The sequence below is a fragment of the Streptomyces sp. NPDC002088 genome, assembly GCF_040296605.1.
In the GTDB taxonomy this organism is placed as follows: domain Bacteria; phylum Actinomycetota; class Actinomycetes; order Streptomycetales; family Streptomycetaceae; genus Streptomyces.
This window is the reverse complement of sequence record NZ_JBEOXO010000001.1, coordinates 114,806-171,135: the sequence shown is the minus strand read 5'-3', so window position 1 is coordinate 171,135 and position 56,330 is coordinate 114,806. Positions and strand designations below refer to the sequence as shown.

Sequence of the window (56,330 nt, the reverse complement as noted above, 5' to 3'; positions counted from 1 at the left end):
CCCGGCTACGCCGTCGAGGACTTCAACTACCCCGGTGCCGACGCGATCCTCGCCGACAAGGGCATCACCCTCAAGCGCGGCGACGGCCACATCATCCTCGCCGACTGCGTCACCGACACCGGCCAGCTGGAGGTGTGGGCCCGCAGCCAGGACAAGATCTGCTTCAACGTCACCGGCGACTCCGGCTATCTGACCCTGGAGATCCCCTCCGTCTACGGCATCAAGGGCAACGACTACACCACCGAGGCCACGATGACCGTCGACGACGAGACCACCACGTACGACATCACGCAGAACGCCTGGACCGCGGTGGGCGAGAGCGCCGACGCGGAGGGCCGCGAGTTCATGCTCGTCGAACTGCGCACCTCCAAGTAACGCTCATAACCGGTCAGTTCGCTCTCGCCGCCCTTCCGTCTCCGGATCACCAGGAAGCACCTTCATGCACACCATCAGCCCCAGCCCTCGTCCCAGACCCTCCCGCGCCCGCCTGCGCGCGGGCGCGCTCGCCGTGGCGCTCGTCGCGGCGCCGCTGACCGCGCTCGCCGTCCCGGCCGCCGCCGTCACCGGCAGCGCCGCCACCACCGGCAGCCTCGCCTACACCGCCCGCCTCGACATCGGCGACGGCACCCGCGCCTGCTCCGGCGCGCTCGTCGACCCCGAGTGGCTGCTCACCGCGGCCAGCTGCTTCGTCGACGACCCGGCCGCGGGCCTCGACGTCACCGAGGGCGCCCCGCCGCTGGCGACCACGGCCACCATCGGCCGGACCGACCTGACCACGTCCACCGGCGAGGTCCGCACGGTCACCAAGCTGGTCCCGCGCACCGACCGTGACATGGTCCTCGCCAAGCTGTCCCGCCCGGTCACCTCGGTCACCCCCGTCGCGCTCTCCTCCACGGCGGCGACCGCGGGCGAGTCCCTCACCGTCGCGGGCTACGGCCGTACGACGGACGAGTGGTCGCCGCTCACCCTGCACACCGGCACCTTCACCGTCGACTCGACGGCCACCACCACGACGAGCGTCACAGGCCAGGACGGCGCCGCCGTCTGTGCCGGCGACACCGGCGGCCCCGAGGTGCGCGGCTCCGGCACCAGTGCCGCGCTCGTCGCCATCAGCAGCCAGTCCTGGCAGGGCGGCTGCTTCGGCCAGGACTCCACCGAGACCCGTACGGGAGCTGTCTCCACCCGCGTCGACGACCTGGCGAGCTGGGTCACCGACACCGCGGCGAAGACTGACATCACCGACTTCAACGGCGACGGCGTCGAGGACATCGCGGTCTCCGACCCGGAGGCCACCGTCAACAGCAAGGCGAAGGCGGGCGTCGTCCGCGTCGTCTACGGCGGCGGCGCGGGCGTACTCGAACTCAACCAGGACCTCGACGAGGTCGCGGGCGGCACCGAGGCCGGCGACCAGTTCGGCACCGCGCTCGCCACCGTCGACTACAACGAGGACGGCTACACCGACCTCGTCGTCGGTACCCCGAACGAGGCCATCGGCACCGACACCGCCGCCGGTTTCGTCGACGTCATCTACGGCAGCGCCGACGGCCTCGGCCAGGGCACGCACTACCTCCACCTGGAGGAAGGCGGCGCCTCCACCACCGGCTCGCTGCTCGTGTCCAGCCCTGAGGCGGGCGACGAGTTCGGCGCCGCCCTCGCGGCGGGCACCACGGCCGCGGGCGAGCCGTACATCGTCATCGGCACCCCCGGCGAGGGCCTGGACGGCGAGGCCGAGGCGGGCGAGGCATTTTACCTGCGCGGCTCGACCAGCACGGCCATCTACCAGGGCAAGTCGACGGTCTCCGGCACGGCCGAGGCGGGCGACCACTTCGGCGCCTCGGTGGCCGCCGACAAGAACCACATCGCCATCGGCGACCCGGGCGAGGCCATCGGCACCGCGGCGGACGCCGGCGGCGTCCAGATCCTGTCGCACACCCTCAACGCGGACGGCATCCCGACGCCGATCGCGGGCGTGGCCCAGAGCGACGGCATCGTCTCCGGCGCCGCCGAGGCGGGCGACGAGTTCGGCGCCTCGCTCTCGGTGACCGACTACCGCACCTCCTCCTCGACCTCCGACTCGCTGATCGCGGTCGGCTCCCCGGGCGAGGACCTCGACAACGAGTCCGGTGTCTCCCAGGCCGACGGCGGCCGTGTGGTGATCCTCCGGGTGACCGCCGCGGGCGCGGTCAGCTACACGGAGGACATCCACCAGGACGACACCGACGTGCAGGGCGCGATCGAGGCGGGCGACCGGTTCGGCGCTCAGGTCACGGCGGTCAACACGGCGCCGCGCGCGGTGGGTTCGGCCGCCACGATGCATCTCGCGGTCGGCATCCCCGGCGAGGCCATCGGCACGGTGGCGGGCGCGGGCGCCGTCCAGACGTTCTCGCTGCTCGGCGAGCCCGGTGACAGCGACTTCTGGATCCAGGCGGGCAACGCCTCGGGCCTGCCCGGCACCCCCGGCACGGACCAGCAGGTCGGCGCGAGCATCCACGCCACCGGCACGTCCCTGTACATCGGCATGCCGTACGGCCCGTCGACGTACGGCGCGCTGCACGTCCTGCCCTGGTCGAACGCGACCGGCGGCACGGTGGCCACGGTCACGACGTACGCGCCGGGCTCGAACGGCCTCCCGGCGACGGGCGTCCGCTTCGGCTACGCGGCCCGCTGACCCTGGCCGATCGAGACAGAGCACGCCGAAGCCGAAGGGCCCCGCGGTCACGTACCGCGGGGCCCTTGCGTGCCTCTGACCGTGGTCTCCAAGACGCTGCGGCACTCCACCCTGTCGACCACCGCGAACCTCTACAGCCACCTCACCCGGCAGGCCGCCCGCAAAGCCGTCGACACCATCGACCACACCCTCACCCAGGCCGAGAAGCTCAAAGATCGTCCGCGTCGGGCGACATGGCTGCGACCAACACGCGACCACCTCCGGAGCCTCCACGAGGCCGTCCGCCGGCTCCGCTCCCCCGCCCCGCCCGCCTTCAGCACCACCGCGAACCAGCCCCGACCCTGGCCTGCGACCACACCGCGACCACCACACCCCCGGACGCACGAAAGGCCGCCCTCTCACTCATGAGAGAACGGCCTCCGACCTGCCGAAAGCAGAGTCGGGACGACAGGATTTGAACCTGCGACCCCTTGACCCCCAGTCAAGTGCGCTACCAAGCTGCGCCACGTCCCGGTGCGTCTCCCGCGGCGAACCGCGTGATCATGCGGACAGTACTTTACCCCACGCCGGGGGCTGCGCCGAAGGGGGCGCCGGGCACGGGACAATCGGGGCATGAGCAGCACATGGGGTACGGGCGGCGCACGGGACCGGGACAGCGAGGGGCGGGCCCGCAGCGCCCGGCCCCGGGACGGGCTCGGGCGGCCCCTGCCGTACGGCGCGGCCGGTGTGGAGCGGCAGCCGGAGGGCGTCCGGCGTACCCCGGAGCAGACCGTCACCGAGGCGCAGGCGCTGCTGGACGACGGGAAGCCGTTCCACGCGCACGAGGTCTTCGAGGACGCCTGGAAGTCCGGCCCCGACCGGGAACGCACCCTGTGGCGCGGGCTGGCCCAGCTCGCGGTGGGGCTCACGCACGCGGCCCGGGGGAACGTCACCGGCGGGGCGCGGCTGCTGCGGCGCGGGGCGGGGGCCGTCGAGGAATGGGCGTCGGGTGCCGGGGCGCGGCCGTACGGGATGGATCTCGCCGGGCTGACCGCCTGGGCCCGGGAGCTGGCGGACGAGGTGGAGAGCGGGGAGCGGACCGTGGACGCGCGGGCGCGGGCGCCTCGGCTGCGCGGGCGCGCGGTTTCGTGACATGGCTCGCCGCGGCGGGGCGGCGCAGGTGAGCGCGGACGCGGTGCACGCGTTGTCAGTGCCGTACGGCAGACTCGGGGCGTGCGAAGGATTCATGTCATCGGTATCGGCGCGGGCGACCCCGACCAGCTGACCCTGCAGGCGGTCAGAGCGCTGCGGAGCACGGACGTGTTCTTCATCCTCGACAAGGGCGAGGTGAAGAGCGACCTCACGCAGCTGCGCCGGGACATCCTCGACGCGCACATACCGGAGGGGACGTACCGCCTGGTTCAGGCGCGCGACCCGGAGCGGGACCGCGCCGCGGGCGGCGCCGCGTACTCGCCGGCCGTCGGGGACTGGCGCAGCGCCCGCGCCGGCATCTACGAGCGGCTGATCGCCGAGGAGCTGGGCGAGGACGACAGCGGCGCCTTCCTGGTGTGGGGCGATCCGTCGCTGTACGACAGCACGATCGGGATCCTCGAGGAGGTGCTCGGCCGGGGCGCGGTCGCCTTCGAGTACGACGTCGTGCCGGGCATCAGCAGTGTCTCGGCGCTCGTCGCCCGGCACCGCACGGGGCTGAACCGGGTGGCGCGTCCGGTGCAGATCACCACGGGACGACGGCTCGCGGAGGGGTTCCCCGAGGGCGTGGACGACGTGGTCGTGATGCTCGACGCGCACCAGGCCTTCCGGCAGTACGCCGACCAGGACATGGACATCTACTGGGGCGCCTACATAGGCACTCCGGACGAGATCCTCGCCTCGGGCCCGATCGCCGAGGCCGCCCCCCGCATCGAGCGGCTGCGCGCCGAGGCCCGCGAGCGCAAGGGCTGGATCATGGACACGTATCTGCTGCGCCGGAACCCGGACGCTCGAACCTGACAGGTGCTGCGCGCCGTCGACCGGCTGCCGGCCTCGGTGGTCAGGGCGGGTTGAGGCCCAGCCGGTCGAGGACCTCGGCGACATCGGGGACCGTGGTGACGCCCTCCGGCAGGGCGGGACGTCGTACGACCACGACCGGCAGCCCGAGTTCACGGGCGGCCGTGAGCTTGGCCGCCGTCGCCTCTCCCCCGCTGTCCTTGGTCACCACCACGTCGATGCGGTGCGCGCGCAGCAGCGCCGACTCGTCGGCCACGGTGAACGGGCCGCGCGCCAGCAGCACCTGCGTGTCCGGCGGCATCGGCGGGTCGGGCGGCTCCACGGACCGTACGACGAAGTGGAGTTCCGTCAGCCGCGCGAAGGCCGCGAGCCCCAGCCGCCCCGTGGTCAGCAGGACCCGCTGGCCGATCCGCGGCAGCAGCTCCGCGGCCGCGTCCAGGGAGGCGACCGGGTGCCACCGGTCGCCGGGGCCCGGCTGCCAGCCCGGCCGGCGCAGCACGACCAGCGGCAGCCCGGTCGCCGCCGTGGCGCGGGCCGCGTTGGCGGTGATGCCGGCGGCGAAGGGATGCGTGGCGTCGGCCACCGCGTCCACCTGGTGCTCGCGCAGCCACGCGGCCAGCCCGTCCGCCCCGCCGAACCCCCCGACGCGTACGTCCCCTTCGAGGGCCGCCGGCCGTGACACGCGTCCCGCGAGGGATGTGGTCACGCGCACCCCGGGACGCGCCGCCAGTCCTGCGGCGAGGCGGCGGGCCTCGGTGGTGCCGCCGAGGACAAGGATGTGCGGGGACATGACGACGAGCCTACGAGGTTCCGGGGGCCGCTTCTCGCCCGCCCTTGCCAGGGTCGGGGTCGGGGTCGGACCCGGTGCTGGTCCTCGTTTCCGGGAGTGGGCCGGGTGGGGTGGTGTCCGCGGGCCGGGCACGGCCGCGGTCGCTATCGTCCCCTCTATGGAGTCAGTGCGTGCCGTCCTCATCGACATCGACGGTGTCCTCACCGTCTCGTGGCAGCCGCTGCCGGGAGCGGTCGAGGCGTTGCGGAGGGTCCGGGACGCAGGTCTCGGTGTCGTCCTGGTGACCAACACGACGTCCCGGACGCGGGCGTCGATCGCGGACGCCTTGGGGGACGCCGGGTTCCCCGTGACGGCCGAGGACGTGCTCACCGCGCCCGCCGCCACCGCCGCCCACCTCGCCGAGCGGCTGCCCGGTGCCCGCTGCGCGCTGCTGAACAGCGGTGAGATCAGGGAGGACCTCGGCGGTGTCACCGTCCTCGACGACGGTGACACCGACACCGTGCCGGATGTGGTGATCGTCGGGGGTGCCGGCCCCGAGTTCGACTACGGCGCCCTGAACCGGGCCTTCGGGCACCTCCAGCAGGGGGCGCGGCTGGTCGCCATGCACCGCAATCTGTACTGGCGGACGGAGCAGGGGCTGCAACTGGACTCCGGGGCCTTCCTGCTGGGGCTGGAGGCGGCCGGGCGGACCGAGGCCGAGGTCACCGGGAAGCCGTCGCCCGCGTTCTTCGGGGCGGCGCTGGCCCGGCTCGGGGCCGGTCCCGGCGAGGCGCTGATGGTGGGCGACGACATCGAGTCGGACGTACTGGCGGCCCAGCGCGCCGGGCTGACCGGGGTTCTCGTCAAGACCGGCAAGTACCTGCCGGAGACTCACCGGGACGCGAGCGGCACTCCCGACCACGTGATCGACTCGTTCGCCGACCTTCCCGCCCTGCTGAGCCTGTAGGCCCACGGCCACGGCCACGGCCTCGGCCACGTTTACCGAAGCAGCAGTTGTACGCCGCCCACGACCGTCGCCGCGATCACCAGCCGCTCGAACAATCGCTGGTTGATCCTGTTCACGGCCCATTTGCCCAAAAATGCGCCGGGCACGACGAACACCGCGAGCGCGGCGTCAAGGAGCAGCGAGCGGCCGTCGATCAGCCCCAGGCCCACGCTGAAGGGCACCTTGGAGGTGTTCACGATCAGGAAGAAGAAGGCCGACGTACCGAGGAAGCCCAGCTTCCGGAACCCCGCCGACAGCAGGTACATCGACATCACGGGGCCGCCCGCGTTGGCGACCATGGTCGTGAAGCCGCCGAGGACGCCGTACGAGCGGGCCTTGACCCGGCCGGCCCGGCCGGTCACCGAGTCCGGTGCCTCCGCCGCGTCGGCCCTGCGACGCCGCCACACCGTCACCGCGGCCATCAGCAGCAGGATCGCGCCGATCGAGGTCCGTACGGCACCGTCGTCGGCCCACATCAGGAACAGCGTGCCGGCGACCACCCCCGCCGCCACCGCCGGGAACAGCCGCCACAGCGTGGGCCAGTGGGCGTGCCGCCGGTAGGTGAGGACGGCGAGTACGTCCCCGGCGATCAGCACCGGAAGCAGCACACCGGTGGAGGCGCGGGCGGGCAGGACCGCCGCGAAGATCGCGAGACTGACCGTGTTGGCCCCGCTGACGGCGGTCTTCGAGAAGCCGACGAGCAGCGCCGCGAAGGCCAGCGCGGCGAACTCCCAGCCGGTTATGTGCCAGAGCGTCATCGTGTTCATGCGGGAACCGATGCTATGCGCACGCATCCCGCCGCCGTAAGGACCGTCTCGCCAGACGGCCCCTGCCCCGCCCTCGTCGAGGTACGACGGGTGCGGGCCCAGTACCTCTCGACCAGCACCGCGCTCCCCTGTCCCACCCCCACGCACATGGCTGTAGACCGCCGACCGGCTCCCTGGGAAGATCCCCCGGGACCTTCACCGACGCAGCTGGAGGAGACATGGCCGACACCCGCGAGCACGTCCTCACGGGCACCCGGGGCACGATCGCCGTGCGCGAGTGGCCGCACGAGCGACCCCGCTACGCCGCCCTCGTGGTGCACGGCTACGGCGAGCACATCGGCCGATACGAGCAGCTGGCCGGCGTCCTCGCGGCGCACGGCGCGGCCGTCTTCGGGCCCGACCACCAGGGGCACGGGAGGTCGGCGGGCGAGCGCGTCGTGATCGAGGACTTCGAGGACGTGGTCAGTGATGTGCACGCCGTGGCCGAACTGGCGCGGGCGGCGTGTCCGGGCGTGCCCGTGGTCGTGGTGGGGCACTCCATGGGAGGCCTGATCGCAGCGCGCTTCGCGCAACGCTTCGGGGGCGAGGTCACAGCGCTTGTGCTGTCCGGGCCGGTGATCGGGGTGTGGGAGACGCCAGGGCGGTTGCTCGCCCACGACGAGATCCCGGACATCCCCATCAGCCCGGCCGCGCTCTCCCGCGACCCGGCGGTCGGCACGGCGTACGCGGCGGATCCGCTGGTCTGGCACGGGCCGATGAAGCGGCCGACGCTGGAGGCGTTCGTACGGACCCTGGAGACCGTCGCCAAGGGCGGCGACGTCGGCCGGCTCCCCCTGCTGTGGCTGCACGGCGACGACGACCGGCTGGTCCCGCTCGCCGGCAGCCGTATCGGCGTCGAGCGGCTCAGCGGCGGGAACCTGACCGAGCGGATCTACCCGGGCGCCCGGCACGAGGTGTTCCACGAGACGAACAAGGCCGAGGTCTTCGCGGACCTGATCCGCTTCCTGGACGGCGTACTCACCGGCTGAGACGGCGGCGCAGGCGTTTGCAGGGGTTCGCCCGGGGCACTCGCGCCCTCATGGAGTGGTTGCGCAGTGCTGCCTGCGTGGGCGAGGACCCCGAACTGTTCTTCCCCGTGGGCTCGACCGGACCGGCCCTGCGGGACATCGCCGCCGCCAAGCGCGTCTGCGCCCGCTGCCCGGTGCTCACCCCCTGCCTGGCGTTCGCGCTGAGCAGCGGACAGACCTCGGGCGTGTGGGGCGGGACGGCCGAGGAGGAGCGCGTCGCGCTGCTCCGCACCGCCAGAGACGACGCCACACGGATCTCGCTGTACGGCGGAGTCGGCATCAAGCCCTGAGCCGGCTCAAGGCGGCCGACACCAGCGTCCGTACGCCGGGCACGAGCACCGACAGGTCCGGCGCGAACAGCGGGCTGTGGTTGCCGGGCACGGCGGCGACCTTCTCGGCGAGTTCCTCTCCCGGCGCCGCCTCCCACACGTCGGCCGGTGTCGAGGTCACGTACCAGTAGTCGTACGGCACGCCTTCGGGCGCCAGCAGGGAGAAGTCCTCGCTGCCCATCGCCGGACCGAAGTCGAACACCGTGTACGCGCCGAACAGTTCGCGGTGCACGGCCGCGATCTCCGTGTCGAGGGCCGGGTCGTTGACGGTGTTCGGATACCCGGCCCGGACGGTGATCCCGGGCGGCACCGGACAGCCGGCCGCCGCGCACTCGCCCTCGACGATGCGGCGGACCGCGGTGAGGATCCGCTCGCGCACCACGCTGTTCTGGCTGCGCAGGTTCAGGGCGAGCCGGGCCTCGGCCGGGATGATGTTGCGCTTCGTACCGGCGTGGAACGTGCCGACCGTCAGCACCGCGGAGTCCTTCGCCGCGACCTCGCGGGAGACGACCGTCTGCAGCCGGGTCACGATGTACGCGGCCGTCACGAGCGGGTCGACCGTCGCCTCGGGGCGCGAGCCGTGGCCGCCGACGCCGTGCACGACGACGTCGATGTCGTCGGAGGCCGACATGGTCAGGCCCGGGGTGTGCGGGTAGAAACCGGCGAGGCCGGGCGCGACGTGCTGACCGAACACGACGTCCGGGCGTGGGAAACGCTCGTGCGCCCCGTCGGCGACCATCGCGGCCGCCCCGCCGCCGGACTCCTCCGCGGGCTGCCCCACCACGACCAGCGTGCCCGACCAGCACTCGCGGGCGGCCGCGAGCGCCTCTGCGGCACCCGCCAGCCAGGTGACGTGCAGGTCGTGGCCGCAGGCGTGCATCACGCCGTCGACGGTGGAGGCGTACTCCAGGCCGGTGGCCTCCTGCACCGGCAGCGCGTCCATGTCGCCGCGCAGCCACACCACCGGCCCGTCCCCGTTGGCGAGGACGCCGACGACGCCGGTGCCGGCGACACCCTCCGTGACCGCGTACCCGGCCGTACGCAGCCGCCCCGCCAGCCGGGCGGCGGTGCGGTGTTCTTTGAAGGACAGTTCGGGATGGCGGTGCAGGTCCCGGTAGAAGTCCTCGAGTTCAGCGGTCTTCAGCCCGGAGGTCAGCTCCAGGGCGAGGCGGGCGACGGCGGCCGGCGCGGTCATGCTGCTCCTTCTGTTCGAAGGTCCACGGCCTCACCTTGGCACAGCGGGGTGCCCTCGTCGCCACCGCGGTCGTGCAGAGTGACCAGCCGGCCGGCGAGGTCGTCCAGCTGCTCGAACCGGCCGCCCCGAACCGTGTCGAGATCGCGGCCCGGGCCTGGCAGCTCGGGTACGCGCAGCCCCGGACGCCTCAGCTGTCTGTGACGGGGAGGTCCAGCATGCGGGCGACGGTGCGCAGCACTCCGTTGTCGTTGTTGGAGGGGGCAAGGTGCCGGGCCCGGCGGACGACCTCCGGGTGGGCGTTGGCCATGGCGAACGACCACTCGGCGGTGTCCAGCATCTCCAGGTCGTTGAGGTAGTCGCCGAACACCATGGTCTGCGCGGGCGTGATGCCCAGGTCGTGCTGGAGCCGGCGGATGGCGGCGCCCTTGTTGGCAGTGCGGTTCATGACGTCGACCCAGTGCTCGCCGGACACGACGACCTGGTGGGTGGCGGTGAACGGCTCCAGGGCCGGTGCGGTGGTCCGCTCGGCGGATCCGAAGTCGAAGAGGGCCACCTTGATGATGTCGTCGTCGACGGCGGTGACGTCCTCGACGATCCGGTGCTCGAGGTAGTACCGGCGCACCTCGGCCAGGAATGCCTCGTCGGTCCGCTCGACGTAGGCGGACTTCTTCCCGCACAGGACCGCGCCCATGTCGACGCCGTCGGCCACGAGCTGCCGCGTCGCCCGTACGACCCCGTGGGCGACGGCGGGATCCAGCGGGTCGGAGCTCAGCTCGACGCCGTCACGGACGACGTACGTACCGTTCTCCGCGATGAACACCATTCCCTCGGCCACCTCGGCGAACTGCCGTGCAAGGGTGGCGTACTGGCGTCCGCTCGCCGGGCTGAACAGCACGCCCCGCTCGCGCAGCAGCGCCAGCACCTCCCACAGCCCGTCAGGGGCCCGCTTGTCGTCGTCCAGGAGCGTGCCGTCCATGTCCGTGACGACGAGCCTGATGTCGGCACCGGCGTCCGCGGCCGGGTGCTCGGAGGGGGTGACGAGGGGCGCGTGCGAGTAGGGCATGTCCTGCTTTCCTGGGCGGGGGGCTGTCCTGCCAGCCTACCGGGACGCTCTCCGGCGGCTCCCCCGCCCTTGATCCCGCCCTTGATCCCCCCCTTGATCGCGGGCCGCTCCGCCGGTTCCCGGGACACGCTGATCACCAGGCGGCACAATGGCGGCGGCGTCCGCAGGTGCGATCGAGGGGGAGCTACGTGAGCGAGGGCGGCGGCCTGCCGGGCGGAGCGGGGGCCCTGGACACACGGGTGGCGCACAACGCACGGGTCTGGAACTACTGGATCGGCGGCCGTGACAACTACGGCGTCGACCAGCGGGTCGGCGAGCACGTGGTCACGATGTTCCCGGTGATCCGCGAGGTGGCCCGCGCGGACCGCGACTTCCTGGGCCGGGCGGTGCGGTTCCTGGCCGCCGAGCGCGGGGTGCGCCAGTTCCTGGACATCGGCACCGGGCTGCCGACGCTGGACAACACGCACGAGATCGCCCAGCGGATCGCGCCCGAGTCGCGGATCGTGTACGTCGACAACGACCCCGTCGTGCTGATGCACGCCCGCACCCTCCTGACCAGCGCCCCGGAGGGCGTCACCGACTATCTCGACGCGGACGTGCGCGATCCGGACGTCATCCTCGAACGCGCCGCCGCGACACTGGACTTCACCCGGCCCGTCGCGGTGATGATGCTGGGCATCCTCAACTTCGTCCTCGACTCCGAGCGGGCGCGGGAGGTCGTACGCCGGATCATGGCCGCGGTCCCTTCGGGCAGTTACCTGGCGTTGACCCATCCCACGTTCGACGCCGACCTGGGCGGCACGGGCAACATCCCGGCCATGACGTACTGGAACGAGCACGCCACCCCGCCGATCACCGCCCGCGGCCGCGCCGAGATCGCCGCCCTCCTCGACGGTCTCGAGCTGCTCGAACCGGGCCTGGTGCCGTGTTCCCAGTGGCGCGCCGGGCCCGACTCCCCGGACGCGGTACCGCAGTTCGGCGCGGTGGCCGTGAAACCCTGACGCGAGGTGCCGAGCGTCTCTGATTGGCTCAGGGATCCCCGGTGTTGCTCAGGGATGTGAGCCCATCGTCTTCGTACTCTGGTGCTGAACGGCGGAAGCCGCCGGCCCTCGTGGCACGTCCCTGCGGACACCGGCCGGCGAGGTCTCGCGGCCCCACCGAGGAGAGGCCCGACGTCGCCTGGGCGCCGGGCGTGTGCGTGACAGCCTGCCACGGGATCGCTACGGATCGCTGATCCGCCTGGTGAGCCTGCCGAGCCGAGTCCGTCGAGGAGGACGTACATGAACACCCTTGCCGACCCCGTCCCGGGCGGGCGTCCCGGTGACGTCGAGCGGGCCACCGCGCTCAGCGCCGAGCTGACCGGCCGGGGCGTGCACGGAATCGTGCTGGCCTACGTCGACACCGCGGGCATCACCCGCGTGAAGACGGTCCCGACCGCGAAGCTGGCCTCCGCGACCGCCTGGGGCGTCGGCATGTCACCGGTGTTCGACACCTTCCTGGCCAACGACCACATCGTCACCACCGACGTCCTCGGCTCCCCGGACGGCGACCTGCGCCTCTACCCCGACCTCGACCGGCTGGTCGTCCTGTCCGGGCAGCCCGGCTGGGCGTGGGCCCCGGTGGACCGGATCACCCAGGACGGTCAGCGGCATCCGGCGTGCACCCGTTCGCTGCTGCGCCGGATCGTCGCGGATGCCGAGCGCGAGCAGCGGCTCACGTTCCGGGCGGCCGTCGAGGTCGAGTGGGCGGTCGGTCTCGGATCGGCTCCCGGCGGGGAGTTCGTGCCCGCGGTCTCGGGCCCGGCGTACGGCGCCATCCGGCAGGTGGAGCTCAGCGACTACACGGCCGACCTGCTGGGGGCGTTCGCGGCGCAGGGCGTGGAGGTCGACCAGCTCCATCCCGAGTACGCGGCCGGGCAGTTCGAGGTATCCGTGGGCGCGCTGGACCCGGTGGCGGCGGCCGACCGCAGCGTGCTGGTGCGGCAGACGATCCGGGCGGTGGCCCAGCAGCACGGGTTGCGGGTCTCCTTCGCGCCCGCGGTCTTCGCCGAGGGCGTCGGCAACGGCGGCCATGTCCACCTCTCCGCCTGGCGCGACGGGGCGAACCTGCATTCCGGCGGCGAGGGCAGGTACGACATGACGGCCGGAGCCGAGTCGTTCGCGGCCGGCCTCCTCGCCCACCTCCCGGCCCTCACGGCGGTGACCGCGCCGAGCCCGGCCAGCTACCTGCGGCTCAAACCGTCCCAGTGGGCAGGGGTGTTCACCGCTTGGGGCCTGGAGACCCGGGAGGCCGCGGTGCGCGTCATCAGGGGTACGGCGGGACGGCGCGCCCAGCAGGCCAACCTCGAGGTGAAGCCGGTGGACCTGGCCGCCAACCCCTACCTCGCCCTCGGCGCGCTGATCGCCGCCGGACTGGACGGCCTGACGGCGGGCACGGCGCTGCCCGAGGAAATCACGGGGGACCCGGCACGGTTCGGCACCGAGGAGGCGGCGGCCCGGGGCGTGCGCCGCCTGCCGGTCTCGCTGGCGGAGGCGGTCGCCGCGTTCCGTGAGGACGAGGTGCTGCGCGGCGCGCTGGGACCGGTCCTGGCCGACGCGGTGATCGCCGTACGCCAGGGGGAGATCTCGGCCGTCGACGGACTGGACGACGCGCAGCTGGCGGCGGCCTACCGCTGGAAGTACTGACATGAGCGCGTCCACAGGCCCGGTCCACGAGGCACTCACCGCCCTGCCGCTGACGGACCACCACTGCCATGGCGTGGTCACCGCCGACCCGACCTCGGCCGTCTTCGAGTCACTGCTCACCGAGGGCGCGGCGTGGCCCGGCGTCTCCCCCTTCGACTCCCCCGTCGGCGTGGCCGTACGCCGCCACTGCGCACCCCTGCTGGACCTGCCGCGGCACGCCCCCGCCGAGGAGTACCTGCGACGCCGGTCCGAACTGGGCGCGCACGAGGTGAACCGCCGTTTCCTGACCGCCGCGCGCACGGGCGTGTTCTGTGTCGACACGGGTTTCGCCCCGCACCCCCTCACCACGCCGGCCCGGCTCGCCGCGTCCGCGGGGGCCGGCTCGGTGGCGTACGAGGTCGTACGGCTGGAGAGCGTCGCCGAGGCCGTGGCGGCGCAGGGGGTGGAGCCGGACGCGTACGCGGAGGTGTTCCGGGCGGCCGCGGAGGAGGCCGTGCGACGGCCGGGCGTGGTGGCGGTGAAGTCGGTGGCCGCGTACCGCACGGGTTTCGACCTGGACCCGGCGCGGCCCGCGGCCACGGAGGTCAGGGACGCGGCCCGTCGCTGGTCGGCGCGGGGCGGCCGGCTGGCCGACCCCGTCCTCGTCCGGCACCTGCTGTGGACCGCCGTCGACCTCGGCCTCCCCCTCCAGCTGCACACCGGGTTCGGCGACAACGACATCCGGATGCACAAGGTGGACCCCACCCACCTGACCGACTGGCTCCACCTGACCTCCGGCACCATCCCGGTGCTGCTCCTGCACTGCTGGCCCTACCAGCGCCAGGCCGGTTATCTGGCCGCGGTGTTCGAGCAGGTGTACCTGGACGTGGGCCTCACCCTCCATCACGTCGGCCCGGCCCGGGCGCGGGCGGTCCTGGAGGAGGCGCTGGAGATCACGCCGCCGCGCAAACTGCTGTACAGCTCCGACGCCTATGGTGTGGCCGAGTTCTACTGGCTCGGCGCGCTGGCGTTCCGCCGGGGCCTGGGCGAGCTGCTCCAGGACCGGGTGGACGCCGACGAACTGAGCCTGCCCGACGCGCTGCGGTTCGCGCGGTGGGCGGGAGCGGACAACGCCCGCCGGGTCTACCGGCTTTCCGACAGCCACTGAAAGTATGATCAAGCAATGTCTGACATGACCGAAACCACGCCCGGTTGGCTGAGTTCCGACGACCTCGAACAGGCGCGTGCCCGCATGCCGATCCTGTACGTCGAGGCCGTGCCCGTCCGCGTCGACGACAGCGGAGAAGTCACCAGCATCGGACTGCTGCTGCGCATCGGGCCGGACGGGAACGTCAGCCGCACCCTGGTCTCCGGCCGGGTCCTGCACCACGAACGCGTCCGCGACGCCCTCCTGCGCCACCTGGAGAAGGACCTCGGCCCGGTGGCCCTGCCCCGGGTCCCGACGTCGCTGCAGCCCTTCACCGTCGCCGAATACTTTCCGACGCAGGGCATCACGCCGTACCACGACCCCCGCCAGCACGCGGTGTCCCTCGCCTACATCGTCCCGGTGAGCGGCGACTGCCGCCCCCGCCAGGACGCCCTCGACCTGGTCTGGTTCAGCCCCCAGGAGGCGGTGTCACCGGCGGTGCAGAGCGAGATGCCGGGCGGCCACGGCTTCCTGCTGAGGCAGGCGCTGGCGCACGTGGGCCTGTCGGCGTCCTGACCGGCGCCGTCCCGGCCCGGGCGTCGGACCACGCGTACGCTCGCCGAGACCTGGCAGGGCCTGCAGGCATCAACCTGCCAGTACATCAAGAAGGGTGAGCACCAGTAGCGGTACGGCACCTCGTGACGTGCTTGTCGTCGTAGCCCCGGTAGAAGTCGGAGGTTGCCGTACCAGACCAGGTCGCGGTCGTTGACGTGCTCCTTTCATAAGGGGCGCTGATGTCACATCGGGCTGTGCGGCGAAGCTGGGGCGAAGCCACCGGGACGAGATCAGCGCCTCGGCCGCTCGGGGCGTCCCGGAGCGGCCGGCCCCGCTGTTCAGGCGAGCTCCGTGCCGCCCGTCTCGCGCGCGACACCCGGCCGCCGCGCACCCACGACGCGCAGCGCGATGTCGCCGTACTGATAGGCGAGTCGGTCGACGGAGAACTCGCCGCCCTCATGGAACCAGCTGGCCACACCCATGCCCATGTCGAGGATCGAGTACGAGGCGATTCTGGCCGACTGCACATCGAAGGCGCCCTCGGCCGCGCCCCGCTCGATGAGTTCACGGAAGCGGCGCTCGTAGTCGCTGCGCCGGCTGAGCACCCGGTCCTGGTCGGGCTGTTCCAGGCTGCCGATTTCGCGGTTGCCCACGAAGGCCTCGAGACGGTGGCGCGCGTGGTAGCGAATGTGCGCCTCCACCGAGCGGCGCAGCTGCTCCTGCACCTCGTCGGTGCCGGCGACGGCCGCGGCGTTGTCCGCGATGAGCTGCTCCATCGTGCCGATCATGATCTCGGCCAGCAACTCCTGCTTGGAAGCCACGTGTTTGTACAGGCTCGGGCCGCGGATGCCGACGGCGGCTCCGATGTCGGCCATGGTGGTGGACCGGTAGCCCTGCGCGGCGAAGAGCCGCAGCGCGGCCTGCCGGATGGCCGACCGGCGGTCGGCCGTGGGTACGCCCTCCGGTCGGCCCGGCCGGTGCGCCCGCTCGTACGGCCCGCCCTGGTCTGCGCTCACACCAACCCCTGAAGCTACCGATGATTAGCTGATTCCATCTCCACGGATTCGACACTATAGCCCGAACCCTTGACACGGCGCCCCTCTCAGTCTTGTGATGGCTAATGCTCATTAGCCAAACTCGGGAGTGAACGTGTCCATCGGGTTCGAGATCGACGAGAGGGTTGCCGCCGTCGCGCGGCGCACCACGGAGTTCGTACGAGATGTGGTGATACCCGAGGAGCAGGCGTGCGACGGGAACGTCCATGCCGGGCCGGAGCCGCTGCGGCGACGGCTGCAGGAAGCGGCCCGGGCCGCGGGAGTGTTCGCCCCGCATGTCGGCACCGAATGGGGTGGGCTCGGGCTGGACCTGTGCGGGCAGGCGGTGGTGTTCGAAGCCGCCGGGTACTCGCTGCTGGGTCCGCTGGCGCTCAACTGCGCGGCGCCCGACGAGGGCAACATGCACCTGCTCGAGGTGGTGGCGACCGAGGCGCAGAAGAAGCGGTATCTGGGCCCGCTGGCCGCCGGTGAGGCGCGCTCCTGCTTCGCGATGACCGAGCCGGCGCCGGGCGCCGGATCCGACCCGCGTGCGCTCGCCACGACCGCGACGCGGATCGAGGGCGGCTGGCGCATCGACGGCCGCAAGTGGTTCATCAGCGGAGCCGACGGGGCGGCTTTCGCCATCTGCATGGCCCGCACCAGCGGCGGCCCCGGCGACGCGGGGGGCGCGACGATGTTCCTCGTCGACGCCGACAACCCGGGCATGAAGATCGTCCGGAATATCGACACCCTGGACCAGGGCCTGTTCGGCGGGCACAGCGAGATCGTCTTCGAGGGCTGCGAGGTCGCCGACAGCGCCGTGCTGGGCGAGGTGGACCAGGGCTTCAGGTATGCGCAGGTGCGCCTCGGACCCGCGCGTATGACCCACTGCATGCGCTGGCTCGGGGTGGCCCGTCGGGCGCAGGACATCGCCCTGGAGCGCGCGGCGGACCGCTCGGCCTTCGGCAAGCCGCTGGCCGAACTGGGCATGGTGCAGCAGATGTTGGCCGACTCCGAGATAGACATCGAGACCAGCCGGGCCGTGCTGTGGCGGGCCTGCTGGGAGCTTGACCAGGGCCGCTCGGCCGCCCAGCACACCTCGATCGCCAAGACGTACGTCTCCGAGGCGGTGAACCGAGTCGTCGACCGGGCCGTGCAGGTGTGCGGCGCGCTCGGCATCTCGGGAGACGCCCCGCTGTCGCGCCTGTACCGCGAGGTGCGTCCCTTCCGTATCTACGACGGCCCTTCCGAGACCCATCGCTGGGCGATCGCCAAGCGTGCGGTGCGGGCGGCGCGGGAGCGCGGGGCCGCACAGTGACCACATCCGAGACGACCGTGGTCGGCGTCGACGTACCGGCGCTGCAGCGCTACTTCGAGCGCCACGTGCCCGAGTGCGCGGGCTCTTTGAGGGTCGAGCCGATGCACGGCGGGCGCTCCAATCTCACCTACGAGGTGACCGACGGGACGCACCGCTGGGTACTGCGCCGGCCGCCGTTGGGAGTGCTGACGCCCACCGCGCACGACATGGACCGTGAGTACCGCGTCGTCGCGGCGCTCGGCGGCACCGGCGTGCCCGTCGCCCGGGCCGTGCTGTCCTGCACGGACGCCGAGGTGATCGGAGCGCCCTTCTGCGTCGTCGACTTCGTGGAGGGCGAGGTGCTGCGCGACGGCGACGAGGCCGCCGCGCTGTCGCCGGCCGACGCGCGGCGCGCCGCCGAAGCGCTCGTGGACGCCCTGGTGGCGCTGCACTCGGTCGAGGCCGCCGACGTCGGGCTCGGCGAGTTCGGCCGCCCCGACGGCTATCTGGAACGCCAGGTGCGACGGTGGCGCGGGCAGTGGGACAAGGTCGCCACGCGGGCGCTGCCCGAGCTCGGTGAGCTGCACGACAGGCTCGCCCGCGCCCTGCCCGCGAGCGGCGCCCCGGCGATCGTGCACGGCGACTACCGCCTCGACAACACCCTTCTGGCGCCCGGCGACTTCGGGCGGATCGCGGCGATCGTCGACTGGGAGATGGCCACGCTCGGCGATCCTCTCGCCGACCTGGGAATGCTGCTCATGTACTGGGATCCGACCTGTGAACCGGTTCTCGGCGCGCGTCACGTCCCGACGGCCAACCCCGGGTTCCCCTCGGGCCGCGAACTGGCCGAGCGGTACGCCGCGAAGTCCGGCCGGGACATCGAAGCCCTGGCCTACTACCAGGCGCTCGGCTGCTTCAAGCTCGCCGTCATCGCCGAGGGCATCCACGCCCGCTACCTCGCCGGAAAGACGGTCGGCACCGGCTTCGAGAGCGTCGGCTCCGCGGTACCGGCGTTGCTGCGCTCGGGCATGGAGCTGCTGGCATGACCGCCGACACACTGAACGAAGGAGAGCTTGTGCGAGACCGACTGTCCGGACAGATCGCCCTGATCACCGGCGCGACCGGCGGCATAGGAGACGCCGTCACGCGCCGGCTGGCCGCCGAGGGCGCCACAGTGGTGGTGACCGATGTGGACGCCGGGCGCTGCGAGGAGCTGGCGAAAGAGCTGACGGCCGACGGGGCGCAGGCGCTGGGTCTCGCGCTCGACGTCAGCGACGAGGAGGCGTGGCGCGGCGCGGTGGAGCGGGTGGTCGCCGAACTGGGTGGCCTGTCGGTGCTCGTCAACAACGCGGGCATCGCCGAGATGAGGACCGTGGAGACGGAGACCCAGGAGTCCTGGGACAAGGTCATCGCGGTCACCCAGACCGGTGTCTGGCTCGGTATGAAGCACGGCGGGCCCGCGATCGAGCGCTCCGGTGGCGGCTCGATCGTCAACATCGCCTCGATCTTCGGTACGGTCGGCGGCTTCGGCAGCCAGTTCTCCTACCACGCCGCGAAAGGCGCGGTCCGGCTGATGACGAAGAACGCCGCACTGCACTGGGCGACACGCGGCGTCCGCGTCAACTCGATCCACCCCGGCTTCATCGAGACGCCCCTGTCTCGCGAACTGTGGCGCGGCACACCCCGGCACACGGCGATGGTCGAGGGCACCCCCATGGCCCGGCTGGGCAGGCCCGACGAGGTGGCGGGGGCGGTGGCATTCCTCGCTTCGCAGGACGCGAGCTTCGTCACCGGATCCGAGTTGTACGTGGACGGGGGCTGGACGGCGCGCTGACGGGAAGGGGGGCGCGGCGATGGCCGCGCCCCCCTCTTTTTTGCCTGTCTGCGCAGTGTCACCGCACGCGTTTTCTTGCCTGTATGCGCGGTGTCACCGCACGCGCGTGTACTGGTTCACCCCGCCCGCGAACGCCACCGTGGCCCGTCCCCGCAGCACCAGCACGTCCAGGTGTGCGGCCGTCTCGTTGACCGCGAGCATCTGGTTGAAGGCGCTGAGCTCGCCGAACGGCACCTCACGGCGCGTCCAGCCCAGCTTGCGCGCGACCGCGTGGGCGTCGAGTGTGCCCTCACCCAGCGCCGTCAGGCTCTGGGCCAGCCGGTTGTCGTGGTGCGTGAGCAGCTCGGCGACGCGGGTGTGCGCGCTGTCGGCGACCGGCCCGTGCGCGGGCAGCAGGCGGGTGTCGGCGTACCGGGTCATGAGCCGTAGCGAGTCCAGGTAGTCGGCGAGTGGCCGTCCGCCGGGTTCGGCCAGTTCGAAGCCGATGGACGGGGTGATGTGCGGCAGAACATGGTCCCCGGAGAACAGCAGTCCGCGCTGTTCGTCCAGGTAGACCACGTGCCCCTTGGTGTGTCCGGGCGTCGGTACGACGCGCAGCTCGCGGTCGCCGAAGCGGAGGGTCTCTGCTCCCAGCCAGCGATCGGGAGCCTCCCAGACACTGGGATCGTAGCCGCCGTGGTCCATCGCCTGGATACGGTCGGCCAGTTCGCCCGCGCCTGCCCTGCGCAGCGTCTCCAGTGACCCGGCGGGTTCGTCGCTGCGCAGCCGGTCGAGCATCTCCAGGCCCGGCCGTTCACCCGCGCCGAGGTACACACGCGAGCCCAGCAGCCGGCGCAGCTCCACGGCGTTCGTGTAGTGGTCGCGGTGGATGTGGGTGACCAGGATGTGGCTGATGTCGCCGAGGTCGCGGCCGATGACGGCCATGGCTTCCTCGAGCGCCTTGCGCGCCTCGGGAATCGCCCAGCCGCCGTCGATCATGACGACGCCGTCGTCGTCCGCCAGGTCCTCCAGCAGATAGACGTTGACGGCGTGCAGGCCGTCGTTGGGCAGCGGCAGGGGAACGCGGTGCACCCCGGGCTGCACGGTCTGGACTCCGGCTGCGGCCCATGGGCCCTGGTCGAACCGCGCTGTCATGACTCTCCCTTGCTGGCTGATGCGCCACTGTGGTTCGGGCCGCGAGGGGAACGCGTGCGTGCCCCTCGCGGGTGCCCTGCGTCTGTGCCCTGGGATCAGGCCGGGTCGGGAGTGCGAGCGCGCAGCTGGTGGACCAGATCGCGGGCCCCGGACCGGTCGAGCTTGCCGACCTTGGTCTGGGGCAACTCCTCGATGTCGTACACGAATTCGGGCCACTTGCCCTTGGACAGCCCGACGCTCTCCAGGTGGCCGGTGACCTCCGCCAGGTCGATACCACCGCCGTCCTCGGTGACGACCAGCAGCGCGACACGTTCGCCGAGCAACTCGTCCGGGACGGCCGCGACGCAGGCCCTGGCCACGCGCGGGTAGCTGGCGACCGCCCGCTCTATCTCGGTGATGTCGATGTTGCGGCCGCCGCGGATGATGACGTCCTTCTCGCGGCCCATGATGCTGATGGTGCCGTCCTCGTGGGTCATCAGCAGGTCGCCGGTGGGGAAGTAGCCGTCCGCCGTCAGCGCCGGCGGCTCGACCCTGCCGTCGCGGGCGTAGCCGAGGAAGAGGGAGGGACCACGTACCTGCGCCGCGCCGGGCACGCCCGGTCCGGCTTCGGATCCGTCGGGGGCGAGTGCGCGGAGGTCCGTGCCGGGGAACGGGCGGCCGTCCCTGCCGAGCCGTGTCTCCTCCGGGTCGTCGGGGCTGGGCGAGGTGTGGCCGAGGCACTCCGACATACCGAAGACGCGCAGGATCTTGGTTCCCAGGGACTGTTCGGCGCGCGCCAGGGCGCCGCGGTCCATCGGGCCGCCGCCCACGGTGATCGCGCGAACTCCCGCGAGGATGCCGGAGCCGGCTGCCTCCGCGCCCATCTGCAGTGCCATCGTCGGTACGCACATGGTCCAGCGGACCTCGGTATCGGCCATCCGCCGCAGCGCGACGGCCCGGTCCCACTTCCCCGTCAGAACAAGTGGACCGCCCAGCAGCAGCGAGAGGTAGACGCCGAAGCAGTACGCGGCCGTCGAGGACAGCGGGACGATCGCGGCCACCGCGTCGCCACGGGTCAGTCCATTGATCTCGATGGTTCGCGCACCGGCGTAGCGCAGGGCCTCCTCGGACTGCACGACGCCCTTGGGCCGCCCGGTCGATCCCGAGGTCAGTCCGATGAGCACGCCACCCGACCAGCGCGCCCCATCACGCCGCCCGGGCGCGGACCGACAGGTCCAGCCGTCGAGCACCGTGTCATCCGCCCGGCCCTGCAGCAGTTCGGGCACCGCCCACTCGTCCATCGCCGAGGGCTCGGCGACGACGGCGTCCGGCCGGATGTCCTCGAAGGCCGCGGCGAACTCGGCGCGTGTGGTGTGCCGGTTGACCACCGCGAGGGTCCCGCCGCTCAGGCCCACGGCGAGGCTGCCGGCGACGGTACGCCATGAGTTGTCGGCCTGGAGCATGACGGTTCCGCCTGCCCCGTCGGCCGCTTCGGGGAACATCACCTCGGCCATCCGGGCCGCCTCGGCGAGCAACTCGCGCGCGGTATGGCTGCCCGCGTCGTCGATGACGGCGACGAAGTCCTCCTGCTCTGCCCTTTGTTGGAACTCCCGCACTACCTGTCGCATCCCGCTTCCTCGCTCCGCTGTGCCGAACTCCGTACTGAACCCTGTACTGAACCCTGTTGTGAACGGCTGACCGATCGCCGTGCTGAGGCTGAATCCCGTGTTGATGACCGTGCCGATGACACTGCCGACGACACTGCCGATGACCCGGGGAACGGTCGATTCGGCCGCGTCAGCCCGTGAACATCTCCGCCTCGTGGCCCATCACCGCGATGCGGCGGCCCTTCATGTCCCCGACCTGTGCGACCGCTTCGGCCCACTCCGGGCTCGCCAGGGCCTTCTTCAGATCCTCCGGGGAATCGAAGCCGAGCACGGAGATCCCGTCCCAGCCCTCGGAGCGCTTTTCCAGGGCCTGATCGATCGCGGTGTGCCGCCAGGCACGAAGCCCTGGCAGACGGTAGGTCAGCTCCGCGTGGTCGCCGCGCCACCAGTCGATGAACTGCTCGTGCGTCCACTCCGGGGGCCGGGCTGCCAGCAGAACGAGGTTGTACATGACTGTTCTCCGTACGTGGTGAGGTGAAACGGAACGTGTTCAGTCGAAGCGGATCTCGGACGACCGGCCGATCAGCAGACGCTGCAGCCGGCCGTTTTCGTTCACCCGCCCGGCGGCGACGAAACTCGCCTCGGGAACGCCTCCGCGCCGCACCTCTCCGAGGAAGAGTTCGTCCTGGCCGAGGGTGGTCGCGGAGAGCAGGTGGTGGGTGCGGGTGCCCCTCTCGCGCTGTTCGAGGTAGCCGACGAGCGCGGCGCGGTCCCCGGCGAAGTCGGTCGCTTTGCCGTCACCGGTGGAGAACAGGATGGAGAGGGAGAAGTCGTCGCTGATCAGGTCGAGGATCCTGTTCGGCTCGTCACTGTCGAGGATCTCGAACCATGCGGTGAGGAAGGGGGCGGGGGCCGCAACGGGCGCGGCGTCGGTGGATGTGTCAGTCATATCGGCTCCCGGGGGATGGTGTGGTGGGCGTGTGCGCGGCCCGGCTACTCCGGCGGATCGATGAGGTCGTACGTCGTGGTGAAGTACGACTGGTAGCGCGCCATCTGCCCGTCGGGCGTGACAACGGCGGCCGACAGGAAGGACCCGACGGCCTTCCCGGACTCCCTCACCACTCCGTACACGGTCTCCAGATCGCCGTCGCGGCTGTACCGGAAGATGTCGTGCACCCTCTCGACGGCGTTGCGGCCCGCGATGTAGTCGGCGAACTCGTCCTTGGACCATCCCGTCGCCTCGCGACCCGGCAGGGCGATGTGGAAACGGAAGTCCGGTACGAGGAGTTCGAGCGCGTGCTCCGGGTGATCGCTGTCCATACGTGCCATGTAGTCGCGCAACACGCTGGCCATGGGTGGTCCTTTCACTGGTCGGACGGGCTGCCGGCGGGCCGGACGGATGTCCGGCGCGGCGGCTGACCGGGCGGATGCCGGTCGCGGGCAATGGGTGATGTCAGTCGCGGGTGGGCGGGGTGAAGAAGTCACCCACCGACTCCCAACGGCCGTTCCTGGCCACGATCTTCTGTACGTCGCGGGTGCCCAGGTGACGGTCGGCGGAGTAGGTGAGCACGGGCCCCACGCCCGTGTCGACGTGGCGCGCGTTCTGGTAGGCCCGGGTCAGCGACGCGGCGGTGACCGGCCCGTCGATGGTCCCTGCGACCTCCGCGAACGCCTTGGCCGCTTCCCAGCCCCACAAGGTGATGAAGTCGGCAGGCTGTCCGGGCTCGTACTTCGCCATCGCCCTGCGGAACTCCTTGATGGCCGGGTCGTCGTCGTTCGGCGACTTGACCAGCTGCACCGACTTGAGGCCTTCGGCCGCGTTGCCGGCCAGCGTCAGCGTGGACTGTGCCGCCACGGGTGCATAGCCGTACGTGGGGGCGTCCAGTCCTTGCAGCTTGGCTTCCTTCAGGTAGGCCGCGGCTTCCGAGGCTTGCAGGATCAGGACGACGGCGTCGGGCCGCTGGGCCTTCACCTTGCTGATCACCGGGCTGTAGTCGGTGGTCGCGAGCTTGACCTTCAGGCGTTTCACCTGGATGGACGGGTCGGCGTTGCGGGCAGCGGGGCCGACCTGCTTGGCGACGTTCACGAAAGCCGCCGGGTCGCTGTGCACGACCAGCACCTTCTTCGCTCCGTCGTGCGCCACCCAGTCCCCCAGCGCGGCCGCCTGGTCCTCGTACAGGGTCTGCAGCCCGAACAGTCCGTCGCGGGCCGGCTGGTACCAGGACGCGTCTCCGCCGAGCGTGTTGAGGATCGGCACCTTCGACTGCTCGAGCACGAAGGGGAACGTGGCCTGGGACTGGGACGTGCCGTTCGCGGCGACGATGGCCACGACCCCGTCCTGGTCGACGAGCCGACGGGCGATCTGGACCGTCTGCTGCGGGTCGGCGGCGCTGTCCTTGACGATCCACTTGATCGTGCGGCCGTTGATCCCGCCCTGTGCGTTGACGGACTTGAAGTACGCGTCGGCACCCGCCCTCTCGGGAACCCCGAAAGTGGCCTGTGCTCCAGTGAGCGGTAGCCACGCACCGATTTTGATGACCTTGTCGTCCCCTGCCGCCGAGGGGCCTCCGGTGCCGCAGGCACTCGCCGCCAAGGCGAGCATGGCGGCGAGTGCGGCGAAGAGCGCGCGTGTCGTGCGTCGTCGCATGACCCCTCCTCAGATCAACCTGAGTTAAGTTCAATTCAGTTGGGATTTTAATCCTGGGGAAACACAGCTGGCAATGGCTGGTTACGTTCTCGATCACTGCGAAGGCGCGCGGGACAACAGAGCGGCCCCCTGACGGACAACCGTCCGTCAGGGGGCCGCGGGCTACAGCTCCGCTCAGCGCATCAGGAGGCGACCATCCGCACGCAGGCGCCCTCGATCAGCTCACTGATGTCCGACAGCGGCGTCGGTCCGGACGGCCGGTACCACCGCCACACGCTGACGATCAGGCCGAGCACGCTCGCGCCCAGCAGCTGCGCGTCCCGTAGCGGGAAGGCACCCTGGGACATGCCCTTCACCAGCAGGTTCGTCCAGTCCCTCTCGACGACCTGGACCAGCTGGCGGGCCGCGACCCGCTCGGCCTCCTCGCGCTTGGACCGGCGCGCACCGGAGAGCAGGTCCATGTGGTTCTGCAGAATGCGCATCTGCAGGACCTCGTGCGCGGAGACGTCGTACGCCGCGCGCACCGCGGCCCGCAGCGCCTCGACCGGTTCCTCCGTGTCCTTGGTCGCCTCGACGAACCGGTCGTGGGAGCGCTGCAGTTCGAGCCGCATGATGGTGAGCAGGCAGTGGGTCTTCGACTCGAAGTAGTGGTAAAGGGCGGTCTGCCCGATACCGACCCGCTCCGCCACGGTGGACCACTTGGTGGCCTCGAAACCGGCCTCGCCGAAGCAGTCCACGGCGGCCGTGAGAATGGCCGCACGCTTGGACCGCGGTCCCGCCTCCGGTTCAACGATCCTCGTCATGATCTCTCTCCTGGCCGTCACTGAGCGTGTCCGTACCCGAGAGTAAACCCGAGTTGAACTCAGTTGCCAATCGGGGGCGGCAGAGATGCGTCAGAGACTTTCGACAACGGTCGCGTTGGCCATGCCGCCGCCCTCACACATCGTCTGCAGACCGTAGCGCCCACCGGTCCTGCGCAACTGGTGAACGAGCGTGGTCATGAGGCGGGCGCCCGTGGCACCGAGCGGATGTCCGAGCGCGATGGCGCCGCCGAAGGCGTTGACCCGCTCCTGAGCGGCGCCGATCTCCTTCTGCCAGGCGAGGACGACCGAGGCGAAGGCCTCGTTGATCTCGACCAGGTCGATCTGGTCGATCGAAAGACCGGCCTTGTCCAGGACCTTCTCGGTGGCGGGGATCGGACCGGTCAGCATGTGGATCGGGTCGGAGCCGACCACGGCCATGGTGTGCACGCGCGCGAGCGGGGTCAGGCCGTGGCGGCGCACCGCCTCCTCGGAGGCGATCAGCAGGGCGGCGGCGCCGTCGGAGATCTGGCTGGAGACGGCGGCGGTCAGCCGGCCGTCCTCGGTGAGGGTCTTCAGGCCCGCCATCTTCTCCAGCGTGGTATCGGCGCGCGGGCCCTCGTCGGCGGTGAGCCCGAAGGCCGGGGCGATCTCGTCGTCGAAGGCTCCGTCGGCCTGAGCGGCGAGGGCCCGCTGGTGGCTGGTGAGCGCGAACCGCTCCATGTCCTCGCGGGAGATGCCCCACTTCTCGGCGATCAGCTCGGCCCCTCGGAACTGCGAGACCTCCTGCTCCCCGAAGTGCTCGCGCCAGCCGTCCCCCGCGTACGGACTGCCCATACCGGCCTGTTCACCGACGAACATCGGGCTGGCGATGGGCACCAGGCTCATCACCTCGACACCACCGGCGACCACCAGGTCGGCCGCACCGGAGCCGACTGCCTGGGCGGCGAAGTGCACGGCCTGCTGGGAGGAGCCGCACTGGCGGTCGATGGTGGTGCCGGGTACGTGCTGGGGCAGTCCCGCCGACAGCCATGCGGTGCGTGCGAGGTTTCCGGTCTGTGCGCCGATCTGGCTGACACACCCGAAGTACACGTCGTCCACGGCGCCCGGGTCGACGCCCGTGCGCTCCAGCAGGGCGCGCAGCACATGTGCGCCGAGATCAGCGGGGTGCACGCTGCTGAGCGTGCCCTTGCGGCGGCCGACGGGGGTGCGGACGGCTCCGACGATGAATGCTTCCGACACGGTGGGCTCCATGGGTTTTCGGGTACGGGATCAGGTCCTGGGCGGGAAGCGCGTGAACTCGGGCGCCCGCTTTGCGAGGAAGGCGGCGACGCCCTCACGCCCCTCGTCGGAGGCCGCCGCGGCGGCCAGCGCACGGGCCTCTCGGTCCAGGTGCGGGCCGAGGTCCGAGGTCAGACCGGAGGCGACGAGCCGGCGGGTGGCGCCGAAGGCGGCGGTGGAGCCACGACGCAGAGCCTCGGCCGTCTGCGCGGCCTCGGCGGCCAGTCGGTCGGGTGCGACGACCCGGCTCACCAGTCCGATCGACGCGGCTTCCGTTGCCGGTATCCGGCGGTTCGTCAGCAGCAGGTCCAGGGCCCGCTTGGGTCCGATGAGGCGGGGCAGCGACCAGCTCACTCCGGCGTCCGGCGAGTAGCCGATGCCGGTGTAGGCGGCGGTGAACGAGGCGTTGTCGGCGGCGAGGGTCACATCGGCTGCCGCGGCCAGGCCGATACCCGCCCCCGCCACGGCTCCCTGCACAGCGGCCACCATGGGCGCGTCGAGCGCGGCGAACGTGCGCAGCGCGTCGTGCAGCGCGTCGGTGACCGCGATGAGGTGCTTCTCCAGCGCCTCCCCGGAAAGCTTCGAGAACTCCCTGAGGTCGCCGCCGACACAGAAGGACTTCCCCTCGCCGGTGAGCAGCACGGCCCGTACGGCTTCACGCTCGCAGACCCGTGCCGCGTCGAGCAGTCCGCGCGCCATTTCCAGGTCGATGGCGTTGCCCGCCTCGCCCCGGCGCAGGGTGACGCGGGCGAGGCCGTCGTCCTGGATCTCGATGCCCACCCTCATCGCGCCGTCCATCCGCCGTCGACGGTCAGGACCTGCCCGGTGCAGTACGAGGAGGCGTCCGAGGCGAGGAACAGCAGCGCACCGTCGAGCTCGTGGCCGTCGCCGCCGCGCCGCAGCAGGGTGTTGCGCTCGACCCAGCGGCTGGAGCGCTCGTCGCCGAAGAGGTCCGCGGTCATCTCGGTGCGGAACCAGCCTGGGGCGAGTGCGTTGACGCGTGTTCCGCCACGGCCCCACTGTCCGGCCAACTCGCGGGTCAGGCCGATCAGTCCGGCCTTGGACGCCGAGTAGCTCGCGCCGCCGAGGGGGGCGGCGGAGACCAGGCCGAGGATGGAGGAGACGTTGATGATGCTCTTGCCCGTGGCGGGGGCCTCGGCGGGGGCGGGCGCCTCGGCGGTGAGCCGGGCGAGGTGGAAGGGCGCGGTGAGGTTGACGCCGAGGACGTCGGCGAAGGCGTCCGAGGACTCGTCCTCGGCGCGGGTCTCGCCGGAGGTGGCCGCGTTGTTGACCAGGATGTCGATGCGGCCGGTGGTGGTCAGCGCCGTCTCGGCCAGCCTCGTACGGTCGGCCTCCAGCGAGACGTCGCAGGCGACCGGGTGGATGCGCGCGTCGGAGTCGGCGAGTTCCTTCAGCCGGTCGATGCGGCGCGCCGCGGCGAACACGGTGGCGCCGGCCTGGGCGAGGACAGCGGCGAAGCGTGCGCCGAGCCCCGCGGAGGCGCCGGTGACGATCGCCGTCCGGCCCTCCAGCGAGAACAGTTCGGAGGCGGGTCGTGGCGCGCTCACTCGTCCACCCCGATCGGCAGGGCGGTCGCGCCGCCGTCGAGCACCAGCGTCTGGCCGGTCATCCAGGAGGAGGCGTCGGAGGCGAGGAACAGCGCGGCGTTCGCCACGTCCTCCACCGTGCCGAGGCGCCGCATCGGCAGCTTGGCGGTGAGGATGGGCTCGCGGACCTCCCACACCGCACGCGCCAGTTCGGTCTTGATCAGCCCCGGGGCGATGGCGTTCACCCGTGCCCGCGGGCCGAGTTCGTAGGCGAGCTGCCGGGTCATATGGAGCATGGCGGCCTTGGTGGCGTTGTAGTAGCCGATGTGCGGGTCGACGATCAGCCCGCCGACGGAGGCGATGTTGATCACCGCTCCCCCGTGCTCGGCCATCCACGCCCGCCAGGCGCAGCGGGTCCAGGCGATCATGCCGTACTGGTTGACGCGGACGGTCTTCTCCGCACGCGGCAGGTCCAGGTCGAGCAGATCGCCGTTGTAGGGGTTGGTCGCCGCGTTGTTGACCAGGATGTCGACCCGGCCGAAACGGGTCATGGTCTCGTCGATGCAGGCCTCGGCCTGGTCGGGTTCGCCGGCGTTGGCCACGACGGTGTGAAGGTCGCCGTCGCCCTTGACGCGGAGCAGCTCCTCGCGTGCCTCGGCGAGTCCGGCCGCCTTGCGGGCTGCGATCACCACGTGCGCGCCTGCCGCTCGGTACGCGGTGGCGATGCCGAGGCCGATGCCGCGGGATCCGCCGGTGATGACGGCGACCTTGCCGTCGAGGGTGTTGGCGCTCACGCTGCCCCTGCCTTCGTGTCGGTCGTCCGGTGCTTGGTCGTAGGGTCGTTCTTCTTGTACTTGGCGAGCTCCTGGCGGGCCACCGTGCGCAGATGCACCTCGTCGGGGCCGTCGGCGATGCGCAGCGCCCGCGTGATGGCGTACAGCCGGGCCAGTACGGTGTCGTCGCTGACCCCCGCCGCGCCGTGCGCCTGCACCGCGCGGTCGACGACCTTGTGAGCGACCTCCAGCGCCGCCACCTTGATCGCGGCGACCTCCATACGGGCGGCGGCGTTGCCGACGGTGTCCATCAGCCAGGCCGACTTCAGGACGAGGAGGCGCAGCTGCTCGATCTCGATGCGGCTGCGGGCGATCCACTCGCGGACGACGCCTCGGTCGGCGAGCGGCCCGCCGAAGGCGATGCGCTCGGTGGCGCGCTCGCACATCAGCTGCAGGGCGCGCTCGGCGAAGCCGACGGCGCGCATCGCGTAGTGCATGCGTCCGGGGCCGAGCCGCCCCTGGGCGAGCGCGAAGCCCTCCCCCTCGCCGCCGAGGATGTTCTCCACCGGTACGCGCACGTTCTCGAAGAGCACCTCACCGTGCCCGCACCGGTCGGTGTAGCCGAACATGGGCAGGTCGCGCACGACGGTGACGCCCGGGGTGTCCCGGGGGATGAGCAGCATGCTCTGCTGCCGGTAAGTGGGCGCGTCCGGGTCGGTCTTGCCCATCAGGATGATCAGCTTGCAGTCGGGGTCGAGGATCCCGGAGGTGTACCACTTGCGGCCGTTGACGACGTAGTGGTCGCCGTCGCGGGTGATGCGGGTCCGGATGTTGCGGGCGTCGGAGCTGGCGACCTCGGGTTCGGTCATGGCGAAGCAGGAGCGGATCTCCGCCTCCAGCAAAGGCCTCAGCCAGCGCTCCTGCTGCTCGGGCGTGCCGTACAGCGCGAGCAGCTCCATGTTGCCGGTGTCGGGCGCCGAGCAGTTGAACACCTCGGGGCCGATGATCGAGCGGCCCGCCAGCTCCATGAGCGGTGCGTACTCGAGGTTGGTGAGTCCCGCGCCCCAGTCGCCGTGCGCCATGAAGAGGTTCCACAGGCCCTCGGCGCGCGCCTTCTCCTTCAGCTCGGTCATCACCGGCGGCAGCGCGTGCGGGTTGTCCGCCTCGGCCAGCTGCCGGTCGTAGACGGCCTCCGCGGGAAAGACGTGCTGCTCCATGAACGACCGCATACGGTCCTGGAGTTCACTCGCCCGCGGCGAGAATCCGAAATCCACGATTGCTCCTCTTCGCCGGCGACTGGCTCGGCGTACGTCCCATGTGCTGTGGCGTGTGTGGTCGGCCCGCTGGTGGGGTCGGTCCGCTCGTGTCCGCTCGTGTGGCCGGTCCGCTCGTGTGGTCGGTCCGGATCAGCCGAGGATGTCGCGCGCCGTGCGGATCATCGCGGCGATGGTGGGCGGCAGTCGCTCCTGGTCCGGGTCGTGGTGCTTGCCCTCGCGGTGCCGGCGCAGGTTGTGGCCCATGATCGCGGCCATCTTCATGCGGCCCAGCGCCCGGAACCAGTCCATGGCGGGCAGTGCGGGCCGGCCGTCGAGGTAGGCGTCCAGCAGTTCGGCCTCGGTGGGCAGGCCGGGCACCTCGCGGCCCAGCTGCGGGAAGTTGCGGTGGTCGGCGAAGAGCAGGAACCAGCCGAGGTCGATGCGCGGATCGCCGACGCTCCAGATCTCCCAGTCGACGACGGCGACGGCGCGCTCGCCGACACACAGCACATTGCCGAGCCGGAAGTCGCCGTGCAACAGCACCGGGGGAAGGTCACCGGGCACGTCCTCGGCAAGACGATTCAGCAACTCCTCACCTCCCGGGCGCAGTTCGGCCGGTACGGCGTGCATGGTGCGGCTCCACCGCTCCAGCTCACCGACCGCGTCGAGCGGTTCCGGCGCGTCGAGCCCGGGCGCATGGACATCGGTCTCGTGCAGCCGCCGGAGCACGGAGGCGATCTCCAGCATCCGCGTCCGCGCCGTCGCGGCGGGCACCTCGGGCTCGTCGAGCACCGGCTCGACGGCCTCCCCGGCGGCGAAGTCCATCGCGAACCAGGCGGGCTGCGCCTCGTCGATGGCGGCGACGCCCGGAACCGGCACCGCGGATCCGGCGAGCGCGCCCAGCACCCGCGCCTGTCGCAGCACGTCGTTGCGCCCGATGGGCCGCTGCCCCGGAGGCACCGCCTTGACGACGTACCTCGCGTCCCCCGCGGTGACCGAATACGTCAGCCCCGAGTGGCCGCCCGGCAGGGTCTTCAACTCCCCGATCGACGCCCCGGGATGTCGAGTGGCGAGACGGTCGCGGACCCGCACGGCCAGCTCCGACACCTGGGTGGCCGTGCTCATCGGACGGGCTCCTTGGGCAGGCCGAGCACGCGCTCGGCGAGGATGTTGTGCTGGATCTCGTCGGTGCCGCCGGCGATGCTGTAGCCGGGCGCGCCCAGCAGATGCTCCGTCCAGGCGTACGTGCCCCACTCCCCCGTATCGGCGACGAGGCGCGGACCGAGCAGCTCCGACACCAGATCGCTGGTGCGCCGCATGGTCTCGGTGGCGTAGAGCTTGCCGACCGAGGCTTCCGCGCCGGGCTCGCGTCCGGCGACGAGGGCGCCGGTCACCCGCAGTCCGATGAGCCGCTGTACGAGGGCGCGGACGTAGAGGTCGGCGGCCTGCCGCTGTTCGCCTCCGGTGAGCGGGCGGGGCAGGTTCCTGGCCAGGTCCAGCGCCCGGTCGGCGTTGTCCAGTCCGAGGTTGCCGGAGTCGAGCCGTTCGGCGGCCAGCACACTGAGGGTGACCCGCCAGCCCTCGCCGACCGGTCCGAGCCGGTCGGTGTCGGGCACGACCACGCCGTCGAGGTAGACCTCGTTGAAGCTGGCGCCGCCGGTCATCTGCTGGATGGGCCGTACGGTCACGCCCGGCGAGTCCATGCGCACCAGGAAGACGGTGATGCCGGCGTGCTTGCGTACGTCCGGGTCGGTGCGGCATACCGCTACGCCCCAGGTCGCGACCGTGGCCCCGGAGGTCCACACCTTGTGCCCCTGCAGCACCCAGTTGTCGCCGTCGCGCACCGCCTTCGTGCGCACCGCGGCGAGGTCCGAGCCTGCCTCGGTCTCCGAGAACAGCTGGCAGGCCAGCTCGTCGGTGCGCAGCATGGGCCGCAGCCAGCGCTGCTTCTGCTCCTCGGTGCCCCAGATGCCGATCGCGGGGGCGACGAGCTGCTGCGTCACCGGGAAGATCTCGGTGCGGTGCGGCACGTCGAAGGCCGCTTCTTCGGAGCGGTAGAGCTGCTCGTAGTACGCGGGTAGACCACGTCCCCCGTACGCCGTCTGCCAGTTGAGCGCACCCCACCCCTGGTCGTAGCGAGTGCGTTCCCACTCCTGGGTGCGGGCGGTGTGCTCGCGCTCCTGTTGCTCGGTCCAGTTCTCGAACACGGCGACGGAGTCGGAGCCGCTGCCCCACTCCCCGTCGGCGGCGCGCGGCCGGGTGGCCGTGGCCAGCCACTGTCGGGCCTGCGCGCGGAACTCCTCGGGTTCCGGGCTACCGCTCATCTCTTCCTGCACCTCCATTCAGCGGGGCATTCAGCGGGACAGCACCGTGCAGGCGCTCACGCCCGGTGCGCCGTACACATGGGTGAAGCCGACCCTGGGTTCGCCGGGAACTTGGCGTTCGCCGGCCCGGCCGCGCAGCTGTTGGACGACCTCGTAGACCTGGCGCAGCCCCGAGGCGCCGATGGGTTCGCCGTTGGCGATGCAGCCGCCGTCGGTGTTGACCGGCAGCGCGCCGCCGATCTCCGTGACACCGGAGGCGATCAGCCGCTCCTGCTCGCCGTCCGCACAGAATCCGCACTCGGCCATGTGCATGACCTCGGCGCCACTCTCGGTGTCCTGCAGCTGACAGACGTCGACGTCGCCTGGGCCGACCCCCGCCTTCTCGAAGGCGGCGGCCGAGGCGTCGCGGCTGACGCTGGTCAGCTCGCCGCCGGGGATCCAGGGGCTGAACACCTCGAACGAACCGAAGCGCCGGGTGCGTACCGCCGCCGAACGCAGGGTGACCGACGGGCCGTCCAGGGTGCGGGCGACCTCGGGCGAGCAGAGCACCAGCGCGGCCGCGCCCGCCCCCGGGGAGCAGAACATGTAGCGGGTCAGCGGGTCGCTGACCATGCCGGAGTCCAGGATCTCCGCGGCGGACACCGGCTTGCGTCGCCACGCCTCGGGGGTCAGGCCACCGTTGCGGTACGCCTTCTCGGCGACCAGCGCGAGAGTCTGCGGGGTGATCCCGTAGTCGTGCATATAGCGCTGGATCTTCATGCCGAAGAACTGCGTGGTGACCATCAGTCCGTCGCTGCCGTACTCCTCGCCCAGGCCCCAGTCCTCGGGTCGTGGGTCGAAGGCGCCGCGCGGGTGCTTGTCGAAGCCGACGGCGAGGACGACGTCCGCCATGCCGGAGCGGATGGCGTTCACGGCGGAGATCAGTGCGCTGCCGCCGGTGGCGCAGCCGTTCTTGACGTTCACGAACGGCAGTCCGGTCAGACCGAGTTGGGACACCAGGGTGTCGGCGAGCCCGGCGCTGTCGCTGCCGCCGAACGCGGCCCGCACCCGCGACCACTCGATCCCGGCGTCCGCCAGCGCGGCGTGCACCGCGCTGACGGCCAGCTGCCGGCCGCTCGCCTCCGACCGGCCGAACGGGGTGCGCCCGGCGCCGCAGATCAGGACGTCGGTGCTCATGAGCCCTCCTCGCGGTGGATCGTGGGGCGGGCCCGGGGCACCCCGTCTTCGGCGGTCACCGTGAGGGGCATGCCGATCCGGACCTCGTCGATGTCGTCGACCTCGAGTACGGCCGCCACCCGTACGCCTTCTTCCAACTCGACGTAGCCGAGCGCGAACGGCTCGAAGCCGCCGGGCGGTACCTGATAGGGCGGGGACTTGGGCGCGTATCGCTGGATGGTCCAGGTCCACAGCGTGCCCGCGCCCTTGAGAACCGCCCGGTCGGCCGGCCCCCCGCAGCGCGGGCACGCGTCGTCCGCGGGGTAGACCGCCACCGAGCAGCCTGAGCAGCGTGAGCCCTGGAGCCCGGCGGCCGGACTCCGCGGATCCGTGGTCATCCGGATCAGCGCCCCTGCCACTTCGGTTCACGCTTCTCCAGGAACGCCGAGACACCCTCGGCGGCATCCTCGGAGTTGAGAGCCACGCCCACGGCGAGGTGCTCCATGACCATCAGCGACTGCGTGTCGGCGTCCAGGCTGCGGTCGATGGTCATCTTGGTGAGCCACATCGTGAACGGGCTCTTGTCGGTGAGGTGGGAGATGAACTCCTCGACCTTCTCGTCCAGCTGCTCGGTCGGCGCGTGGTCGTTGATCAGGCCGAACTCGGTGGCCTCGACGCCGGACAGCAGCTTGCCGGTGAGCATCAGCTCCTTGGTCTTGCGGATTCCGATCATGCGCGGCACCCGGTAGATCGGGCCGGCCCCGCCGAACAGCGCGCGACGGATGTGGAAATCGCCGATCTTGGCGTCGTCCGCGGCGATCGCGAAGTCACAGGAGATCATGATCTCGAAGCCACCGGCGGTGACGTAGCCCTCCAGGACCGCGACCGAGGGGGTCTTCATCGAGTAGAGGCGGTCGCACACCTTCGCGGACTTGACCGCGACGTCGATGGCGTTCGACTTGCCGACGAAGTCCGCCTTCAGGCTGTCCAGGTCGAAGCCCGAGCAGAAGGTGCCACCGCGACCGCGGAACACCAGGACCCGCAGCTCGGGGTCCTCGTCGACCTCGGTGATGATCTCGTCGAGCCGGTCCAGGATCGGCACCGTGACGCAGTTCTTCTTCCACGGGCGGTTGAGCCAGACACGGGCGACATGACCGTCGCGCTCGAACTGGATCTCGTCTTCCACTGCCATCTCTGATCCCTCCGGTTCAAACTGAACTGAATTCATTACGAGTTTGGGGAGCTGGTGATCCACTGTCAAGCCCCGGATCGAAATTGGTTCAGTGGAACGCACCGGCCCCCGCCCCGGGTCAACTCCCGCTGTCCGCCGGGATGTCGACGAGGACCTTGACCCGTCGCCCGTCGCGGACGTCGTGCAGCCCCGCGAGGGTGTCGCCGAGCGGGATGTGGTCGAGCCAGCCGTCCGTCGGGTAGTGCCCGGCGGCCATGTGCTCGATGACCCGCTCGAAGACACCGTCGGGGTACGCCTCGGAGCCGAGCAGGGCGAGTTCGGCCAGGCGCACGACGGAGGCGTCGATGGCGACCGGCCCCGAATACAGGGCCACCATCACGACCGACGCCTGGGCGGCCACCGAGCGGATGGCCGCGTTCAGCGCCTCCGGCCGCCCCGCGCACTCGATGGCGGCGTCCACTCCCCGGCCCCGGGTATGACTCATCACTTCCTCGACCACGTCGACAGCGCCGGGGTCGAGTACACGGGCGCCGTGCCGTTCGGCCGCCGCCCGACGGGACGGCGAGGGCTCCACCACGAGCACGTCGTGGACGCCGTGCGCCTTCAGCGCGAACAGCGCACCCATGCCGACCGCACCGGCGCCCACCACCAGGGCACTGCCGCCGGCGCGCACACGGGCCCGCTCGACAGCGTTCAGGGCCACCGCCATGGGCTCGACCAGGGCGCCCTGTTCGAGCGACAGGCCATCGGGCAGCCGATGCAGGGAGTCGGCCGGCACGACCACGTACTGGGCGAGTCCGCCGCCGGGAGCGGTCACCCCGATCGCGGCCAAGGACGCGCACAGATGGGACAGCCCGGCCGTACAGCGTGCGCACACCCCGCAGGTCCGGATCGGCCGTACGCAGACCCGGTCGCCTGGCGCGACCCTGTCCACATCGTCGCCGCAGGCCACCACGGTTCCGGCGAACTCGTGTCCCAAGGTCTGCGGCAGGGTGGCACCCGTCAGCGGGTTGGGCTCGTGCGTGGCACGGGGCGTCTCGAAGTACTCGTGCACATCGGTACCGCAGATCCCCGCGTACGCCACGCGGATCTTCACCTCACCCGGCCCCGGCTCGGGTTCGGGCATCTCCTCGATCCGCAGATCCTTGGCTCCGTACAACCTGGCGGCCAGCATCGTTCCTCCTCGGGGTCGCTGTCGTGCAACGCCCTCGAGACTGCCACCAAACTGAATTGACTTCAATGCGTATGCTTGAGTCCCACACCTACTTCGGTTCAGTATGGAGGGGGTCTGCGCACGTCTGCTCAGACCGGCCTCGCCTGCTGGCATCTCCTTGCCAGACCATCGACTTCGACCCGGTCCAATCCGTATCCGCCCCCTGTCGACGCGGGCAGGGCGCAGTCTGGAGTGCACATGTCCGTCGGCAACTCCGCGGCGCGGTCGTACCGCGCTCAGCATCCCGTCCGCTTTGTGACTGCCTCCAGCCTCTTCGACGGCCATGACGCCTCGATCAACATCATGCGGCGCATCCTGCAGGCCCAGGGCGCGGAGGTGATCCACCTCGGACACAACCGCTCCGTGAGCGAGGTGGTGGACGCCGCCTTGGAGGAGGACGTCCAAGGGGTTGCCGTCAGCTCCTATCAGGGCGGTCACATCGAGTACTTCGAGTACCTGGTGGAGTTGTTGCGCGAGCGCGGCGCCGGGCATGTGCGGGTGTTCGGCGGGGGCGGCGGGGTGATCGTGCCGCAGGAGATCGAGCGGCTCTCGCAGGCGGGCGTACGGATTTTCTCGCCGGAGGACGGGCAGCGGCTGGGCCTGGTCGGCATGATCCAGGCGATGATCGAGGCGTGCGACACCGCACCGTGGGAGGAGGCGCCCGCCGAGGTCGGGCGGCTGCTGGCCGGTGAACGTCCGGCGCTGGCCAGGCTGTTGTCCGGGGCCGCGGCCGGAACCCTGTCGGCCGCCGACCTGCGGGCACTGGAGAAGGCAGCCACGGCGCGCCAGGTGCCGGTGCTCGGCATCACCGGCACCGGCGGTTCCGGCAAGTCCTCGCTCACCGACGAGCTCGTCCGCAGGCTCCGTACCGACCAGCGGGACACGCTGCGGGTGGCCGTACTGGCCGTGGACCCGACTCGTCGGCGCGGCGGCGGCGCCCTGCTCGGCGACCGCATCCGGATGAACTCCCTCGACGGCGACCGGACCTTCTTCCGCTCACTGGCCACCCGCGGCAGCAGCGAACTCCCCGAAGGACTCGGCGAGTCGATCACCGCCTGCAAGGCGGCCGGCTACGACCTGGTCATCGTCGAGACACCCGGCATCGGCCAGGGAGACGCGGCGATCGTGCCGTACGCGGATGTGTCGCTGTACGTCATGACACCCGAGTTCGGTGCGGCCTCCCAGCTCGAGAAGATCGACATGCTGGACTTCGCGGACGTCGTCGCCATCAACAAGTTCGAGCGGCGCGGCGCCCAGGACGCCCTGCGCGACGTCGGCCGCCAACTCGTCCGCAACCGGGAAGCGTTCGGCTCCCGCCCCGACGACATGCCGGTGTTCGGCACCAGCGCCGCGACCTTCCACGACGACGGCGTCACCGCGCTCTACCAGCATCTGCGCGATCTCCTCAGCGAGCGCGGCCTGACGACGCGTCCCGGCGCCCTGCCCGAGGTGTCGGTTCGTCACTCCAGTGGCGCGGCGCAGATCGTGCCCCCGTCCCGGGCGCGCTATCTGGCCGACATCGCCGGGACGGTGCGCACGTACCACGCGCACACTCTCGACCAGGTCGAGGCCGCACGACGGGTGCAGCGAGTGACCGCGGTCCGCGACGAACTGGCGGCCCTGCCGGCGCCGACCGCCGACGTCGACCGGCTGCTCAACGAGGCGCGGGAACGGCTCGACGAGGATGCCCGGCGCGCGCTGAAGCAGTGGCCCGAGACCGTACAGGCCTACTCCGGCGACGAGTTGGTGTTCACCGTGCGCGGCCGGGAGCTGCGCACCCGCCTGGTGCGCGAGTCGCTGTCCGGCAGCCGGATCCCCCGGGTGGCGCTGCCGCGTTACGCCGATGACGGGGAGCTGCTGCGGTTTCTGCGGGCGGAGAATCTGCCGGGCTCGTTCCCGTTCACGGCGGGGGTGTTCCCCTTCAAGCGGGAGGGCGAGGACCCGGCCCGGATGTTCGCCGGGGAAGGCGACCCGTTCCGTACCAACCGCCGCTTCAAGCTCCTGTCCCAGGGCGGCGAGGCGACCCGCCTGTCCACGGCCTTCGACTCCGTGACTCTCTACGGCCGCGACCCCGACCGGCGCCCCGACATCTACGGCAAGGTCGGCACCTCGGGCGTCTCGGTGGCGACGCTGGAGGACATGAAGGCGCTGTACGACGGCTTCGACCTGGTCGCGCCCACCACCTCGGTCTCCATGACGATCAACGGTCCGGCGCCGACGATCCTCGCGTTCTTCCTGAACACCGCCATCGACCAGGGGCTCGACGCGTACGCCACCGAGCACGGCCACACGCCCGGCCCCGAGCAGGCGAGGGACATCCGGGCCGAGGTGCTGCGCAGCGTACGCGGCACGGTCCAGGCCGACATCCTCAAGGAGGACCAGGGCCAGAACACCTGCCTGTTCTCCACGGAGTTCAGCCTGCGCATGATGGGCGACATCCAGGAGTGGTTCATCGAGCAGGACGTACGCAACTTCTACTCGGTCTCCATCTCCGGTTATCACATCGCCGAGGCCGGGGCGAACCCGATCAGCCAGCTCGCGTTCACGCTCGCCAACGGGTTCACGTACGTCGAGTCGTACCTGGCCCGCGGCATGAACATCGACGACTTCGCGCCGAACCTCTCGTTCTTCTTCTCCAACGGCATGGACCCGGAGTACTCGGTACTGGGCCGGGTGGCCCGCCGCATCTGGGCGGTGGCGATGCGCGACCGCTACGGGGCCAACGAGCGCAGCCAGAAGCTGAAGTACCACGTGCAGACCTCGGGCCGCTCCCTGCACGCCCAGGAGATGGACTTCAACGACATCCGCACCACGCTGCAGGCCCTCATCGCGCTCTACGACAACTGCAACAGCCTGCACACCAACGCCTACGACGAGGCGGTCACCACCCCCACCGAGGAGTCCGTGCGCCGGGCCCTGGCCATCCAGCTGATCATCAACCGCGAGTGGGGCCTGGCGATGAACGAGAACCCGCTGCAGGGCTCGTACATCATCGACGAGCTCACCGACCTGCTGGAGGAGGCGGTGCTGACCGAGTTCGAGCGGATCAGCGAGCGCGGCGGTGTGCTCGGTGCGATGGAGACCGGCTACCAGCGGGGCCGTATCCAGGACGAGTCGATGCTGTACGAGGAGCGCAAGCACGACGGAACGCTGCCGATCATCGGCGTCAACACCTTCCGCAACCCCCACGCCGAGGACGGGCAGGGCGCGCCCGTCGTCGAACTCGCCCGCGCCACCGAGCAGGAGAAGCAGTCCCAGCTCGCCCGCGTCCACGACTTCCAGGCCCTCCACGAGGACGCGGCCCGCGTCGCCCTCGCCGACCTCAAGCGCGCCGCGACCAACGGGGAGAACGTCTTCGCCGTGCTGATGGACGCCGCGCGGGTCTGCTCACTGCAGCAGATCACCGAGGCGTTCTTCGAGGTGGGCGGCGCCTACCGGCGCAACGTCTGACCGAGCCGCTCCTTCGGCTCCTTCAACCCACGTATCAGGAAGGACTTTCATGTCTGACGTCTCACGCCTCGGCGTCGTCGGCTGCGGCCTCATGGGCTCCGGCATCGCCGAGGTCGCCGCGCTGCGCGGCCTCGATGTCACCGTCGCCGAGTCCACCCCCGAGCTGGCCGCCGCCGGCCGCGACCGCGTCACCGCGTCCCTCGACCGCGGTCTGCGGCGCGGCAAGCTCACCGAGGCCGCCCGCGAGCAGGCCTTGGCCCGGCTCTCCTTCACCCACGACCTGGGTGAACTGGCCGACCGGCAGTTCGTCATCGAGGCCGTCGCCGAGAACCGGGAGGTGAAGCTCGAGATCTTCCGTCAGCTGGACAAGGTGGTCACGGACCCGGACGCCGTCCTCGCCACCAACACCTCCTCGATCCCCATCGTCGACGTCGCCGTCGCGACCGGCCGCGCCTCCCAGGTGGTAGGCCTGCACTTCTTCAACCCCGTACCGGTACAGAAGCTGGTCGAGGTCATTCCCGCCCTCACCACCAGCGCCGACACCGTGGCCCGCGCCCGCGCCTTCGCCGTCGAGCGGCTCGGCAAGGAGGTCATCCAGGCGCCCGACCGCTCGGGCTTCGTGGTCAACGCGCTGCTGGTGCCGTATCTGCTCGCCGCGATCCGCATGGTCGAGTCCGGCGCGGCCCGCCCCGAGGACGTCGACAGCGGTATGGAGCTGGGCTGCGCCCACCCGATGGGTCCGCTGCGGCTCCTCGACCTGATCGGCCTGGACACGGCGCAGGCCGTCGCCGAGTCGATGTACGAGGAGTTCAAGGAGCCGCTGTACGCCGCTCCCCCGCTGCTGCAGCGGATGGTCGCCGCGGGTCACCTGGGTCGCAAGAGCGGCCGCGGCTTCTACGCGTACGACGCCTGACCGCACTCTCCCATCCTCGGCGAGCCGGCCGGACATCCGACGGCCGGCTCGCTGCGACCGACCAGGAGGCACTGATGTGGCCGACGCATCCACCCTCGGCCGAGCTGGCCGCGCAGTACCGGGCCCGTGGGGCATGGCGGGATCGGCCGCTCGGCCGGTATCTGGAGCGCGCCGCCGCTGTGTGGCCAGGCGCGCTCGCCGTGGTCGACGGTGAGCGCCGTCTCACTTTCGCCGAAGTCGACCGGCAGGCGACGGCGCTGGCCGCGGCCCTGCACAGGCGCGGCATCGGGCAGGACGACGTCGTCTCGTTCCAACTGCCCAACGTGGCCGAGGCAGTCGTGCTTTTTCAGGCGATCATGAAGGTGGGGGCCGTCGCCAACCCGATCGTTCCCATCTACCGCGGGCATGAGCTCCGCTTCATCCTCGGCCAGGCACGAACGAAGATCGTGTTTGTGCCCGGCCGTTACCGCGACTTCGACTACCCGAGTCTCTACCGGAGTCTGCGCGAGGACCTTCCCGAACTACGAGACGTCGTGGTCGTCGACGGCGGCACAGGCGTGGAAGAGGTCCTTTCCTGGGAGGCGTTCCTGGACTCGGCCGGGCCGGATCCGGCGGCCACCGTACGCGCGCTGCCCGAGCCCGATCCCGATCAGGTGTGCCTGCTGCTCTACACGTCGGGAACGACCGCGGATCCCAAGGGCGCGCTCCACAGCCACAACACGCTGGTGTTCGAGAACTTCTCCATGATCGACCAGTTCGCGCTCAACGAACGCGACGTGATCTTCAACCCCTCCCCGGTCACCCATGTCACGGGGGTGAACTGCGCACTGATCCTGCCGTTCCTGCTCGGCGCCCCCGTGGTCCTCCACGACCTGTGGGATCCGCAGCTCGCGTTGCGCCGGATCACCGGCGCCGGGGCGAGCTTCATGATCTTCTCGACGCCGTTCCTGACCGATCTGCTCGGTGCCGCCGAGGCGGCGGACGTGACGACGCCGACGATCCGCTACATCGTCTGCGGCGGAGCGGACATTCCCGATGAACTCGCCCGCCGCGCAACGGATCGGCTCGGTGTGGTGACCCGTATGTACGGGGCGACGGAAGGCCCCTCGGTGACCGCGGCCACCCGCTGGGACCCGCCGGAGGTCCGCATCCGCACCGACGGTGTGCCCCTGCCCCCTACCGAGGTCATGGTCACGGACGGTGCCGGCGGGCCGGCTCGGCCCGGCGTCCTCGGGGAGGTGCTGTGGCGCGGTCCCGACACCTGCCTCGGTTACCTGGACGGCAGGCTGAACGGGGCCGCGTTCACCCCGGACGGCTGGTTCCGCAGCGGCGACCTGGCCCGGTTCGACGCGCACGGCGCCCTGCGCATCGAGGGGCGGATCAAGGACATCATCAACCGTTCCGGGGAGAAGATCAGCGTCCACGAAGTGGAGAACCTGCTCAGCGAGCATCCTGCCGTCGCCGAGGTCGCCGTCGTCGCCGGGCCCGACAGCCGGACGGGCGAGCGGGGCTGCGCGTTCGTGGTGCCCCACCAGGGTTGGGATCTGACGCTTGGTCACATCAGCGAGCATCTGACCGCCCGCGAGGTGGCGACCCGCAAGATCCCGGAGAGCCTCTTCATCGTCGACGCTCTTCCGTACACCGCGAGCGGCAAGATCAAGAAGTTCGCTCTCCGGGACTGGCTGCGCGACCGGGGATCGACCGCGCAGCAGACGGCGGACTTGGCGGTCCGCGCCGTCTACGAGCGGTGAGGTGACGTCACGGCACCCGTCGGACGCCGCGCCGCAGTTCGTCGGCGCAGCGCTCGGCCATCATCATCACGGTGGTGTTGGTCGGCACGGCAGGGATGTCCGGCATGATCGAGGCGTCGACGACGTACAGCCCGTCGACGCCGTGCACCTTGCCACGCTGGTCGACGACTCCGGTCGGGGTGCCCTCGGCGCCCATCGCACAGGTGCCCACGGCGTGGCAGTAGGTGTTCTTTCCCTGCAGGACCGCACGGGTGAGGTCGGCGTCCGTGGTCACCTCGGGTCCCGGCCACGTCTCGGCCCGTACGTACTTCTCCAGCGGACCCGAACCCATGATGTCCCGGACCTGGCGGATGCCGGCCACCATGCGCCGCATGTCGTCGGGGTGCTCCAACAGGCCCAGCCGGATCCGAGGGTCGGCCTCGGGGTCGCGGGAGGTGATCTCCACACTGCCCAGCGAGTACGGTCGGACCACGGCGAGCGGCACCAGCATCACCCCCGGCTCCATGGTGAACGGCAGCGCGTGCAGGTCGACTTCGCCCTCGCTGTCCGCGCCTGCCGAGGAGAAGGCCAGCACGGTCTGCAGAGGCGGGTTGAGCTCACCGACCGCTTCCTCGTCCACCGCATACGTGAGGTACACCATCGGGTGGTCGCGAAGGTTCCTGCCGACGCCTTCGAGGGCCTGGACGACGGGGATGGACAGCTCTTCGAGCAGCCGCCGCGAGCCGACGCCCGAGCGCATCAGGATCGCCGGGCTGCCGATGGCCCCGGCGGAGGGGACGACCAGGTCGGCTTCGAGGCGGGCTCCGTCGGCGAGGATCACCGCGCGAGCTGTGCCGTCCTCGGTGAACTCCACGCGGTCGACGGTGTGTCCGCCGAGTACGGTCAGGTTCTCGCGGTCGCGGGCCGGGCCGAGGTAGGCGATGGCCGAGCTCTGGCGGATGCCATCCTTGCGGTTGAACGGGGTCGGGCCCGCGCCGCGCCGGTCGGCGCCGTTCATGTCCTGGTGGACGGGGTGGCCGGCCTGCGCGCAGGCCTCCAGGAACGCGGACATGACCGGGCGCAGTCCGTTGCCGTCGGTGAAGCGCTCGATGTGCACGGGCCCGCCGGTGCCGTGCAGCTCCCCGCCGACCGGGTCGTCCTCCAGTTTCTTCAGATACGGGAGGATCTCGTCCCAGGACCAGCGGTCGCTGCCGAGTCCGGTCCAGCGGGCGAAGTCCTCGGGGGTGGGCCGCAGGGCGTTGGCGCCGTTGACGGAGGAGGAGCCGCCGATGACCTTGCCGCGCAGGACGGGCAGGACGCCCTGCTCGACGATTCCGAACATCGGGATGCTGTCGGCCTCGGCGACATGGTCGGCCGACTCGTAGCCCCAGTCGTGGGTGGTGAACCCGAACTGGTTGGCGTCGAGCACCTCGGGGGCGGTCTCCTCCGGGGTGCGGTAGTCGGGGCCCGCCTCGACCAGCGTGACGGAGTTCGAGGGGTCCTCGCTCAGCCGGGCGGCCAGGACACCACCGGCGGAGCCTCCGCCACACACCACGATGCGACGTGCCATTGCTACCTCTCTCTCTTCGTTGAGATGAAGGAACTCGACGGGCGGGCGCATCGGCCGTTCAGGGGCGCGCCTGCAAAAGCAGCCCCTGTCTCAGGGAGCGCCCGCCCGATGGCCTCGGTCAGGTGTTCACAGCGGCCTGGCCGCGAGGGCCTCCGCGGCCGCCCGTCCCTCCGCGACCGCGTGCGCGATGCGGCGCGGCACGACGCAGTCGCCCACCGCGCGGACGCTCTGGCCGTCAGCCGGAGTGAAGTCGGGGCGCCGCGGGTGCCGTTCGCCGACGGTCACCAGGACGTCGGCGGCGAGGTCCGTCTCCTGACCGTCCAGGACATGCCGCAGCCGCACACCCCCGGTGGTCGTCGAGGTCACGGTGTTCATCGCGACGATACGCAGAGGTGCGCCGCTGAGCCGGTTCATCAACTGGGTGCGGTTCTCCGGCGACAGGCCCGTCGCGAATCCGTTGCCAGGGGTGATGACCGTGACCTCGCGGGCTCCGGCCGCCAGCGCGCTCTCTACGGCGCTGATGCCCTGCCACCAGCCGAAGCCGTCGTCGAGGACGGCGACCCTGGGCGCGCTCGGCACGACATCGGCACACCGGTTGAGGAAGTCCGTACTGGTGAGCGTCCGGAGCTCGCCCGGCACGGGGACGACGGCCTCCTCGGCTCCGGTGGCGAGCACGATCTGGGAGTACTCCGCCAGTTCGGCGGAGGTCGGTGACGTACCCAGCAGCACACGTACGCCGAGGTCGGCGAGCTGGTCCCGCTGGTAGTCGACGAGCTTCTGCCAGCCGGAGCGGTGCGCGGCGAGGCCGGCGAGGCGTGCTTGGCCGCCCACTTCCCGGGCCCGGTCGAAGACGACCACTTCGCTGCCGGTGCGGGCGAGCGCCATCGCGCACTCCATGCCCGCGGGGCCCGCGCCCAGGACGGCGACGGGGCCGCTCCGGGAGCCGGGCCGGTTGAGCAGCAGCGGAACGGCGGGGCGGGCCGCGGCTCCGGGCGGCCCGAGCTCCGGGTTCACCGAGCACGAGCCGGTGGGTTCAAAGGTTCGGCAGCCCTCGTTGCAGCCCGTGCAGGGGCGTACGGAGCGTTCGTCGCCGGCGATCACTTTGCGGGCGAAGTCGGGGTCGGCGATGAACGGCCGTGCCATTCCCACCAGATCGGCCCCCGAGTCCAGCGCCCGCTCGATGTCGGCCGTGGACCGGAACCCCTGGCTGACCAGCAACGGCAGGGCGACCGCCGTGCGCAGCCGGGCCACGGACTCCAGCAGCGGCGGGCGGGTGGTGGCCATGCCCGGCACGTAGGTGTTGCGGACGCCGGTGGTGATGTTGACGTACGTGAAGGGGGACGCGGCGCTCAGGCGCGGGAGCAGCTCGATCAGGTCGTCCAGGCCGAGTCCGGAGTTCTCGCCGGGCTCCACCGACACCCGTACGCCGATGGGGAGTTCACCGATCTCGGTGCGGATGGCGTCGATGACCTGGGCGAGCAGGGAGATCCGGTCGCCGTACTCGTCGTCGCGGGTGTTGTTGACGCGGGAGAGGAACTGCGCGAGCAGGTAGCCGTGGCCCGCGTGCAGCTCGACGCCGTTGAAGCCGGCCTGCACGCTGTTGGCCGCGGAGATACGGAACGCGTCGACGACCCGGCGTACTTCTTCGGTGCTCAGCTCATGGGGCGCGGTCGCCTCACGGGGTGAGCGGACGGCCGCGGCGGAGACCGGCGCGTAGTAGGTGCCCGCGCCCAGGGTCTCCCGGCCGAGGTGGACGAGCTGTGCGATGGCCACGGCGCCGCCGTCGGTGATGGCCTCGGCCCGGCGGCGTACGGCGTCCTTGATCTCGGGGCGCCATGCCTCGGTCAGGTAACGCAGCGGCAGCGTCGACTCAGGGGCCACGGCGGTACCACCGGTGATCACCATGGCCGCGCCGCCCTGTGCCAGACGCCGCCAGTAGGCCGCGTCGGTCTCGGTGGGGGCGCCGTCGGCCACGGCGGCGGTGGCGTGGGCGGTGGCGACGAGGCGGTTGCGAAGGGTGAGACCGCCGAGGGTGAACGGCGCGGCGAGGCTGGGTGAGATGCGGGACGTCATGCGGCTCTCTTTCGGTTCAGGCGGCGGATCGGGAGGCGAGACCGATGAGTTCGGCGAGTCGTATCCGGTGCTGGTCCGCCGTACCGAACAGCACCTCACCGCTGCGTGCCCGGCGCACATACAGGTGTGCTGGGTGCTCCCAGGTGAAGCCGATCCCGCCGTGCAGCTGGACGTACTCGGCCGTCGCCAGGCGGAAGGTCTCGGAGCAGACCGCGGCGGCGGCGCTCGCGGCCACCGGCAGCTGCGGCGACGCGATGGCCACGCAGGCGGTCGCGTACGCGGATGCCGAGCGGGCCGCCTCCAGCGCGACCAGTACGTCGGCCAGCCGGTGCTTGACCGCCTGGAAGGAGCCGATGGGGCGCCCGAACTGGTGGCGCTGCGCGACGAATTCGACCGTGGCGTCCAGTGCGTGGCCGCTGCCGCCGACCTGCTCGGCAGCGAGCGCGGCCCGCCCGGCGTCGAGGGTCGCCGTCACCTGACCCGACTCGCCCACGGGAGTGGCGGGTGCGCCACGGAACTCCAGCAGCGCCTGACGGCGCGTCTCGTCCAGGACGCGGCGCGGTGTCCGCAGGCAGGTGTCCCCGGTCGGCTCGCACGCGAACAGCCGTACGCCGTCGGGCGTTTGCGCCCTTACCACGATCAGTTCCGCACCGGCCCCGTCGAGCACGAAGTCCGCCGCACCGCGCAACACCCAGCCCGCTCCGCCGTGCTCGGCGATGATGGCGGGCTCGTCGTCACGGAAGCCGGCCACGGAGGCGGTGAGCGTGCCGTCCGCGATCCGCGGCAGGTAGCGCTCACACGCCTGCCGGTCGCCGCTGCTGAGCAGGGCGTGCGCGGCGAGGACCACGGTGGGCAGCAGCGGTGCGCAGTACAACGCCCGCCCGGACTCCTCCAGCGCCACGGCGAGTTCGGCGAAGGTGAAACCCGATCCGCCGTACTCCTCGGGAATCGCCAGCCCGTGCACACCGATCTCACCCGCGAGCCGCGCCCACACCGCCTCGTCGTATCCGCGCGGGGTGGCCTGATGTTTGCGTACGTCCTCCGGGCCGCACGCTTCGGTGAAGAAGTCCCGCAGGACGGTGCGCAGTTCCCGCTGTTCCTCGGACTCGGACAGCAGCTGGGGATCGATCTCGGGGTGAGGACGGTGCATGGGGTCTCCAAGGCAGGAACCTGAGGGAACAGTGTTGGGGGTCGCCGAAGCCTCCTAGGGCGCGGCCACACGGCGAGGAAACGGGTCAGCGCGCCCCGGGCCCGGTTCCGTGCGGAACGTTTTCGGTGACCGCCTCCGGAAGCTCATGGCTCGGGTCGATCGAGATCGTCTTCGTCAGCAGGTACTCCCGCACGGCGTCCGGACCGTGCTCCCGCCCGAGCCCCGACCGCTTGAACCCACCGAACGGCGAACCCAGGTCGGCCGCGAAGGTGTTGACCGAGAACGTGCCGGTACGCACGCGCCGGGCGATCTCGAACCCGTGTGCCGTGTCCGCGGTGAACACGGAGCCCGCCAGTCCCAGATCACTGTCGTTGGCGATACGGACGGCATCGTCCTCGCCGCGGTGCGGGATGAGCGATGCGACCGGTCCGAAGATTTCCTCCCGCGACACCCTCATGTCGTTGTGTGCGTCGGTGACGAGTGTCGGTTCGTAGTACCACCCGCGGTTCAGCCCCGAAGGCCGGCGGCCGCCGTAGGCGATCGTCGCGCCCTCCTTGCGAGCGACATCCACGTAGTACTCGACCCGGTCACGCTGGCGCGAGGTGACCAGCGGACCGACCGCCGTGTCGGCTTCCATGGGGTCGCCGACCTTGAGCGAGGCGAATCCATCGGCCAGGGCTTCCGCATAGGCGCGGTACTGGGACTCGGGCACCAGCAGTCGCGTCTGGGCGACGCAGCTCTGGCCGGAGTTGGTGCCCACGCTGGCCCCGACGAGGGCGGGAAGCACGTCCTCCATCTTCGCGTCCTCGAGAACGATGGCCGCGGACTTGCCGCCGAGCTCCAGCACACACGGCCGGATGAGCTCTCCGCAGGCCGCCGCGATCCTGGCGCCGACGTCGACCGAGCCGGTGAAGCTGACCATGTCCACACCGGGGTGGCGCACCAGGTACTCGGACTCCGGTGCGCGCGCGGCGACGATGTTGAGGACACCGGGAGGCAGGCCGATCTCCTCACAGATCTCACCGACGACGAATATCGCCAGCGGGTTGGGTTCCGTGACCTTGACGACGACGGTGCAGCCCGCTATCAGCGCCGGTCCGGCCTTCTGGCCGATCGCCGGAAGCGCGAAGTTGTACGCCGGGAAGCTGGCGACGACGCCGACAGGTTCCTGGACGACCAGGCTGGCCCCGGCCATGGGGATGATGCTGCCTCCTGCCGACTTCCCGGCGAGTGCGGAGAGGTCGCTGACGCGCACCTCGGCCGTCCGCAGGCCTCGGCCGATCTCGGCGGAGTAGTTGAGGCTCATGACGGGCGACACGGTCTGGTAGACCTGCGACAGGAGCAAGGTGCAGCCGAGCTCTTCGGTGATCAGCTCGGCCAGCTCGGTCCGTCGCCTCTCGATCCCGGCCGCCAGACGGGAGAGGTAGTCGGCTCGTTCTGCCGGGGTGAGCCGGGGCCACTCCCCTTCGTCGAACGCGTGCCTGGCCGCGGCGACCGCGGCGTCGATGTCCTCCTTGGAGGCTGCCGGGACCCGCCCGATGCGCTGCTCCGACCTCGGGGAGATCACGTCGAAGTGGTCCGTGCCCTCGGCCCCTCGCCACGACCCGTTGATGAAGAAGGCCTTGTGGTCGATGCCTGTCATCTGTCCTCCTGCACATACGCGTCTGAGCGCCCCTGGCTCCGTCGATGGCAGCCTCGTGCGCATGGCCTGCGACGGTCCGGTCAGGGACGGTGTGTCATCTCGGTGGCGGTCTTTGCGGCTGTCAGTCCGAAGACGAGTGCCGAGGCGAGTCCGCCCGCGTAGGCGCGGTGCCACAGGCCGCCGGTGTCCGATCCGGCGGCGAGGAGCCCTCCGAGTGGCCGGCCGTCTTCGCGCAGCACGCGGGCCCGGTCGTCGATCCGTACGCCGTGGAACGGGAAGGTGATGGCCGGCACCGTCTCGATGACGTAGTACGGCGGTTCGTCCAGCGGCAGGCGGTCCAGCTTCCGGCCGGGCGCCGGCTCCGCCCCGGCCGAGGCATGTTCGTTGAACAGCTTGACGGCGTTGCGGATGCTCTCGCCCCCGTAGCCCCATTCCTCGGGCAGGTAGGCCAGCTCGTCAAGGTCCTCGGCCAGTCCGACCCGGCCGCCTCGCTTGCTCGCCAGGGCGAACTTGTCGACGGCGACGGCGCCTTCGACGTACGAGCCGACGATCCAGTCGCGGAACACGCGGGCGTCCGCGATGAGAAGACCACGGCTTTCGGGCTGCTCCAGCAGCGCCATGGCGGTGAGGTGGTCGCCGAGCGTCTCGTCGGTGAACCGCTCACCGCGCAGATTGAACAGGAGTGCGTGTTCGCTGTAATAGAGCGACATATCGACGAAGTCAGCCGGGTCGGCGAAGGGAATTCCGCTGGGAATGAGGTGGCCGTAGAAGCCGGCGTCGTCCTGGCTGGTGGCGGCGCCGGCCTGGGTGGCCAGTCGGTAACCGCCGCCGCGGCTGTGCGGGTTGGAGCGGAGTTGCATGCGGTCGGCGTGCGGGTGCACATGTGCGCCGCGCAGGGCGAGGTCGCCCTGGAAGCCGCCGGTCGCGATGAGCGTGCTGCGGGCCCGTACCTGCCTGCGCGTGCCATCGGCCGCCCTCAGGTCCGCTCCGGTCACGACTCCCTGCTCGACCACCAGCCGTTCGGTGTCGGTCTCGAGCAGCAACTCGCCACCGCCCTCCAGGATGAGGCGGCGGCAGGTGTCGACGTAGTGGTTGGTGTCGAACTGGTGCCCGCGGCCGAAGCTGAGGACACGCTGGGCATCCTTGGCCTCCACGCCGATGGAGCGGATCCAGGAGACGCCGTCGGCGAACCGGTCCACCAGCGCGCGCTTGAGCGCGATGTCTCCGTGCGGATTGTGCTCGTCCATGACGTCATGGCTGGGGGCGGTCCACGCGTAACCGGCGAAGCGTGCGGAGCCGCCGACGTCCCTGCCGATCTCGACGATCGCAACGGACAGACCGTCGCGGACGGCGCGGGCGCCGGCGGTCAGCCCCGCCATGCCCGCACCGATGATCAGCAGATCGACAGCTTCTGTGTGCACGCGGCTCTCCTTCGGCCAAGGGTTCGGCTGTCCTGTCGGGGCGCTGGTGTTCATCTGCCCACGCCGACAGCAAAACCGAATCCAATTCAAAGCGCAAGACTCCTGCACCGGACTCGATGACATACAACGTCGGCTGCGCATATCGCCGGGATGAAGGGTGAGAGGAACCATGCGTGCACGCTTCTTGACGCCACTTCAGTTCAGTTCCTACCTTGAAACGCCCGCCAGGGTCAATCAGTTGCACACTACAGCTACTGAGCCGGCGTCAGCCCGTTGCGACAACTCGCGCCCGGCGCAGCCCCGCACGAACCGGGCCGGCATCTCGGACCGGCAACTCGGGCCCGCATCTCGGACCCGCATCTCGGACCCGCATCTCGGACCCGCATCTCGGACCCGCATCTCGGACCCGCATCTCGGGTCGCCACCTGCGAAGGAGAAATGTATGGGAACCCTCGACGGAAAAGTCGCCTTTGTCACGGGCGCCGGCCGCGGCCAGGGAAGGTCGCACGCCTGTCGGCTGGCGGACGAGGGGGCCGACGTCATCGCGCTGGACATCTGCGCGGACGCCGTGGAGTCGGTCGGCTATCCGCTGGCCAGCAGCGACGATCTCAAGGAGACCGTCGCGCAGGTCGAGGCCAGGGGGCGTCGCGCCCTCGCGGGCGTCGCGGATGTACGCGACCTCGCTCAGGTGCAGAAGGTCGTCGACGCCGGACTCGCCGAGTTCGGCAAGATCGACATCGTCAGCGCCAATGCGGGCATCGGGTCGTGGTCCGTCAGTTGGGAGATGCCCGAGCGTGTGTGGCGGGACATGATCGACGTCAACCTGACCGGCGTCTTCAACACCGTCCGTGCGGCGCTCCCCTCGATGGTCGAGCGAGGAGAGGGTGGCTCGGTCGTCCTGACCAGCTCGACCGCCGGCCTGCTCGGCTACCTCAACACGGCGCATTACACGGCGGCGAAGCACGGGGTCATCGGGTTCATGAAGGTGCTCGCACAGGAGCTGGGGCCGCACCGTATCCGGGTGAACGCGGTCTGCCCCACCACGGTGAACACTCCCCTCGTGGTGAATGCTCCGACCTTCGAACTCTTCGCACCCCACATCACCAACCCGACGGCGGCTGACGTCCACGAGCCCTTCGCGGCCCTCAACATCCTTCCCGACGTCCCGTGGATCGAGCCCGAGGACGTCTCGGAAGCCGTGGTGTGGCTGTGCTCCGAGGCCGCGCGTTACATCACGGGCGTTGCCCTTCCCATCGATGCCGGTAACACCGTCAAGAAGGGCTGACGACGAGGGCCGCGACCGCCCGTGTGACGGACGCCCTGGGAGGCCGCTCACGACGCTCTGTCGTGAGCGGCCTCCTGTGCATGCACGCAGGGCAGTTGGGCCCAGGCGGCATGCGCCGACGGCGCCGTTGGCTGCTGATCCACGACACGAGTCAGCCAGGAGGTGGACCTCAGCTCTGTGCGACGGCCACGGGAGCGTCGTCCTGCCCGTCCAAGTCGTCCTGCCCGTCGAAGTAGGCCTGTTCGGCTCGGGCGAGGAACAGCGGGTCGGCAGGCTCACCGCGGACGGCGATACCGCCCTCGTGCAGCACGACCACCTCGTGGCAGGCGGACGCGGCGCGGCCGAGCGACTGCTCCAGCACCACGACCGTCATGCCCTCGCGGGCCAGTCGGCCGAGGCGCGCGTACACCTCGTCGACCATCGCCGGGGACAGACCGAGCGCCGGTTCGTCGACGATCAAGAGGTCGGGCCGCGCCATCAGGGCCCGGGCGATCGCCAGGATCTGCTGCTCGCCTCCGGAGAGCCCGGCGGCGGGTACGCCCATCCGCTCGCGCAACCGAGGGGGCAGCCACTCGGCGGTCTCCGCCAGTCGCGCCCGCAGATCCGCTCCCTTGATGCCCGCGGCGTACGCGGCGACCTCCAGGTTCTCCCGCAGGGAGAGCGTCTTGAACAGTGCGCGGCCCTCGGGCACCAGTGCGCTGCGCAGGTCCCCGCCGACCGCACGCCGGCCGCGGGTGGGCGGGAGCGTACCGTGCAGGATCTGGCCCAGCGTGCTCTTGCCCGCGCCGTTGGCGCCGACGACGCCGACGACGCTGCCCTGGGCGATCGTCAGGTCGACCCCGCGCAGAGCGGTGACTCCGCCGTAGGCGTGGTGCACACCGTCGAGGTGCACGGCGGCACGCTCGGTGCCGTCCCGGCTCGGGAGTTCGTCCCTGGCGCCGCCCTCACCCAGGTAGGAGGAGCGCACCCGGGGATCCTCCAGGATCTTGCCGGGGCTGCCCTCGCCGATCGGCCGGCCGAAGTCGAAGGCCACCACGCGGTGGGCGACGGCGAACAGGTCGTCGAGGACATGGTCGATGATCACGACGGCGGTGCCGCGCTGCTGCTGGCGTACGATCTGCCGCGCCAGCAGGGTGCGTTCACTGGCGTCCAGTCCGCCGAACGGCTCGTCCAGGATGAGCAGTTCGGGCTCCTCGGCGAGCGCCCTGGCCAGATCGAGGCGCTTGTGCAGGCCGAACGGCAACTCGCCCGGGTAGCGGTCCGCGACGTGCGCCAGGCCGACTTGCTCCAGAAGCGCGGCAGCTCTGGCACGGTTGTGCGCGGTGACACGGCGACGGGTGCACAGCACGTTCTCCAGGACGGTCAGCTCGGGGAACGTCTCGGCGTGCTGGAAGGTGCGCCCGATGCCGAGCCGGCGGCGGGCGGTGGCGCGGCTCTTCAGCAGGGGCATGCCGCGGTACTGCGCGCCGCCCTCGACCCGCCCGCCTCCGACGAGCCCGGACAGGACGTTCAGCAAGGTCGTTTTGCCCGCACCGTTGGGGCCGATGATCGCGAGGGTCTCGCCTGCCCGTACGGACATCGAGGCGCCTTCGAGTGCCTTGAGGCCGCCGAAGGTGACCGCCACCTCGTCAAGTCGCAGCAGCTCGGCAGCGGTTGCCTCCGGTGCGGGTACGGGCCGTGGTGACTCCTCGGGCAGCTCCACGGGAGCCGGGGATTGTGACGCGGGCCGCCGCAGCAACCGGCGGGCCATCCGCCCGAGGAAGACGACTGCTCCGCCCGGCAGGAACAGCAGCGCGGCGATGAGCACGACTCCTTGGAGGATCGGCTGCGGTACCCCTGCGTTCTCGGCGGCCGTGGGCACCCAGGTCAGGTATGCGCCACCGACGACGGGGCCCAGCAGCGTGCCCGGGCCGCCGAGCACGCACGCGGCGATCAGCGAGATCGCCAGTGCCAGCGAGAACGGTTCCGGGCTGACGAACCCGACGACCAGAGCCAGCAGTACACCCGCCAGCGCGGCGAACGCGGCGCTCACCGCGAAGGCCAGCGCCGACTGGGCCTCCGGCGCGATGCCGATCGAACGGGCCGCCATCGGGTGGGACTTGGCCGCGACCAACCGCATCCGCAGGGAGCTGGGCCGAGCCAGCGCGGCCACCGCGAGCGCGATCCCGGCCGCGCCCACAGCGACGTACTGTGCCTGCGTGCCGGCACTGGCGAGCGTGCCGAGCCCCAGGGCGCTGTCCAGCTTCGCCATCGCGATGCCCTGGTCACCGCCGGTCACGCTGATCCACTGCCCCATCACCTCCAGCGACACCATGGTGAACGCGAGCGTCAGCAGGGCCACGTAAAGCATCGAGAACCGCGCGCCCGCGGCCCCCAGAAACATCCCGAAGGCCGCGCTGCACGCCATCGCGCCGAGCACCACGACCTCCAGCGACCAGCCGTGCGTACTGCCGTACGCCGCGAAGTAGGCGCCCATGGCGAAGAACGCGGGATGGGCGATCGACCAGATGCCGGCCCAGCCCGCGAGCAGACCGACCGAGAGGACGAGCACGGTGTAGACCGCGGCGAGCCCTACGGAGTACGCCTGGTACGGCGGGATGGCCCCGGCGGCCAGCACGGCGATGAGTGCGGCAGCGGCCAGTGGCCCGAGGGCCGCCTTGGCGAGGGTGGAACGACTGACGACAGACATGGACCGCTCCCTCAGACCCGCTGGAACGTGCGCACACCGAACAGCCCCTGCGGGCGGATCAGCAGCACGAGGATGGTGAACGAGAACACGAAGGTGTCCCGGTAGCCGGCCGAGACATAGCTCGCCGCCAGGTTGTCCAGCACACCGACCGTCAGTCCACCGATGACGGCGCCGTACATGCTGGTCAGACCTCCGAGGAAGATCCCGGCGAAGGCACGGAACAGCGGCGCGCTGAGCACCGTCGGCACCAGTCCGGCCCGTGGCGCGTAGAGAAAGGCGGCGAGCGCGGCGAGTCCGAGCCCGAGCGCCCAGGCGATCCGGGCGATGCGCTGCGAACCGAGGCCGAGGATCCGCGCGGTGTCGGCGGACTCGGCGACGGCGCGCATCGCGGAACCGATGGTCGTACGTCCGAAGAGATAGGCCACCAACGCCATCGCGACGGCCGCCACGGCGATGGTCAGCAGGCTCTGCGTCGGTATCGCCGAACCTCCCAGCGAGACGGATCCCTCCACCAGGCTCGGGAAGAGCCGCGGCTGATCGTCCCAGATCGTGCTGATGACGCTCTCCGTGATGAGCGAGAGGCCCATGGTCATGACGAGCGCCGAGAGCAACTCTCCCTGCGCGAGTGGCCTGATCACCGTTTCACGGGCGGCCAGGCCGACCACCGCGGTCACCACGATGGCGGCCACGGCGGCGAGTAGCAGCGGCAGTCCTCTGTCGTACAGCGTCAACGCCGCGTACAGCCCGACGGTCGCCAAGCCGGCGAGCGCGAAGTTCACCACGTCCGTGGCCCGATAAATGATCACTAGTCCGAGGCCCATCAGGCCGTACACCGCGCCGCTGGCGAGACCGCTCACCAGGACGAGCAGAAACTGATCCACGTCGACCGTCTCCTCGCGCCGGTCGCTCGAGCGCCCGGCGCCTCAGCGCTCCGTACGAGCGCATGGCAAACTGAACTCAATTCGTGAACCGTAAGCATCGGGACCCGGGCGGGCAATACCCGTGCACGAGTTGATTCGGGCGCCTTGGCCGCGGCGAGGCAGGGCCCGCCAGGGCCCCGCCCGGGGCCCGGTCCCCATCCGCCCCACCGCGGCCGCGGCGCTCGAACCGGGCCGGGCCGGGCCGAAGGCCGATCAGGCCGTGAATCGGCCTCCGTTGGCGAGCAACACCGCGCCGACCAGGTTCGCCGCCGCGTCGCTCGCCAGGAACAGGGCGATGTCGGCGATCTCCTCGGACGTCGCGTAGGGGCGCACCCTCGGGTCGGCGAAACCGGTGCGCAGCGCGGCGGGCGTACGCGCCGCCATGCCTGTCTCGGTCGGGCCGGGTGCTACCACGTTCACTCGGATCCCGGACGCGATGACCTCCTTGGCCACGGCCTGACTCAGCGCGTGCACACCTGCCTTGGAGGCGGCGTAGTGGGGATAGCCCACGGGTGCGTCGAAGACCGACGAGGAGCCGATGACGACGATCGCACCCGCCTTGACCGGCCGCATGGCCCGCACCGCCGCGCGCAGCACGTGGAACGTTCCGTCCAGGTTGACCCGCATGACACGCCGCCAGGACGCGTCGTCGAGCCGGTCGGTGACCTCCGGCGGGCGGCCCTCCACCAGCGCGTCCGCGATCACCTGCTTGACCTCCGGGTCGTCGACTCCGGCAGCGTGCACCAGAACATCGAGCCGCCCGTGTTCCCGCACTACGTCCTCGACGGCCGCGTCGACCGCTTCCGCGTCCGCCACGTCGAGCGAGACGGGCCGCCCGTCGGGCAGCTCCTTGGCGACAGCCGTCACAGCCTCGCCGTTCACGTCGGCCAGCACTACCGCTCGCGCCCCCTCCGCGGCCAGTTGCCTGGCGACCGCCGCACCCATACCCGAGCCGGCCCCTGTCACCATCGCGACCTTGCCCTCGAACCGGCCCTGTCGTGCATCGCCGCTCATCTCGAGACTCCTTCTCCGTGCAACGCTTTACTGAACTGACTTCGTCTCTGTTACCGTCACCACCAGCGAACCGGCAAGAGGTAGGACGGTGAAGATGAAAGCGATGCGGGTTACAGCCTGGGGAGGCGAACCGGCGCTCTGCGAAGTCGAGCGGCCCATCCCCCGCGAGGCGGAAGTGCTGGTCC

The 56,330-nt window shown here is 71.0% G+C and carries 51 protein-coding genes and 1 tRNA gene (2 of these 52 running past the window's edge); 20 read left to right on the top strand and 32 right to left on the bottom strand.

Annotated features, from left to right (window positions below):
- The 3 genes from ABT114_RS00775 to ABT114_RS00765 all read left to right on the top strand — a co-directional run.
- Window positions 1-375, top strand: the 3' portion of a protein-coding gene (locus ABT114_RS00775; protein ID WP_351137069.1) for a hypothetical protein. 129 nt of this gene lie to the left of the window's left edge; the window shows 375 of its 504 coding nt (coding positions 130-504); its start codon lies off the left edge, out of view; its stop codon occupies window positions 373-375.
- A gap of 64 nt (window positions 376-439) precedes the next feature.
- Window positions 440-2,668 carry a trypsin-like serine protease gene (locus tag ABT114_RS00770; protein ID WP_351137066.1) on the top strand — a complete coding sequence of 743 codons (2,229 nt, stop codon included), beginning with the start codon at window positions 440-442 and terminating at the stop codon, window positions 2,666-2,668.
- A 69-nt stretch (window positions 2,669-2,737) separates the two neighbouring features.
- Window positions 2,738-3,076 (top strand): hypothetical protein, encoded by a 339-nt coding sequence (locus ABT114_RS00765; protein WP_351137064.1) that lies wholly within the window; start codon window positions 2,738-2,740, stop codon window positions 3,074-3,076.
- Between the two features lie 31 nt (window positions 3,077-3,107).
- On the opposite strand, the gene ABT114_RS00760 is transcribed toward ABT114_RS00765, so the two are convergent.
- Window positions 3,108-3,181, bottom strand: a tRNA-Pro gene (locus ABT114_RS00760).
- Window positions 3,182-3,280: 99 nt separating this feature from the next.
- On the opposite strand from ABT114_RS00760, the gene ABT114_RS00755 reads away from it, so the two are divergent.
- Together ABT114_RS00755 and cobF are read left to right on the top strand one after the other, a co-directional pair.
- Window positions 3,281-3,799: a DUF309 domain-containing protein gene (locus tag ABT114_RS00755; RefSeq protein WP_351137062.1), complete on the top strand. Its 519-nt coding sequence runs from the start codon at window positions 3,281-3,283 to the stop codon at window positions 3,797-3,799.
- 81 nt (window positions 3,800-3,880) lie between these two features.
- On the top strand, window positions 3,881-4,657 hold the full coding sequence (gene cobF, locus ABT114_RS00750) for a precorrin-6A synthase (deacetylating) (RefSeq protein ID WP_351137060.1): 777 nt from the start codon (window positions 3,881-3,883) through the stop codon (window positions 4,655-4,657).
- 40 nt (window positions 4,658-4,697) lie between these two features.
- Here the strand turns inward: cobF and ABT114_RS00745 are convergent, their stop codons facing one another.
- On the bottom strand, window positions 4,698-5,444 hold the full coding sequence (locus tag ABT114_RS00745) for a cobalt-precorrin-6A reductase (protein ID WP_351137058.1): 747 nt from the start codon (window positions 5,442-5,444) through the stop codon (window positions 4,698-4,700).
- 157 nt (window positions 5,445-5,601) lie between these two features.
- Between ABT114_RS00745 and ABT114_RS00740 the strand changes: the two genes are divergently transcribed.
- Window positions 5,602-6,390 carry an HAD-IIA family hydrolase gene (locus tag ABT114_RS00740; RefSeq protein ID WP_351137056.1) on the top strand — a complete coding sequence of 263 codons (789 nt, stop codon included), beginning with the start codon at window positions 5,602-5,604 and terminating at the stop codon, window positions 6,388-6,390.
- A gap of 32 nt (window positions 6,391-6,422) precedes the next feature.
- Here the strand turns inward: ABT114_RS00740 and ABT114_RS00735 are convergent, their stop codons facing one another.
- Complete coding sequence (locus tag ABT114_RS00735) at window positions 6,423-7,196, bottom strand: sulfite exporter TauE/SafE family protein (protein ID WP_351137054.1); 774 nt, start codon at window positions 7,194-7,196, stop codon at window positions 6,423-6,425.
- A gap of 218 nt (window positions 7,197-7,414) precedes the next feature.
- Between ABT114_RS00735 and ABT114_RS00730 the strand changes: the two genes are divergently transcribed.
- Together ABT114_RS00730 and ABT114_RS00725 are read left to right on the top strand one after the other, a co-directional pair.
- Window positions 7,415-8,224 carry an alpha/beta hydrolase gene (locus ABT114_RS00730; RefSeq protein WP_351137051.1) on the top strand — a complete coding sequence of 270 codons (810 nt, stop codon included), beginning with the start codon at window positions 7,415-7,417 and terminating at the stop codon, window positions 8,222-8,224.
- A gap of 50 nt (window positions 8,225-8,274) precedes the next feature.
- A complete protein-coding gene (locus tag ABT114_RS00725) occupies window positions 8,275-8,553 on the top strand; it encodes a WhiB family transcriptional regulator (RefSeq protein ID WP_351137049.1) in 279 nt (92 codons plus the stop codon).
- On the opposite strand, the gene ABT114_RS00720 is transcribed toward ABT114_RS00725, so the two are convergent.
- Window positions 8,543-9,787, bottom strand: a complete 1,245-nt coding sequence (locus ABT114_RS00720; protein ID WP_351137047.1) for an amidohydrolase — start codon at window positions 9,785-9,787, stop codon at window positions 8,543-8,545. The two genes, ABT114_RS00725 and ABT114_RS00720, sit on opposite strands and share 11 nt — an antisense overlap.
- A 187-nt stretch (window positions 9,788-9,974) precedes the next feature.
- Window positions 9,975-10,850: a Cof-type HAD-IIB family hydrolase gene (locus ABT114_RS00715; protein ID WP_351137045.1), complete on the bottom strand. Its 876-nt coding sequence runs from the start codon at window positions 10,848-10,850 to the stop codon at window positions 9,975-9,977.
- A gap of 188 nt (window positions 10,851-11,038) precedes the next feature.
- On the opposite strand from ABT114_RS00715, the gene ABT114_RS00710 reads away from it, so the two are divergent.
- From ABT114_RS00710 to ABT114_RS00695, 4 genes are all read left to right on the top strand, one after another.
- A complete protein-coding gene (locus ABT114_RS00710) occupies window positions 11,039-11,851 on the top strand; it encodes an SAM-dependent methyltransferase (RefSeq protein ID WP_351137043.1) in 813 nt (270 codons plus the stop codon).
- Between the two features lie 279 nt (window positions 11,852-12,130).
- Window positions 12,131-13,534, top strand: a complete 1,404-nt coding sequence (locus ABT114_RS00705; RefSeq protein WP_351137041.1) for a glutamine synthetase family protein — start codon at window positions 12,131-12,133, stop codon at window positions 13,532-13,534.
- Between the two features lies 1 nt (window position 13,535).
- Entirely contained in the window at window positions 13,536-14,681 is a 1,146-nt protein-coding gene (locus ABT114_RS00700) for an amidohydrolase family protein (protein WP_351137040.1), read from the top strand.
- Window positions 14,682-14,705: 24 nt separating this feature from the next.
- Window positions 14,706-15,236 carry an NUDIX hydrolase family protein gene (locus tag ABT114_RS00695; protein ID WP_351138158.1) on the top strand — a complete coding sequence of 177 codons (531 nt, stop codon included), beginning with the start codon at window positions 14,706-14,708 and terminating at the stop codon, window positions 15,234-15,236.
- 317 nt (window positions 15,237-15,553) lie between these two features.
- Here the strand turns inward: ABT114_RS00695 and ABT114_RS00690 are convergent, their stop codons facing one another.
- On the bottom strand, window positions 15,554-16,231 hold the full coding sequence (locus ABT114_RS00690; RefSeq protein ID WP_351137039.1) for a TetR/AcrR family transcriptional regulator: 678 nt from the start codon (window positions 16,229-16,231) through the stop codon (window positions 15,554-15,556).
- A 133-nt stretch (window positions 16,232-16,364) separates the two neighbouring features.
- Here ABT114_RS00690 and ABT114_RS00685 point away from each other — a divergent pair, with 133 nt between their 5' ends.
- From ABT114_RS00685 to ABT114_RS00675, 3 genes are read left to right on the top strand one after another with little or no spacing between them, the layout of a single operon-like run.
- Window positions 16,365-17,567, top strand: coding sequence for an acyl-CoA dehydrogenase family protein (locus ABT114_RS00685; RefSeq protein ID WP_351137038.1), 1,203 nt, complete (start codon window positions 16,365-16,367; stop codon window positions 17,565-17,567).
- Entirely contained in the window at window positions 17,564-18,592 is a 1,029-nt protein-coding gene (locus tag ABT114_RS00680; RefSeq protein ID WP_351137036.1) for a phosphotransferase family protein, read from the top strand. Before ABT114_RS00685 ends, ABT114_RS00680 begins: the two co-directional genes overlap by 4 nt.
- Window positions 18,593-18,621: 29 nt before the next feature.
- Entirely contained in the window at window positions 18,622-19,380 is a 759-nt protein-coding gene (locus tag ABT114_RS00675) for an SDR family NAD(P)-dependent oxidoreductase (protein ID WP_351138156.1), read from the top strand.
- A 93-nt stretch (window positions 19,381-19,473) separates the two neighbouring features.
- On the opposite strand, the gene ABT114_RS00670 is transcribed toward ABT114_RS00675, so the two are convergent.
- From ABT114_RS00670 to ABT114_RS00585, 18 genes are all read right to left on the bottom strand, one after another.
- Entirely contained in the window at window positions 19,474-20,514 is a 1,041-nt protein-coding gene (locus tag ABT114_RS00670) for an MBL fold metallo-hydrolase (protein ID WP_351137034.1), read from the bottom strand.
- 95 nt (window positions 20,515-20,609) lie between these two features.
- On the bottom strand, window positions 20,610-22,121 hold the full coding sequence (locus tag ABT114_RS00665) for a class I adenylate-forming enzyme family protein (protein ID WP_351137032.1): 1,512 nt from the start codon (window positions 22,119-22,121) through the stop codon (window positions 20,610-20,612).
- 169 nt (window positions 22,122-22,290) lie between these two features.
- On the bottom strand, window positions 22,291-22,611 hold the full coding sequence (locus ABT114_RS00660) for an EthD domain-containing protein (protein WP_351137030.1): 321 nt from the start codon (window positions 22,609-22,611) through the stop codon (window positions 22,291-22,293).
- Between the two features lie 39 nt (window positions 22,612-22,650).
- Window positions 22,651-23,049 carry a hypothetical protein gene (locus ABT114_RS00655; RefSeq protein WP_351137028.1) on the bottom strand — a complete coding sequence of 133 codons (399 nt, stop codon included), beginning with the start codon at window positions 23,047-23,049 and terminating at the stop codon, window positions 22,651-22,653.
- A 44-nt stretch (window positions 23,050-23,093) separates the two neighbouring features.
- Entirely contained in the window at window positions 23,094-23,453 is a 360-nt protein-coding gene (locus tag ABT114_RS00650; protein ID WP_351137026.1) for a nuclear transport factor 2-like protein, read from the bottom strand.
- Between the two features lie 100 nt (window positions 23,454-23,553).
- Complete coding sequence (locus ABT114_RS00645) at window positions 23,554-24,747, bottom strand: ABC transporter substrate-binding protein (protein ID WP_351137024.1); 1,194 nt, start codon at window positions 24,745-24,747, stop codon at window positions 23,554-23,556.
- Between the two features lie 182 nt (window positions 24,748-24,929).
- Complete coding sequence (locus ABT114_RS00640; RefSeq protein WP_351137022.1) at window positions 24,930-25,550, bottom strand: TetR-type transcription factor C-terminal domain-containing protein; 621 nt, start codon at window positions 25,548-25,550, stop codon at window positions 24,930-24,932.
- A 90-nt stretch (window positions 25,551-25,640) separates the two neighbouring features.
- The gene (locus ABT114_RS00635; RefSeq protein WP_351137020.1) at window positions 25,641-26,789 is read right to left on the bottom strand and encodes an acetyl-CoA C-acetyltransferase; all 1,149 of its coding nucleotides are present in this window, start codon (window positions 26,787-26,789) and stop codon (window positions 25,641-25,643) included.
- A 30-nt stretch (window positions 26,790-26,819) separates the two neighbouring features.
- Window positions 26,820-27,614, bottom strand: a complete 795-nt coding sequence (locus ABT114_RS00630; protein WP_351137018.1) for an enoyl-CoA hydratase/isomerase family protein — start codon at window positions 27,612-27,614, stop codon at window positions 26,820-26,822.
- A complete protein-coding gene (locus ABT114_RS00625; protein WP_351137016.1) occupies window positions 27,611-28,396 on the bottom strand; it encodes an SDR family NAD(P)-dependent oxidoreductase in 786 nt (261 codons plus the stop codon). The genes ABT114_RS00630 and ABT114_RS00625 overlap by 4 nt, the downstream gene beginning before the upstream one ends.
- The gene (locus ABT114_RS00620; RefSeq protein ID WP_351137014.1) at window positions 28,393-29,169 is read right to left on the bottom strand and encodes an SDR family oxidoreductase; all 777 of its coding nucleotides are present in this window, start codon (window positions 29,167-29,169) and stop codon (window positions 28,393-28,395) included. Before ABT114_RS00620 ends, ABT114_RS00625 begins: the two co-directional genes overlap by 4 nt.
- Complete coding sequence (locus ABT114_RS00615) at window positions 29,166-30,422, bottom strand: acyl-CoA dehydrogenase family protein (protein ID WP_351137012.1); 1,257 nt, start codon at window positions 30,420-30,422, stop codon at window positions 29,166-29,168. The genes ABT114_RS00620 and ABT114_RS00615 overlap by 4 nt, the downstream gene beginning before the upstream one ends.
- A 132-nt stretch (window positions 30,423-30,554) precedes the next feature.
- Window positions 30,555-31,529 (bottom strand): phosphotransferase family protein, encoded by a 975-nt coding sequence (locus ABT114_RS00610; RefSeq protein WP_351137010.1) that lies wholly within the window; start codon window positions 31,527-31,529, stop codon window positions 30,555-30,557.
- Complete coding sequence (locus tag ABT114_RS00605) at window positions 31,526-32,728, bottom strand: acyl-CoA dehydrogenase family protein (RefSeq protein ID WP_351137008.1); 1,203 nt, start codon at window positions 32,726-32,728, stop codon at window positions 31,526-31,528. The genes ABT114_RS00610 and ABT114_RS00605 overlap by 4 nt, the downstream gene beginning before the upstream one ends.
- A gap of 30 nt (window positions 32,729-32,758) precedes the next feature.
- A complete protein-coding gene (locus ABT114_RS00600) occupies window positions 32,759-33,904 on the bottom strand; it encodes a thiolase family protein (RefSeq protein ID WP_351137006.1) in 1,146 nt (381 codons plus the stop codon).
- A complete protein-coding gene (locus ABT114_RS00595) occupies window positions 33,901-34,281 on the bottom strand; it encodes a Zn-ribbon domain-containing OB-fold protein (protein ID WP_351137004.1) in 381 nt (126 codons plus the stop codon). Before ABT114_RS00595 ends, ABT114_RS00600 begins: the two co-directional genes overlap by 4 nt.
- Before the next feature lie 5 nt (window positions 34,282-34,286).
- Window positions 34,287-35,075: an enoyl-CoA hydratase/isomerase family protein gene (locus ABT114_RS00590; protein ID WP_351137002.1), complete on the bottom strand. Its 789-nt coding sequence runs from the start codon at window positions 35,073-35,075 to the stop codon at window positions 34,287-34,289.
- Between the two features lie 118 nt (window positions 35,076-35,193).
- Window positions 35,194-36,249: an alcohol dehydrogenase catalytic domain-containing protein gene (locus ABT114_RS00585; RefSeq protein WP_351137000.1), complete on the bottom strand. Its 1,056-nt coding sequence runs from the start codon at window positions 36,247-36,249 to the stop codon at window positions 35,194-35,196.
- 237 nt (window positions 36,250-36,486) lie between these two features.
- Here ABT114_RS00585 and icmF point away from each other — a divergent pair, with 237 nt between their 5' ends.
- From icmF to ABT114_RS00570, 3 genes are all read left to right on the top strand, one after another.
- On the top strand, window positions 36,487-39,738 hold the full coding sequence (gene icmF / locus ABT114_RS00580; protein WP_351136998.1) for a fused isobutyryl-CoA mutase/GTPase IcmF: 3,252 nt from the start codon (window positions 36,487-36,489) through the stop codon (window positions 39,736-39,738).
- A gap of 49 nt (window positions 39,739-39,787) precedes the next feature.
- Window positions 39,788-40,651 carry a 3-hydroxybutyryl-CoA dehydrogenase gene (locus tag ABT114_RS00575; RefSeq protein WP_351136996.1) on the top strand — a complete coding sequence of 288 codons (864 nt, stop codon included), beginning with the start codon at window positions 39,788-39,790 and terminating at the stop codon, window positions 40,649-40,651.
- A gap of 74 nt (window positions 40,652-40,725) precedes the next feature.
- The gene (locus ABT114_RS00570; RefSeq protein WP_351136994.1) at window positions 40,726-42,402 is read left to right on the top strand and encodes an AMP-binding protein; all 1,677 of its coding nucleotides are present in this window, start codon (window positions 40,726-40,728) and stop codon (window positions 42,400-42,402) included.
- Between the two features lie 7 nt (window positions 42,403-42,409).
- On the opposite strand, the gene ABT114_RS00565 is transcribed toward ABT114_RS00570, so the two are convergent.
- The 5 genes from ABT114_RS00565 to ABT114_RS00545 form a co-directional block, all read right to left on the bottom strand.
- Window positions 42,410-43,951 (bottom strand): GMC family oxidoreductase, encoded by a 1,542-nt coding sequence (locus tag ABT114_RS00565; protein ID WP_351136992.1) that lies wholly within the window; start codon window positions 43,949-43,951, stop codon window positions 42,410-42,412.
- A gap of 126 nt (window positions 43,952-44,077) precedes the next feature.
- Complete coding sequence (locus ABT114_RS00560; protein ID WP_351136990.1) at window positions 44,078-46,024, bottom strand: oxidoreductase; 1,947 nt, start codon at window positions 46,022-46,024, stop codon at window positions 44,078-44,080.
- Between the two features lie 16 nt (window positions 46,025-46,040).
- Window positions 46,041-47,174, bottom strand: coding sequence for an acyl-CoA dehydrogenase family protein (locus ABT114_RS00555; protein WP_351136988.1), 1,134 nt, complete (start codon window positions 47,172-47,174; stop codon window positions 46,041-46,043).
- Between the two features lie 85 nt (window positions 47,175-47,259).
- A complete protein-coding gene (locus ABT114_RS00550) occupies window positions 47,260-48,816 on the bottom strand; it encodes an aldehyde dehydrogenase (RefSeq protein WP_351136986.1) in 1,557 nt (518 codons plus the stop codon).
- Window positions 48,817-48,896: 80 nt separating this feature from the next.
- Window positions 48,897-50,237 (bottom strand): FAD-dependent oxidoreductase, encoded by a 1,341-nt coding sequence (locus ABT114_RS00545; RefSeq protein WP_351136984.1) that lies wholly within the window; start codon window positions 50,235-50,237, stop codon window positions 48,897-48,899.
- Between the two features lie 442 nt (window positions 50,238-50,679).
- Here ABT114_RS00545 and ABT114_RS00540 point away from each other — a divergent pair, with 442 nt between their 5' ends.
- Window positions 50,680-51,522, top strand: a complete 843-nt coding sequence (locus tag ABT114_RS00540; protein WP_351136982.1) for a mycofactocin-coupled SDR family oxidoreductase — start codon at window positions 50,680-50,682, stop codon at window positions 51,520-51,522.
- A 169-nt stretch (window positions 51,523-51,691) separates the two neighbouring features.
- On the opposite strand, the gene ABT114_RS00535 is transcribed toward ABT114_RS00540, so the two are convergent.
- The 3 genes from ABT114_RS00535 to ABT114_RS00525 all read right to left on the bottom strand — a co-directional run bounded on the left by ABT114_RS00535 (window position 51,692) and on the right by ABT114_RS00525 (window position 56,145).
- Window positions 51,692-54,211 (bottom strand): ATP-binding cassette domain-containing protein, encoded by a 2,520-nt coding sequence (locus ABT114_RS00535; protein WP_351136980.1) that lies wholly within the window; start codon window positions 54,209-54,211, stop codon window positions 51,692-51,694.
- Window positions 54,212-54,222: 11 nt separating this feature from the next.
- Window positions 54,223-55,092, bottom strand: a complete 870-nt coding sequence (locus ABT114_RS00530) for a branched-chain amino acid ABC transporter permease (protein ID WP_351136978.1) — start codon at window positions 55,090-55,092, stop codon at window positions 54,223-54,225.
- A gap of 252 nt (window positions 55,093-55,344) precedes the next feature.
- Entirely contained in the window at window positions 55,345-56,145 is an 801-nt protein-coding gene (locus ABT114_RS00525; protein ID WP_351136976.1) for an SDR family NAD(P)-dependent oxidoreductase, read from the bottom strand.
- A gap of 94 nt (window positions 56,146-56,239) precedes the next feature.
- On the opposite strand from ABT114_RS00525, the gene ABT114_RS00520 reads away from it, so the two are divergent.
- Window positions 56,240-56,330, top strand: the 5' portion of a protein-coding gene (locus ABT114_RS00520) for an NAD(P)-dependent alcohol dehydrogenase (RefSeq protein WP_502987244.1). It continues 950 nt past the right edge of the window; the window shows 91 of its 1,041 coding nt (coding positions 1-91); its start codon is at window positions 56,240-56,242; its stop codon lies off the right edge, out of view.

What these genes read in the sequence shown, in the direction of transcription:
- ABT114_RS00720 (WP_351137047.1), bottom strand. Translation starts at nt 9,787, where the DNA reads ATGACCGCGCCGGCCGCCGTCGCCCGCCTCGCCCTGGAGCTGACCTCC.
- ABT114_RS00715 (WP_351137045.1), bottom strand. Translation starts at nt 10,850, where the DNA reads ATGCCCTACTCGCACGCGCCCCTCGTCACCCCCTCCGAGCACCCGGCC.
- ABT114_RS00700 (WP_351137040.1), top strand. Translation starts at nt 13,536, where the DNA reads ATGAGCGCGTCCACAGGCCCGGTCCACGAGGCACTCACCGCCCTGCCG.
- ABT114_RS00650 (WP_351137026.1), bottom strand. Translation starts at nt 23,453, where the DNA reads ATGGCCAGCGTGTTGCGCGACTACATGGCACGTATGGACAGCGATCAC.
- ABT114_RS00655 (WP_351137028.1), bottom strand. Translation starts at nt 23,049, where the DNA reads ATGACTGACACATCCACCGACGCCGCGCCCGTTGCGGCCCCCGCCCCC.
- ABT114_RS00725 (WP_351137049.1), top strand. Translation starts at nt 8,275, where the DNA reads ATGGAGTGGTTGCGCAGTGCTGCCTGCGTGGGCGAGGACCCCGAACTG.
- ABT114_RS00605 (WP_351137008.1), bottom strand. Translation starts at nt 32,728, where the DNA reads ATGAGCGGTAGCCCGGAACCCGAGGAGTTCCGCGCGCAGGCCCGACAG.
- ABT114_RS00600 (WP_351137006.1), bottom strand. Translation starts at nt 33,904, where the DNA reads ATGAGCACCGACGTCCTGATCTGCGGCGCCGGGCGCACCCCGTTCGGC.
- ABT114_RS00585 (WP_351137000.1), bottom strand. Translation starts at nt 36,249, where the DNA reads ATGCTGGCCGCCAGGTTGTACGGAGCCAAGGATCTGCGGATCGAGGAG.
- ABT114_RS00555 (WP_351136988.1), bottom strand. Translation starts at nt 47,174, where the DNA reads ATGCACCGTCCTCACCCCGAGATCGATCCCCAGCTGCTGTCCGAGTCC.
- icmF (WP_351136998.1), top strand. Translation starts at nt 36,487, where the DNA reads ATGTCCGTCGGCAACTCCGCGGCGCGGTCGTACCGCGCTCAGCATCCC.
- ABT114_RS00745 (WP_351137058.1), bottom strand. Translation starts at nt 5,444, where the DNA reads ATGTCCCCGCACATCCTTGTCCTCGGCGGCACCACCGAGGCCCGCCGC.
- ABT114_RS00705 (WP_351137041.1), top strand. Translation starts at nt 12,131, where the DNA reads ATGAACACCCTTGCCGACCCCGTCCCGGGCGGGCGTCCCGGTGACGTC.
- ABT114_RS00660 (WP_351137030.1), bottom strand. Translation starts at nt 22,611, where the DNA reads ATGTACAACCTCGTTCTGCTGGCAGCCCGGCCCCCGGAGTGGACGCAC.
- ABT114_RS00565 (WP_351136992.1), bottom strand. Translation starts at nt 43,951, where the DNA reads ATGGCACGTCGCATCGTGGTGTGTGGCGGAGGCTCCGCCGGTGGTGTC.
- ABT114_RS00550 (WP_351136986.1), bottom strand. Translation starts at nt 48,816, where the DNA reads ATGACAGGCATCGACCACAAGGCCTTCTTCATCAACGGGTCGTGGCGA.
- ABT114_RS00665 (WP_351137032.1), bottom strand. Translation starts at nt 22,121, where the DNA reads ATGCGACAGGTAGTGCGGGAGTTCCAACAAAGGGCAGAGCAGGAGGAC.
- ABT114_RS00740 (WP_351137056.1), top strand. Translation starts at nt 5,602, where the DNA reads ATGGAGTCAGTGCGTGCCGTCCTCATCGACATCGACGGTGTCCTCACC.
- ABT114_RS00535 (WP_351136980.1), bottom strand. Translation starts at nt 54,211, where the DNA reads ATGTCTGTCGTCAGTCGTTCCACCCTCGCCAAGGCGGCCCTCGGGCCA.
- ABT114_RS00670 (WP_351137034.1), bottom strand. Translation starts at nt 20,514, where the DNA reads ATGACAGCGCGGTTCGACCAGGGCCCATGGGCCGCAGCCGGAGTCCAG.
- ABT114_RS00540 (WP_351136982.1), top strand. Translation starts at nt 50,680, where the DNA reads ATGGGAACCCTCGACGGAAAAGTCGCCTTTGTCACGGGCGCCGGCCGC.
- ABT114_RS00735 (WP_351137054.1), bottom strand. Translation starts at nt 7,196, where the DNA reads ATGAACACGATGACGCTCTGGCACATAACCGGCTGGGAGTTCGCCGCG.
- ABT114_RS00730 (WP_351137051.1), top strand. Translation starts at nt 7,415, where the DNA reads ATGGCCGACACCCGCGAGCACGTCCTCACGGGCACCCGGGGCACGATC.
- ABT114_RS00770 (WP_351137066.1), top strand. Translation starts at nt 440, where the DNA reads ATGCACACCATCAGCCCCAGCCCTCGTCCCAGACCCTCCCGCGCCCGC.
- ABT114_RS00610 (WP_351137010.1), bottom strand. Translation starts at nt 31,529, where the DNA reads ATGAGCACGGCCACCCAGGTGTCGGAGCTGGCCGTGCGGGTCCGCGAC.
- ABT114_RS00755 (WP_351137062.1), top strand. Translation starts at nt 3,281, where the DNA reads ATGAGCAGCACATGGGGTACGGGCGGCGCACGGGACCGGGACAGCGAG.
- ABT114_RS00595 (WP_351137004.1), bottom strand. Translation starts at nt 34,281, where the DNA reads ATGACCACGGATCCGCGGAGTCCGGCCGCCGGGCTCCAGGGCTCACGC.
- ABT114_RS00640 (WP_351137022.1), bottom strand. Translation starts at nt 25,550, where the DNA reads ATGACGAGGATCGTTGAACCGGAGGCGGGACCGCGGTCCAAGCGTGCG.
- ABT114_RS00575 (WP_351136996.1), top strand. Translation starts at nt 39,788, where the DNA reads ATGTCTGACGTCTCACGCCTCGGCGTCGTCGGCTGCGGCCTCATGGGC.
- ABT114_RS00695 (WP_351138158.1), top strand. Translation starts at nt 14,706, where the DNA reads ATGACCGAAACCACGCCCGGTTGGCTGAGTTCCGACGACCTCGAACAG.
- ABT114_RS00560 (WP_351136990.1), bottom strand. Translation starts at nt 46,024, where the DNA reads ATGACGTCCCGCATCTCACCCAGCCTCGCCGCGCCGTTCACCCTCGGC.
- ABT114_RS00525 (WP_351136976.1), bottom strand. Translation starts at nt 56,145, where the DNA reads ATGAGCGGCGATGCACGACAGGGCCGGTTCGAGGGCAAGGTCGCGATG.
- ABT114_RS00570 (WP_351136994.1), top strand. Translation starts at nt 40,726, where the DNA reads ATGTGGCCGACGCATCCACCCTCGGCCGAGCTGGCCGCGCAGTACCGG.
- ABT114_RS00630 (WP_351137018.1), bottom strand. Translation starts at nt 27,614, where the DNA reads ATGAGGGTGGGCATCGAGATCCAGGACGACGGCCTCGCCCGCGTCACC.
- ABT114_RS00590 (WP_351137002.1), bottom strand. Translation starts at nt 35,075, where the DNA reads ATGGCAGTGGAAGACGAGATCCAGTTCGAGCGCGACGGTCATGTCGCC.
- ABT114_RS00645 (WP_351137024.1), bottom strand. Translation starts at nt 24,747, where the DNA reads ATGCGACGACGCACGACACGCGCGCTCTTCGCCGCACTCGCCGCCATG.